General features: G+C 55.4%; 51 protein-coding genes, 2 tRNA genes and 2 other RNA genes (1 of these 55 cut by a window edge). 25 read left to right on the top strand and 30 right to left on the bottom strand.

The features are described 5' to 3' along the window. The 5 genes from RTM13_RS01370 to RTM13_RS01350 form a co-directional block, all read right to left on the bottom strand. Positions 1-823, bottom strand: the 5' portion of a protein-coding gene (locus tag RTM13_RS01370) for an ABC transporter ATP-binding protein (protein ID WP_312209495.1). It extends 191 nt beyond the left edge of the window; 823 of the gene's 1,014 nt are visible here — the first part of the coding sequence; its start codon is at positions 821-823; its stop codon lies off the left edge, out of view. A 12-nt stretch (positions 824-835) separates the two neighbouring features. Beyond that, the gene (oppC, locus tag RTM13_RS01365; protein WP_312209494.1) at positions 836-1,744 is read right to left on the bottom strand and encodes an oligopeptide ABC transporter permease OppC; all 909 of its coding nucleotides are present in this window, start codon (positions 1,742-1,744) and stop codon (positions 836-838) included. A 14-nt stretch (positions 1,745-1,758) separates the two neighbouring features. Continuing rightward, positions 1,759-2,679, bottom strand: coding sequence for an oligopeptide ABC transporter permease OppB (gene oppB / locus RTM13_RS01360; RefSeq protein WP_312209492.1), 921 nt, complete (start codon positions 2,677-2,679; stop codon positions 1,759-1,761). 135 nt (positions 2,680-2,814) lie between these two features. Beyond that, on the bottom strand, positions 2,815-4,449 hold the full coding sequence (gene oppA / locus RTM13_RS01355) for an oligopeptide ABC transporter substrate-binding protein OppA (RefSeq protein ID WP_312209490.1): 1,635 nt from the start codon (positions 4,447-4,449) through the stop codon (positions 2,815-2,817). 750 nt (positions 4,450-5,199) lie between these two features. Beyond that, positions 5,200-5,847: a YchE family NAAT transporter gene (locus RTM13_RS01350; protein WP_312209489.1), complete on the bottom strand. Its 648-nt coding sequence runs from the start codon at positions 5,845-5,847 to the stop codon at positions 5,200-5,202. Positions 5,848-6,334: 487 nt separating this feature from the next. Here RTM13_RS01350 and adhE point away from each other — a divergent pair, with 487 nt between their 5' ends. Next, complete coding sequence (adhE, locus tag RTM13_RS01345) at positions 6,335-9,016, top strand: bifunctional acetaldehyde-CoA/alcohol dehydrogenase (RefSeq protein ID WP_312209488.1); 2,682 nt, start codon at positions 6,335-6,337, stop codon at positions 9,014-9,016. Between the two features lie 87 nt (positions 9,017-9,103). Here the strand turns inward: adhE and tdk are convergent, their stop codons facing one another. Continuing rightward, on the bottom strand, positions 9,104-9,718 hold the full coding sequence (gene tdk, locus RTM13_RS01340; protein ID WP_312209486.1) for a thymidine kinase: 615 nt from the start codon (positions 9,716-9,718) through the stop codon (positions 9,104-9,106). A gap of 614 nt (positions 9,719-10,332) precedes the next feature. Between tdk and hns the strand changes: the two genes are divergently transcribed. Next, positions 10,333-10,746 (top strand): histone-like nucleoid-structuring protein H-NS, encoded by a 414-nt coding sequence (gene hns, locus RTM13_RS01335; RefSeq protein ID WP_103820001.1) that lies wholly within the window; start codon positions 10,333-10,335, stop codon positions 10,744-10,746. 171 nt (positions 10,747-10,917) lie between these two features. Here the strand turns inward: hns and galU are convergent, their stop codons facing one another. Then, positions 10,918-11,826, bottom strand: a complete 909-nt coding sequence (galU, locus tag RTM13_RS01330) for a UTP--glucose-1-phosphate uridylyltransferase GalU (protein WP_312209485.1) — start codon at positions 11,824-11,826, stop codon at positions 10,918-10,920. Between the two features lie 200 nt (positions 11,827-12,026). Then, a complete protein-coding gene (gene rssB / locus RTM13_RS01325) occupies positions 12,027-13,040 on the bottom strand; it encodes a two-component system response regulator RssB (RefSeq protein WP_312209484.1) in 1,014 nt (337 codons plus the stop codon). A 497-nt stretch (positions 13,041-13,537) separates the two neighbouring features. On the opposite strand from rssB, the gene RTM13_RS01320 reads away from it, so the two are divergent. The 6 genes from RTM13_RS01320 (at position 13,538) to RTM13_RS01295 (ending at position 15,590) form a co-directional block, all read left to right on the top strand. Beyond that, positions 13,538-13,996, top strand: a complete 459-nt coding sequence (locus RTM13_RS01320) for a YchJ family protein (RefSeq protein WP_312209482.1) — start codon at positions 13,538-13,540, stop codon at positions 13,994-13,996. Positions 13,997-14,041: 45 nt separating this feature from the next. Beyond that, positions 14,042-14,884: a formyltetrahydrofolate deformylase gene (gene purU, locus RTM13_RS01315; protein WP_312209480.1), complete on the top strand. Its 843-nt coding sequence runs from the start codon at positions 14,042-14,044 to the stop codon at positions 14,882-14,884. A 157-nt stretch (positions 14,885-15,041) separates the two neighbouring features. Next, positions 15,042-15,126 (top strand) — tRNA-Tyr (locus RTM13_RS01310). 44 nt (positions 15,127-15,170) lie between these two features. Beyond that, positions 15,171-15,303, top strand: a non-coding RNA gene (locus tag RTM13_RS01305) — RtT sRNA. Positions 15,304-15,328: 25 nt separating this feature from the next. Continuing rightward, positions 15,329-15,413 (top strand) — tRNA-Tyr (locus RTM13_RS01300). Positions 15,414-15,457: 44 nt separating this feature from the next. Further along, positions 15,458-15,590, top strand: a non-coding RNA gene (locus tag RTM13_RS01295) — RtT sRNA. Between the two features lie 113 nt (positions 15,591-15,703). On the opposite strand, the gene RTM13_RS01290 is transcribed toward RTM13_RS01295, so the two are convergent. Further along, a complete protein-coding gene (locus tag RTM13_RS01290; RefSeq protein ID WP_042396076.1) occupies positions 15,704-16,147 on the bottom strand; it encodes an Lrp/AsnC family transcriptional regulator in 444 nt (147 codons plus the stop codon). A 106-nt stretch (positions 16,148-16,253) separates the two neighbouring features. Between RTM13_RS01290 and RTM13_RS01285 the strand changes: the two genes are divergently transcribed. Then, positions 16,254-17,153: a DMT family transporter gene (locus RTM13_RS01285; RefSeq protein ID WP_312209477.1), complete on the top strand. Its 900-nt coding sequence runs from the start codon at positions 16,254-16,256 to the stop codon at positions 17,151-17,153. Here the strand turns inward: RTM13_RS01285 and narI are convergent. The 5 genes from narI to RTM13_RS01260 form a co-directional block, all read right to left on the bottom strand. Beyond that, positions 17,150-17,827 carry a respiratory nitrate reductase subunit gamma gene (narI, locus tag RTM13_RS01280; protein ID WP_312209475.1) on the bottom strand — a complete coding sequence of 226 codons (678 nt, stop codon included), beginning with the start codon at positions 17,825-17,827 and terminating at the stop codon, positions 17,150-17,152. The two genes, RTM13_RS01285 and narI, sit on opposite strands and share 4 nt — an antisense overlap. Next, positions 17,827-18,537, bottom strand: coding sequence for a nitrate reductase molybdenum cofactor assembly chaperone (narJ, locus tag RTM13_RS01275; protein WP_312209473.1), 711 nt, complete (start codon positions 18,535-18,537; stop codon positions 17,827-17,829). The genes narI and narJ overlap by 1 nt, the downstream gene beginning before the upstream one ends. Continuing rightward, the gene (gene narH / locus RTM13_RS01270) at positions 18,534-20,069 is read right to left on the bottom strand and encodes a nitrate reductase subunit beta (protein WP_312209471.1); all 1,536 of its coding nucleotides are present in this window, start codon (positions 20,067-20,069) and stop codon (positions 18,534-18,536) included. The genes narJ and narH overlap by 4 nt, the downstream gene beginning before the upstream one ends. Continuing rightward, positions 20,066-23,809, bottom strand: coding sequence for a nitrate reductase subunit alpha (locus RTM13_RS01265; RefSeq protein ID WP_312209469.1), 3,744 nt, complete (start codon positions 23,807-23,809; stop codon positions 20,066-20,068). Before RTM13_RS01265 ends, narH begins: the two co-directional genes overlap by 4 nt. 385 nt (positions 23,810-24,194) lie before the next feature. After that, complete coding sequence (locus RTM13_RS01260) at positions 24,195-25,589, bottom strand: NarK family nitrate/nitrite MFS transporter (RefSeq protein ID WP_312209467.1); 1,395 nt, start codon at positions 25,587-25,589, stop codon at positions 24,195-24,197. A 309-nt stretch (positions 25,590-25,898) separates the two neighbouring features. Between RTM13_RS01260 and narX the strand changes: the two genes are divergently transcribed. Both narX and narL read left to right on the top strand, forming a co-directional pair. Further along, on the top strand, positions 25,899-27,695 hold the full coding sequence (narX, locus tag RTM13_RS01255; protein WP_312209465.1) for a nitrate/nitrite two-component system sensor histidine kinase NarX: 1,797 nt from the start codon (positions 25,899-25,901) through the stop codon (positions 27,693-27,695). Continuing rightward, complete coding sequence (gene narL, locus RTM13_RS01250) at positions 27,688-28,338, top strand: two-component system response regulator NarL (RefSeq protein ID WP_312209463.1); 651 nt, start codon at positions 27,688-27,690, stop codon at positions 28,336-28,338. The genes narX and narL overlap by 8 nt, the downstream gene beginning before the upstream one ends. Here the strand turns inward: narL and RTM13_RS01245 are convergent, their stop codons facing one another. Beyond that, the gene (locus RTM13_RS01245; RefSeq protein ID WP_312209461.1) at positions 28,339-29,721 is read right to left on the bottom strand and encodes a YchO/YchP family invasin; all 1,383 of its coding nucleotides are present in this window, start codon (positions 29,719-29,721) and stop codon (positions 28,339-28,341) included. It lies immediately after the preceding gene. Between the two features lie 235 nt (positions 29,722-29,956). On the opposite strand from RTM13_RS01245, the gene RTM13_RS01240 reads away from it, so the two are divergent. The 4 genes from RTM13_RS01240 (at position 29,957) to RTM13_RS01225 (ending at position 33,194) form a co-directional block, all read left to right on the top strand. Next, the gene (locus RTM13_RS01240; protein WP_409456025.1) at positions 29,957-30,472 is read left to right on the top strand and encodes a YbhB/YbcL family Raf kinase inhibitor-like protein; all 516 of its coding nucleotides are present in this window, start codon (positions 29,957-29,959) and stop codon (positions 30,470-30,472) included. 19 nt (positions 30,473-30,491) lie between these two features. Further along, positions 30,492-30,845, top strand: coding sequence for a DsrE/DsrF/TusD sulfur relay family protein (locus RTM13_RS01235; RefSeq protein WP_312209457.1), 354 nt, complete (start codon positions 30,492-30,494; stop codon positions 30,843-30,845). Positions 30,846-30,951: 106 nt separating this feature from the next. Continuing rightward, a complete protein-coding gene (locus RTM13_RS01230) occupies positions 30,952-32,736 on the top strand; it encodes a methyl-accepting chemotaxis protein (protein ID WP_312209456.1) in 1,785 nt (594 codons plus the stop codon). 212 nt (positions 32,737-32,948) lie between these two features. Further along, complete coding sequence (locus tag RTM13_RS01225; protein WP_312210108.1) at positions 32,949-33,194, top strand: DUF1883 domain-containing protein; 246 nt, start codon at positions 32,949-32,951, stop codon at positions 33,192-33,194. Between the two features lie 7 nt (positions 33,195-33,201). Here the strand turns inward: RTM13_RS01225 and RTM13_RS01220 are convergent, their stop codons facing one another. Then, a complete protein-coding gene (locus tag RTM13_RS01220) occupies positions 33,202-33,897 on the bottom strand; it encodes a gamma-glutamylcyclotransferase (protein ID WP_312209455.1) in 696 nt (231 codons plus the stop codon). Positions 33,898-34,093: 196 nt separating this feature from the next. Next, a complete protein-coding gene (gene chaB / locus RTM13_RS01215) occupies positions 34,094-34,324 on the bottom strand; it encodes a putative cation transport regulator ChaB (protein WP_042396109.1) in 231 nt (76 codons plus the stop codon). A gap of 274 nt (positions 34,325-34,598) precedes the next feature. Between chaB and chaA the strand changes: the two genes are divergently transcribed. Further along, a complete protein-coding gene (gene chaA / locus RTM13_RS01210; protein WP_312209453.1) occupies positions 34,599-35,699 on the top strand; it encodes a sodium-potassium/proton antiporter ChaA in 1,101 nt (366 codons plus the stop codon). Between the two features lie 107 nt (positions 35,700-35,806). Here chaA and kdsA read toward each other — a convergent pair whose 3' ends face one another. The 5 genes from kdsA to hemA form a co-directional block, all read right to left on the bottom strand. Continuing rightward, positions 35,807-36,661, bottom strand: a complete 855-nt coding sequence (gene kdsA, locus RTM13_RS01205) for a 3-deoxy-8-phosphooctulonate synthase (protein ID WP_312209451.1) — start codon at positions 36,659-36,661, stop codon at positions 35,807-35,809. Positions 36,662-36,699: 38 nt separating this feature from the next. Then, positions 36,700-37,509 (bottom strand): invasion regulator SirB1, encoded by an 810-nt coding sequence (gene sirB1, locus RTM13_RS01200; protein WP_312209450.1) that lies wholly within the window; start codon positions 37,507-37,509, stop codon positions 36,700-36,702. Between the two features lie 65 nt (positions 37,510-37,574). Then, a complete protein-coding gene (gene prmC, locus RTM13_RS01195; protein WP_312209448.1) occupies positions 37,575-38,417 on the bottom strand; it encodes a peptide chain release factor N(5)-glutamine methyltransferase in 843 nt (280 codons plus the stop codon). Further along, on the bottom strand, positions 38,417-39,499 hold the full coding sequence (gene prfA / locus RTM13_RS01190) for a peptide chain release factor 1 (RefSeq protein WP_312209446.1): 1,083 nt from the start codon (positions 39,497-39,499) through the stop codon (positions 38,417-38,419). The genes prmC and prfA overlap by 1 nt, the downstream gene beginning before the upstream one ends. Positions 39,500-39,535: 36 nt before the next feature. Then, positions 39,536-40,792: a glutamyl-tRNA reductase gene (gene hemA, locus RTM13_RS01185; protein WP_312209445.1), complete on the bottom strand. Its 1,257-nt coding sequence runs from the start codon at positions 40,790-40,792 to the stop codon at positions 39,536-39,538. A gap of 201 nt (positions 40,793-40,993) precedes the next feature. Here hemA and lolB point away from each other — a divergent pair, with 201 nt between their 5' ends. From lolB to dauA, 4 genes are all read left to right on the top strand, one after another. Next, positions 40,994-41,617 carry a lipoprotein insertase outer membrane protein LolB gene (gene lolB, locus RTM13_RS01180; RefSeq protein WP_312209443.1) on the top strand — a complete coding sequence of 208 codons (624 nt, stop codon included), beginning with the start codon at positions 40,994-40,996 and terminating at the stop codon, positions 41,615-41,617. Next, a complete protein-coding gene (gene ispE / locus RTM13_RS01175) occupies positions 41,617-42,492 on the top strand; it encodes a 4-(cytidine 5'-diphospho)-2-C-methyl-D-erythritol kinase (RefSeq protein ID WP_312209441.1) in 876 nt (291 codons plus the stop codon). The genes lolB and ispE overlap by 1 nt, the downstream gene beginning before the upstream one ends. 125 nt (positions 42,493-42,617) lie before the next feature. After that, a complete protein-coding gene (gene prs, locus RTM13_RS01170) occupies positions 42,618-43,565 on the top strand; it encodes a ribose-phosphate diphosphokinase (protein WP_312209439.1) in 948 nt (315 codons plus the stop codon). 133 nt (positions 43,566-43,698) lie between these two features. Further along, a complete protein-coding gene (gene dauA / locus RTM13_RS01165; RefSeq protein WP_312210106.1) occupies positions 43,699-45,369 on the top strand; it encodes a C4-dicarboxylic acid transporter DauA in 1,671 nt (556 codons plus the stop codon). Between the two features lie 3 nt (positions 45,370-45,372). Here the strand turns inward: dauA and RTM13_RS01160 are convergent, their stop codons facing one another. Then, positions 45,373-46,413 (bottom strand): MerR family transcriptional regulator, encoded by a 1,041-nt coding sequence (locus RTM13_RS01160; protein WP_312209437.1) that lies wholly within the window; start codon positions 46,411-46,413, stop codon positions 45,373-45,375. Positions 46,414-46,580: 167 nt separating this feature from the next. Next, entirely contained in the window at positions 46,581-46,856 is a 276-nt protein-coding gene (gene ychH, locus RTM13_RS01155; protein ID WP_144814695.1) for a stress-induced protein YchH, read from the bottom strand. Positions 46,857-47,129: 273 nt separating this feature from the next. Here ychH and pth point away from each other — a divergent pair, with 273 nt between their 5' ends. Together pth and ychF are read left to right on the top strand one after the other, a co-directional pair. Beyond that, positions 47,130-47,714, top strand: coding sequence for an aminoacyl-tRNA hydrolase (gene pth, locus RTM13_RS01150; protein ID WP_312209436.1), 585 nt, complete (start codon positions 47,130-47,132; stop codon positions 47,712-47,714). Positions 47,715-47,840: 126 nt separating this feature from the next. Further along, complete coding sequence (gene ychF / locus RTM13_RS01145) at positions 47,841-48,935, top strand: redox-regulated ATPase YchF (protein ID WP_312209435.1); 1,095 nt, start codon at positions 47,841-47,843, stop codon at positions 48,933-48,935. A gap of 180 nt (positions 48,936-49,115) precedes the next feature. Here ychF and RTM13_RS01140 read toward each other — a convergent pair whose 3' ends face one another. Continuing rightward, on the bottom strand, positions 49,116-49,409 hold the full coding sequence (locus tag RTM13_RS01140; RefSeq protein ID WP_312209434.1) for a hypothetical protein: 294 nt from the start codon (positions 49,407-49,409) through the stop codon (positions 49,116-49,118). Positions 49,410-49,690: 281 nt separating this feature from the next. Between RTM13_RS01140 and RTM13_RS01135 the strand changes: the two genes are divergently transcribed. Then, a complete protein-coding gene (locus tag RTM13_RS01135; RefSeq protein WP_312209433.1) occupies positions 49,691-51,391 on the top strand; it encodes a hypothetical protein in 1,701 nt (566 codons plus the stop codon). Positions 51,392-51,666: 275 nt separating this feature from the next. On the opposite strand, the gene RTM13_RS01130 is transcribed toward RTM13_RS01135, so the two are convergent. Then, positions 51,667-52,776: a YbfB/YjiJ family MFS transporter gene (locus RTM13_RS01130; protein ID WP_312209432.1), complete on the bottom strand. Its 1,110-nt coding sequence runs from the start codon at positions 52,774-52,776 to the stop codon at positions 51,667-51,669. Positions 52,777-52,956: 180 nt separating this feature from the next. Between RTM13_RS01130 and RTM13_RS01125 the strand changes: the two genes are divergently transcribed. Next, positions 52,957-53,751: a helix-turn-helix transcriptional regulator gene (locus RTM13_RS01125; protein ID WP_312209431.1), complete on the top strand. Its 795-nt coding sequence runs from the start codon at positions 52,957-52,959 to the stop codon at positions 53,749-53,751. On the opposite strand, the gene RTM13_RS01120 is transcribed toward RTM13_RS01125, so the two are convergent. Further along, the gene (locus RTM13_RS01120; RefSeq protein ID WP_312209430.1) at positions 53,717-54,580 is read right to left on the bottom strand and encodes a DMT family transporter; all 864 of its coding nucleotides are present in this window, start codon (positions 54,578-54,580) and stop codon (positions 53,717-53,719) included. The genes RTM13_RS01125 and RTM13_RS01120 overlap by 35 nt on opposite strands. A gap of 349 nt (positions 54,581-54,929) precedes the next feature. On the opposite strand from RTM13_RS01120, the gene proP reads away from it, so the two are divergent. After that, on the top strand, positions 54,930-56,399 hold the full coding sequence (gene proP / locus RTM13_RS01115; protein WP_312209428.1) for a glycine betaine/L-proline transporter ProP: 1,470 nt from the start codon (positions 54,930-54,932) through the stop codon (positions 56,397-56,399). A gap of 54 nt (positions 56,400-56,453) precedes the next feature. Here the strand turns inward: proP and RTM13_RS01110 are convergent, their stop codons facing one another. From RTM13_RS01110 to RTM13_RS01100, 3 genes are all read right to left on the bottom strand, one after another. Next, positions 56,454-57,074: a hypothetical protein gene (locus tag RTM13_RS01110; RefSeq protein ID WP_312209427.1), complete on the bottom strand. Its 621-nt coding sequence runs from the start codon at positions 57,072-57,074 to the stop codon at positions 56,454-56,456. Positions 57,075-57,210: 136 nt separating this feature from the next. Continuing rightward, on the bottom strand, positions 57,211-57,459 hold the full coding sequence (locus tag RTM13_RS01105) for a hypothetical protein (RefSeq protein WP_312209426.1): 249 nt from the start codon (positions 57,457-57,459) through the stop codon (positions 57,211-57,213). Beyond that, positions 57,449-57,640 (bottom strand): hypothetical protein, encoded by a 192-nt coding sequence (locus tag RTM13_RS01100; protein WP_312209424.1) that lies wholly within the window; start codon positions 57,638-57,640, stop codon positions 57,449-57,451. Before RTM13_RS01100 ends, RTM13_RS01105 begins: the two co-directional genes overlap by 11 nt. Between the last annotated feature and the right edge of the window lie 31 nt (positions 57,641-57,671).

Here is a 57,671-nt window from a genome sequence, read left to right as displayed (position 1 = left end):
GGCGCGGTACGGCGTTCAGCAGGCCGATAGAGTACGGGTGCGCAGGCTGATAGAAGACGTTACGCGCGGCACCGTACTCCATGGTACGGCCGGCATACATCACCAGCACCTTATCGCAGATGCCCGCTACCACCCCGAGGTCGTGGGTGATCATAATGATGGCGGTATTAAACTCGCGCTTTAGCTCGTTGAGCAGGGTCATAATCTGCGCCTGCACGGTCACGTCCAGCGCCGTGGTCGGCTCATCGGCGATCAGCAGCTTAGGACGGCACAGCAGCGCCATGGCGATCATTACGCGCTGGCGCATCCCGCCGGAGAACTCGTGGGGATACATGCGCATGCGCTTACGCGCTTCCGGCATTTTTACCGCATCAAGCATTTTAACCGACTCTTCAAAGGCTTCGGCTTTACCCATGCCTTTGTGCAGCATCAGCACTTCCATCAGCTGCTCGCCGACGCGCATGTACGGGTTCAGCGAGGTCATCGGATCCTGGAATATCATCGAGATCTGTTCGGCACGCAGCCTGTTCAGCTCGCGCTCCGGCAGGTTGAGGATCTCTCTGCCGTTGAACTTTGCCGAGCCGCCGATAACGCCGTTGGCGGCCAGCAGGCCCATCAGCGCAAAGGCAGTTTGCGATTTACCAGAGCCGGATTCGCCAACGATCCCAAGGGTCTCCCCTGCGCTCAGGCTAAAGTTCAGGTCATTAACCGCCGTTACGTCTCCGTCCGGCGTTTTAAAGGTGACCCGCAGGTCGTTGACATCCAGCAGAACGTTAGATTGCTGCTGCGCCACCGTCGACGCTGAGGTTTCAATGATGCTCATTAACAGCACTCCTTAACGATCTTTCGGGTCGAGGGCATCACGCAGGCCATCGCCGATAAAGTTAAAACAGAACAGGGTAACCACTAAGAATACCGCCGGGAAGAGCAGCAGCCACGGCGATACTTCCATTGAGTTTGCGCCATCGCTGAGCAGCGCGCCCCAGCTGCTGAGCGGCTCCTGGGTACCGAGACCAAGGAAGCTCAGGAAGGATTCGAACAGGATCATGCTCGGTACCAGCAGCGAGGCATAGACCACCACGACGCCCAGCACGTTCGGTACGATGTGGCGCACCACAATGCTGGCCGTCGATACGCCACCAACCTGCGCCGCCTCAATAAACTCTTTGCGCTTCAGGCTCAGCGTCTGGCCGCGGACGATACGCGCCATGTCGAGCCAGGAGACCATGCCGATGGCGACAAAGATCAGCAGGATATTTTGACCGAAGAAGGTCACCAGCAGGATCACAAAGAACATGAACGGGAAGGAGTTGAGGATCTCCAGCAGACGCATCATCACCGAGTCGACTTTGCCGCCGAGATAGCCGGAGAGCGACCCGTAGAGCGTGCCGACAATAACCGCCACCAGCGCGGCGGCGATGCCTACCATCAGGGAGATGCGGCCGCCGATCGCGACGCGCACCAGCAGGTCGCGGCCCGAGGAGTCAGTGCCGAAGTAGTGGCCAGATTCCATATCCGGCGCGTTGGACATCATGCCCCAGTCGGTATCGAAATAGGTAAACTGCGACAGCAGCGGGGCAAAGGCGACGAACAGGGCGATCAGCACCAGCACCGCAAGGCTGGTTACCGCAGCGCGGTTATGCATAAAGCGACGGCGCGCGTCCTGCCACAGGCTACGCCCCTCGACTTCCAGTTTCTCACTGAAGTTTTCCAGCGCCTCGCTGTTTTTCTTGCTTAACATCATGGCGTACCCCAGCGTTAGTAACGGATTTTCGGATCGATAACGGCATAGAGCACGTCCACGATCGCGTTGAATAAAATAGTCAGCGTACCGACCAGAATGGTCAGGCTCAGCACCAGCGAGTAGTCGCGGTTCAGCGCGCCGTTAACAAACAGCTGGCCGATACCCGGCAGACCATAGATGGTTTCGATAACCATCGAGCCGGTGATGATGCCGACAAACGCGGGACCCATATAGGAGAGAACCGGCAGCAGCGCGGGCTTCAGGGCGTGGCGCATGATGATACGGCGCATGGGCAAACCTTTAGCGCGGGCGGTACGTATGAAGTTAGAGTGCAGCACTTCGATCATTGACCCACGGGTGATACGCGCAATGCTGGCGATGTAAGCGAGAGAGAGCGCCACCATCGGCAGGATCATATATTTCGGTGCCCCGCCGTTCCAGCCGCCGCCCGGCAGCCACTTCAGCGTGATGGCGAAAATAAGCACCAGCAGCGGGGCGACCACGAAGCTGGGAATAACTACCCCGGTCATCGCAAAGCCCATGACCGTATAGTCCCACTTGGTATTCTGGTTAAGCGCCGCAATAACGCCCGCCGCTACGCCCAGCACCACGGCGAGGAAGAAGGCGGCCGCGCCTAATTTTGCCGAGACCGGGAAGCTTGATGCCACCAGATCGTTGACTGAATAGTCTTTATATTTAAATGACGGCCCGAAGTCACCGTGCGCCAGCTGTTTCAGGTAGCTGAAATACTGGGTCATAATCGGATCGTTTAAGTGATATTTCGCTTCGATATTCGCCATGACTTCCGGCGGCAGCGCGCGCTCGCTGGTAAAAGGGCTACCCGGCGCAAGACGCATCATAAAGAAGGAGATCGTAATAAGAATCAGGAGCGTCGGAATTGCTTCCAGACAGCGACGTAAAATAAATTTCAACATTGCCCGTACCTTCTGGCCTGTGCCTTATACACATAGCGTAATAACGCCGGTGTATGCAGTGCGATAAAATAAGACACGATGGGGCAGTGCGACGCCGCGTCTTAGCACGGTTACGCCCTGCCCCACATATTGCCATTAATGTTTGATAACGTAGAGATCTTTACCGTAGACGTTATCCATTGGGTCTTTACCGGTATAGCCGCCAACCCATGGTTTCACCAGACGTGCGTTTACGTAGTAGTAAACCGGCACAATCGCCGAGTCTTTGCCCAGCTGCTGTTCAGCCTGATCGTACAGCTCGCTGCGTTTTGCATCGTCGCTGGCTTTCACGGCATCGGCCATGATGCGGTCAAACGCCTCGCTCTTGTAGTGCGCGGTGTTCATTGAGCTGCCGGAGAGCATGGTGTTCAGGAACGAGGTCGGCTCGTTATAGTCTGCACACCAGCCGGCGCGTGCCACGTCGAAGTTGCCCTGGTGACGGGTATCGAGGAAGGTTTTCCACTCCTGGTTCACCAGCTTGACGTTCACGCCGAGGTTTTTCTGCCAGATTGACGCGGCGGCAATCGCCAGCTTCTTGTGCAGATCGGAGGTGTTGTACAGCAGATTGAAGGTTAGCGGCTTGTCTTTGGTGTAGCCTGCTTCAGCCAGCAGTTTTTTCGCCTCTTCGTTGCGTTTTTCCTGCGTCCAGCCGAACCACTCCGGCTTGGTCAGCTTCGCACCGTCGGCGTACGGCGGGGTGTAGCCATAGGCTGGCAGATCGCCCTGCGCTTTTACTTTATTAGCGATGATATCGCGATCCAGGCCCAGCTTCAGTGCGGTACGGATGCGGGCATCGGTAAACGGTGCTTTCTGGTTATTAATTTCGTAGTAGTAGGTGCACAGATACGGGTCAACGTGCACCTCCTGCGGGATCTCTTTTTTCAGCTTCTGGAACAGCTCGATCGGCAGGTTGTTATAGGTCATGTCAATCTCGCCGCTGCGGTAGCGGTTAACGTCCGTCACTTCGGAGGAGATTGGCAGATAGGTAATTTGATCGAGAACGGTTTTACCGTTATCCCAATAGTTGGTGTTACGCACCATCACAATACGTTCGTTAACGACCCAATCCTGCAGTTTAAATGCGCCGTTGGTAACGATGTTCGCTGGCTGGGTCCACTTTTCGCCAAATTTTTCGATGGCGGTTTTATTTACCGGGGACATCGCCGGGTTAACCAGAAGCTTATAGAAGTAAGGAACCGGCTCGCTGAGGGTCACTTCCAGCGTGTGGTCATCAATCGCCTTAACGCCCAGCTCGCTTGGCTTCATTTTGCCGTCGATGATTGCATCAACGTTTACGATATGGCCGTACTGCGGATAGCTTGCGTATGGCGAGGCGGTATTCGGATCGACCAGGCGCTGCCAGCTATAGACGAAATCCTGAGCGGTCACAGGTTCGCCGTTGGACCATTTGGCATCTTTGCGCAGATGGAAAGTCCAGACTTTAAAATCTTTATTATCCCAGGATTCGGCAACGCCAGGAATGGGGTGGCCGTCGACCGGAGAGGTAATCAGCAGGCCTTCAAAGAGATCGCGGCTAACGTTGGCTTCTGGTACCCCTTCGATCTTATTCGGGTCGAGTGACTGCGGCTCGGCACCGTTATTTCGGATCAGGGTTTGCTTCTCTGCCAGTTGAACACCTGCGGGTACATCTGCTGCCATAGCAACGTTACCCGCGATTAGCGCAGTCAAAATCCCTGCCGCTACCAAGCTTTTTTTTGTGATGATGGACATTGTGTTGGTACTCCACTCATTATAATTACTGGCTTTTATGCCAGCCTGTTTCATTCCCCCTTAGGGGTTCCTGTACGGTGCAGGAGCTTTTGCATCCGCAAGGTTTTACTACTTGCTATCACCGACTTTTATTATTACTGGCTACTCATGGCGGCAGCCTGGCGTCGATTCTTTAACGCCTCCCCTGTTTGAGGCGTCTCTTAATATCCTGACAAGATCCATTTATGTAAATGATTCTCATCTGCATCTATTATCTCGCAAAGAGAGGGCCGGAAAGTATCAAATGCCTTTATTGACCGCCAACACAATTTGCAAATTTGTTAAGCATTTCTCTTTTATGCGATCCTGGAGAGGTTGTGCGCGAGGTGTAATGCGTGGAAAGGACAGGTTAATGCGATGATAATCAATAATATAGTGCATTTACCGTTCTTTCTCCCTTGTTTAAGCAAGGGCTGATTGTTTTTTACACAAAAACGTAACAAGCGCGCATTTTCTAGCACATTAATCTGCCGGGGTGATTAATTTACTAATATCATTTCAATAAACGGACAGCAAGCCCCAGAGTATCATGTGAGTAAAATAACAGGCAGAAAGGGGTAAATGTAAGCAAACATGTCAAAGGTGCAGATTCAACCCGCTGATTATTAACGCATTAATCAAACCAGCATAATTTATTATGACTGCGCCATTTTTCAACATTAGTTATATGTTTTACTAATAATGGTAAAAACAGCGCGGGTGAGAAAGGATTTAGCCCAGCAGTCCGGGGAAAATGGCTTTTATCCCGGTAACAATAAATTCTATGCCCAGCGCCATCAGCAGCAGACCCATGATACGGGTAATAACGTTGATACCTGTCTGTCCTAATAAACGAACCAGCCAGGGGGCAATGCGAAATAGTCCCCAGCAGCAGCATGCAAACAGGGCGATGGCGATTGAGAAGCAGAGCAGATGCGGCCAGCTGTGAAAACGGGTTCCCCAAACGATAGTAGAGCTAATGGCCCCCGGCCCCGCCATCAACGGCAGCGCGAGCGGAACCACGCCGATACTTTCGCGAATAGCCGTCTCTGACTTCTCCTGTTTGTTCTGCTTATCCTCCCCCAGCTTGCCGCTGATCATCGACATTGCAATAGTAACGACCAGGATACCCCCGGCAATGCGGAAGGAGTCAATTGAGATGCCAAACAGTTGCAGGATAGTGCTGCCCAGAAAGAGCGAGGTGAGCAGAATAATGGCTACCGAGACGCTGGCCGTCATGTTGGTTTTGTTTCTTGCCGCCGCCGTCTGATAGCCGGTCATACTGATAAATACAGGAATAATCCCGACCGGATTAACCAGGGCAAAAAGACCAATGAAAAACTTTAGGTAGGTCGGAAAATCAAACAACGTATGGATCACGGTAAGCTCCGCAGGGAATCAACGCCGAAGGCAAAATTACAACCCTAAAAAAACCATGCTAAATATACGTTTAATTTCAGCATACTTCACCAGAATTATTCTGAAAAACGTGACAAAGAGGGTATGTTATTTAATTGTAGAAAGTATGATAACTTATTTCTACTACCTGCCTGAAATTATTAACATTTGATGCAAGGCATCAAGAAGTGCCTGCTGAAAGGTGTCAGCTTGTACTATTCTTGATCTGGATCACGTAATCACTACTCAGAAGTGAGTAACCTTGTTTATGCCGCCAGGGACAAAAAAAGTATCAAACGGTATGATGCTGAGGCGAGGCTCTTTTAGTAAATCATGGGTGCAGGTTTCGTAGATAAGTACTTGTTTTTGAAACGGTAACGCAGGCTTCGATGGGTCTTACTATACTGTTCTATTGATCCATTGAGCAACTGATTTACTAAAAGAGTTTTAACATTATCAGGAGATCATTATGGCCGTTACTAATGTCGCTGAACTTAACGCACTCGTTGAACGCGTGAAAAAAGCCCAGCGTGAATATGCCAACTTTTCTCAAGAACAAGTTGATAAAATCTTCCGTGCCGCCGCTCTGGCTGCCGCTGATGCGCGAATTCCCCTCGCTAAGCTGGCCGTTGCAGAATCCGGTATGGGTATTGTGGAAGACAAGGTGATAAAAAACCACTTTGCTTCTGAATATATTTATAACGCGTACAAAGATGAGAAGACCTGCGGTGTCCTTTCTACCGATGACACTTTTGGCACCATCACTATCGCCGAACCTATCGGCATAATTTGCGGTATCGTTCCAACCACTAACCCAACCTCAACCGCAATCTTTAAATCACTCATTAGCCTTAAGACTCGCAACGCTATCATCTTCTCTCCACATCCGCGCGCTAAAGATGCTACCAATAAAGCAGCTGATATCGTTCTGCAGGCCGCTATCGCCGCGGGCGCACCAAAAGATCTGATTGGCTGGATTGACCAACCTTCCGTCGAGCTTTCCAACGCGCTGATGCACCATCCGGATATCAACCTGATCCTCGCGACCGGTGGTCCAGGCATGGTTAAAGCGGCTTACAGCTCAGGTAAACCGGCTATCGGCGTAGGCGCAGGTAACACCCCGGTTGTTATCGACGAAACTGCCGATATCAAACGTGCAGTAGCCTCCGTACTGATGTCTAAAACCTTCGATAACGGCGTCATCTGTGCTTCTGAACAGTCTGTTGTCGTCGTTGACTCCGTTTACGACAAAGTGCGTGAACGTTTTGCCAGCCACGGCGGCTACATGCTGCAAGGCCAGGAGCTGAAAGCCGTTCAGGACATCATCCTGAAAAATGGCGCGTTGAACGCAGCCATCGTAGGTCAGCCAGCGTATAAAATCGCTGAACTGGCAGGCTTCACCGTGCCAGCTACCACCAAGATCCTGATTGGTGAAGTCACCGACGTCGATGAGAGCGAGCCGTTCGCTCATGAAAAACTCTCCCCGACGCTGGCAATGTACCGTGCGAAAGATTTTGACGATGCCGTCGTTAAGGCTGAAAAACTGGTGGCAATGGGCGGGATCGGCCACACCTCCTGTCTCTACACCGACCAGGACAACCAGCCGGAGCGTGTAGCGCACTTCGGGCAGATGATGAAAACTGCACGTATCCTGATCAACACCCCTGCTTCTCAGGGGGGTATCGGTGACCTGTATAACTTTAAACTCGCCCCGTCTCTGACTCTGGGCTGTGGTTCATGGGGTGGTAACTCCATCTCTGAAAACGTGGGTCCGAAGCACCTGATCAACAAGAAAACCGTTGCTAAGCGAGCTGAAAACATGCTGTGGCATAAACTTCCGAAATCTATCTACTTCCGCCGTGGCTCCCTGCCAATCGCGCTGGATGAAGTGATTACTGATGGCCACAAACGTGCGCTGATCGTGACTGACCGCTTCCTGTTCAACAACGGCTACGCAGACCAGATCACCTCTGTGCTGAAAGCAGCTGGCGTAGAAGTGGACGTATTCTTTGAGGTTGAAGCTGACCCAACCCTCTCCGTTGTTCGTAAAGGCGCAGAGCTGGCGAACGCATTCAAGCCTGACGTGATCATCGCCCTCGGCGGCGGCTCCCCGATGGACGCAGCCAAAATCATGTGGGTAATGTACGAGCACCCGGAAACCCACTTCGAAGAGCTGGCGCTGCGCTTTATGGATATCCGTAAACGTATCTATAAGTTCCCGAAAATGGGTGTGAAAGCAAAAATGGTTGCGATCACCACTACCTCTGGTACGGGTTCTGAAGTCACGCCGTTTGCTGTAGTAACCGACGATGCTACTGGCCAGAAATACCCACTGGCAGACTATGCCCTGACGCCGGACATGGCCGTTGTTGATGCCAACCTGGTGATGGATATGCCGAAATCACTCTGTGCATTCGGTGGTCTGGATGCGGTCACTCACGCCCTGGAGGCCTATGTCTCAGTGCTGGCCTCTGAGTTCTCTGATGGTCAGGCCCTGCAGGCGCTGAAGCTGCTGAAAGAGAACCTGCCGGCGTCCTACCACGAAGGATCGAAAAACCCGGTTGCCCGTGAGCGCGTACACAGTGCTGCCACCGTCGCAGGTATCGCGTTTGCTAACGCCTTCCTGGGTGTTTGCCACTCTATGGCGCACAAACTTGGCTCGCAGTTCCACATTCCGCACGGCCTGGCCAACGCCCTGCTGATTGGCAACGTTATTCGTTATAATGCGAACGATAACCCAACCAAACAGACCGCTTTCAGCCAGTACGACCGTCCTCAGGCTCGCCGCCGCTACGCAGAGATTGCCGACCACCTGGGACTTAGCGCACCGGGCGATCGCACCGCTGCGAAGATTGAGAAGCTGCTGGCATGGCTGGACAGCCTGAAAGCCGAGCTGGGTATTCCGAAATCCATCCGTGAAGCAGGCGTGCAGGAAGCCGACTTCCTGGCGCACGTTGACAAACTGTCTGAAGACGCCTTCGATGACCAGTGCACCGGCGCTAACCCGCGCTACCCGCTGATCGCCGAGCTGAAACAGATCCTGCTGGATACCTACTATGGCCGTGAGTACAGAGAGGGTGAAGCTGCACCTGCGCAGGTTGAATCTGCTGTACCGGTTAAAGCCGATAAAAAAGCGAAGAAAACCGCTTAACGTTTCGTACTAACAAAAACCCGCCAACTGGCGGGTTTTTTTATGGCCTCAACGGCGCGCTGAGACGATTTAAGCCTTTAGCAGTACCTACCCACGGATACGGCGCTGGATCGCCGTCAGAGAGCCTTCTGCAAGCGCCTCTTTATAATGCTTGCGGCATACCGAGACATAGCGCTCATTGCCCCCAATAACCACCTGCTCTCCCTCATTATAGGGATGCCCATCCTGGTCGAGACGTAATACCATGCTGGCCTTACGGCCACAGAAACAGATGGTTTTTAACTCCACGAGTTTATCTGACCATGCCAGTAAATAGAGGCTCCCGGTAAAGAGCTCGCCGCGGAAATCCGTGCGTAACCCGTAACACAGGACCGGAATATCAAGCTTATCGACAATTTCAGAGAGGGCGTAGACCTGCTCGCGCGTTAAAAACTGGCTCTCATCCACCAGCACGCAGTGAACGGCTTCACGGGCATGCTCATCGCGAATGTCATCAAACAGCGAGGTTTGCTGATTGAATAATTTTGCCGGTGATGAGAGACCGATACGGGAGCTGACTTTTCCACTACCGAAACGGTTATCAATTTCAGCAGTGTAGACCAGCGAGCGCATCCCCCTTTCCTGGTAATTGTAGGAAGATTGTAAAAGCGCCGTCGATTTGCCGGCGTTCATTGCCGAGTAGTAGAAATAAAGCTGTGCCATCGGTCTAAAGACCCCAATCAAAATGTAATTTTTACCGTGCCGATTGTACCATATTTTGTCAGGCTAACATCTAAACGGCTCGCGGCCTGCCGGTTAATCCACATCCTGACGCCTGCCGGGATATTCACACTTTATAACATTTATGATTGCGGCAACCATTGCCGCAGGCAAAGAGCGTTCTTCATTTATCCCCATCCCCACCGTCAGCGCGGACTTTAGCACGGACTTTAGCACGGACTTTAGCGCGGAGCCTTTTAACTTAGTTTTCTAACTTAGGCTCCAGAAAATATTAGTAATTTAAGCTCAGCACGCTTATGTCAGACTAATAGGAAAGGTTGATATTTATCCACGTCCGCTATAGTAATACCAGGATTAATCGAAAAATGTTGAGTAGCATGCTTCTCTTTATCCAACCCCGAGCGGACTGGGGTTAATGCTTTGGATAAGCTTTGCAGGCGCGTTTCCTGAAGGAAAATTTAAGATAGCGGAATTAATAAAATGGGCAAATAACGGGTAATTTTGAATTCCTTACATTGTCGGGTATTGCACAACTCAAATTATCGCTCTATTATTAGCTCAACAAACCACCCCATTATAAGTTTGAGATTACTACAATGAGCGAAGCACTTAAAATTCTGAACAACATCCGTACTCTTCGTGCACAGGCAAGAGAATGCACTCTCGAAACGCTCGAAGAAATGCTGGAGAAATTAGAAGTTGTTGTTAACGAGCGTCGTGAAGAAGATAATGCTGCAGCTGCTGAAATTGAAGAGCGTACGCGTAAACTGCAACAATATCGCGAAATGCTGATTGCTGACGGTATTGACCCTAACGAACTGCTGAACAGCATGGCAGCCGCGAAAGTCGGTACGAAAGCCAAGCGTGCAGCACGTCCTGCTAAATATAGCTACGTTGACGAAAACGGCGAAACTAAAACCTGGACCGGCCAGGGCCGTACCCCAGCAGTAATTAAGAAAGCCATGGATGAGCAAGGCAAACAGCTGGAAGACTTCCTGATCAAGGAATAACGCTTCTTCTGATGCAAAAAAATCCCGCTCCGGCGGGATTTTTTATTTGTATTTACCCTACCCCGTCCTGGTTTATGTTTGCATTTAGAAACAACTGGTAATAAAAAAGCCGGAGATAACACGTACGTAGCGGTTATCTCCGGCCTGGTTCAGACAGCGGTGAGAAAAGCCTTACTTATTGAGGCCCATCTCATTTTCCAGCCAGCTTTTAAATTCTTCGCCCAGCGTATTGTGACGGATGCCATATTCGACAAATGCTTGCATATAGCCCAGCTTGTTGCCGCAGTCGTGGCTCTTGCCTTTCATATGGTACGCTTCAACGGTCTCTTTCTCGATCAGCATATCAATACCGTCGGTCAGCTGGATCTCATCACCCGCTCCCGGAGGGGTTTTCGCCAGCAGAGGCCAAATCTCAGCGCTCAGGACGTAACGGCCTACCACAGCAAGGTTAGAAGGTGCGACGTTCGCCTTAGGCTTCTCAACCACGCCAACCATAGGCACGCTTTCACCCGGCTTCAGCTCTGCGCCTTTGCAGTCTACAACGCCGTACGCGGTCACATCTTCAACAGGCTCAACCATAATCTGGCTGCAGCCGGTTTCATCGAAGCGTTTGATCATTTCCGCCAGGTTATCCTGGGAGAGATCGGATTCATATTCATCAAGAATAACGTCAGGCAGAATAACAGCCACGGGTTCGTCACCCACTACCGGATGTGCGCACAGTACCGCATGGCCTAAACCTTTAGCCAGACCCTGACGAACCTGCATAATAGTGACATGCGGAGGACAAATAGACTGTACTTCTTCCAGCAGCTGGCGCTTAACGCGTTTTTCCAGCATGGCTTCCAGCTCAAAACTGGTATCGAAGTGGTTCTCGATGGAGTTTTTAGATGAATGAGTAACTAAAACGATTTCCGTAATACCCGCCGCAATACATTCATTCACTACGTATTGAATTAAGGGCTTATCAACCAGCGGCAGCATCTCCTTAGGGATAGCTTTCGTGGCGGGCAGCATCCTGGTACCTAATCCTGCGACCGGGATAACTGCTTTTGTTACTTTTGAATTAACGGCAGCCATTTAAAATCTCCTGGACTGTTCATACTTAGAACACGTTCGTCAATGAATAGTGCATTGAGTATATCAGTATCAAACTGTGAGCCTGGTCTGAATCGAGCACCTTGACATGTAATTAAGACAATTACCTATAAGACTATCGCGATAGTAGCACCCGGCCCGTTTTTGCGGTAAAGCAAAAATGGGTAGCGCAGCGCGATCGCTCATTCCGCAGACAACATTAAGCGCAGCCGGCCACCCGTTCCCCAAACCTGGCACTGCCAGGCTTCACAACGCTGGCTTATTTGATTTAAGTAAGCATTACCCAACGTCCCTAACGGCACGCCGCTGCTAATCTGAACCTGTTGTGCATCAGTATTGAGCGTTGCGTTAAGCCCTGCGGAGACTAATATCAAATTTTTTTGTTCGCTGTGATAATAACCAACCAGCAGAGGGAACTGCCCGGGTAAATTTGCCTGGCGCAGTAATTGATTGACCTGTTTTAACAACGCCCCCAGTTCAGGTAAGCGCTGGCGCTGCTGAGAGAGCTGCTCCTGCAGCAGGCCATTGAAGAGTGCGCGTAATAATAGCGCGGCTAATACACCGTTATCCCCAGCGCGAGTCACATCCAGGCAATAAAATGCGAGATCGTGATCGGATAACGGTGCAATATCTAAAACCAGACCGGGCTGGTTGGCAGCAACAAGCTGGCGATAATTAACGCGGCACTGGGATATGACCTGTTGAACGGGAGGCTGTAACTCCTGTAGCAGCTTTGCTGCCGCGTGCGGATCGCTCACTAACGCATCCCAGTCCTGAAAGAGTCGCTCCTCTTCCTCTACCCGCGAATTAAACATATTTGGATAGAGGCAGGCCAGCACGGTCTCCCGCAGACGACTAAAATCTTTTACCGGTTTCAGTAAAACATCCTGCACGCCGAGACGAAGCGCCTTAGCAATGTCGGCCATGTTCTCCGTTGCGGAGATGACCAGGATTGGCGTTTGGTCGCCTTCGTTACGCAGGTGTTCAACCAGCTTGAGGCCGTTCATCCGCGGCATTGCGATATCACAGATCATCAGATCTGGTCTGACTCTGGCCATCATCTCCAGCGCTTCGACTCCATCACCCGCTAAGGTGGTGGATGCGCCAAGAGACAGCAGCCATGAGTCCAGCAGTGAGCGGAAAACGGGTTCGTCTTCAACGATTAACATATGTTTTCCGGCCAATGGCTGCGTCATGTTCTCTCCCCTGCCTTACGATAGTTCAATAGTGGCACGCTATTGCGACTACCGCCTGTCAGATTTTGCTTAAGAAAGCGAAAAACTACGTGCTCAAACATTTTATGTGCACCGAGTGGTTACAATTCGCCCAATAACATCCCTCGGCTTGCTCAAAAACAGCAATACGCGCTGCCGCACACGAGGCCGGCAAAAAGACAGGACAAATAGGTTCATCAAGATCCCAGGCCCGTCTTGCGCATTACGGCAGTGATACGCCATGCGTAAGTGCCTGAACCAGAAACGTCATGATGCTAATACATCACGGCGGCAAAAATGCATCTCTCAACGCTGTATGCCAATAATCTATGCCGAACGTACTAAATTTTTGACCATATGACCAGTCCTGAGGAATATCTCTTCTCCCAAACTCTCCTGGCATAGCGTCATGGGCATCGCTCAGTTAACATAGTGCGGTAAAGGCGCGTCTGCGCTCTCATTTATTCAGGATACCTATTTTGTCAAACCGTTGTCCCTGCGGTAGCGCACTGGAGTATAGCTTATGTTGCCAGCCTTATCTGTCTGGAAAACTGATTGTGTCCAATCCTGGGCAGCTAATGCGCTCGCGCTATACGGCTTTTGTAGAAAAGCGCGCAGACTACCTGATTCAGACCTGGCACCCCTCCTGTCAGGCTGGGACGTTCCGTCAGGAGATCGAGGCAGGTTTTGCCAATACTGAGTGGTTGGGCCTGACGATCTTTGAGCAGGCTGAGGGCAGTCACAGCAGCGAAGGGTTTGTCAGTTTTGTGGCCCGCTTTAATGAGAAAGGCAAAACGGGTGCTATTATCGAGCGCTCCAGGTTCTTAAAAGAAAATGGCCAGTGGTATTATATTGATGGCACCCGGCCCCAGTTTGGCCGTAACGATCCCTGCCCCTGCGGTTCGGGAAAAAAATTTAAAAAGTGTTGCGGGCAATAAGACCAGCGGCACCTCATAGCAAACACGTCAAGGATTTACCCGGCAATGCATTCACTACAACGAAAAGTTCTGCGTACCATCTGTCCCGACCAGAAAGGGCTTATCGCACGCATCACCAATATCTGTTACAAGCACGAACTTAACATTGTGCAGAACAATGAGTTTGTCGATCACCGTACCGGGCGCTTCTTTATGCGTACCGAGCTGGAGGGGATCTTTAACGATGCGACCCTACTGGCGGATCTCGACAGCGCCCTGCCTGAAGGTTCCGTGCGAGAGTTAACCCCTGCCGGACGTCGCCGCATCGTGATCCTGGTGACGAAAGAGGCTCACTGTCTGGGCGATCTGCTGATGAAGGCTAACTATGGCGGCCTTGACGTAGAGATTGCCGCCGTGATTGGTAACCATGAAACGCTGCGCACGCTGGTAGAGCGTTTTGATATTCCTTTCGAGCTGGTAAGCCATGAAGGGCTGACTCGAGAAGATCATGACGAGAGGATGGCTCAGGCGATTGAAGCCTATGAGCCGGACTATGTGGTACTGGCGAAATATATGCGCGTGCTGACGCCGACCTTTGTGGCCCGCTTCCCGAATAAGATCATTAATATTCACCACTCGTTCTTACCGGCGTTTATTGGTGCCCGCCCTTATCACCAGGCCTACGAGCGCGGCGTGAAGATCATTGGTGCGACCGCGCACTATGTGAATGATAATCTGGATGAGGGTCCGATTATTATGCAGGACGTTATTCACGTCGATCATACCTACACTGCTGAAGATATGATGCGTGCCGGACGTGACGTAGAGAAGAACGTGCTCAGCCGGGCGCTATATGAAGTTCTGGGCCAGCGGGTATTTGTCTACGGCAACCGAACAATTATTCTGTAAGCGACACATGAAATGAATTGTTTAGCATTAGCGCAGTGCGCGTAAAAAGCATGCAAACGATTCATTTTCATGAAAGGAATGCTTTACAGCGGCGCGTCATTTGATATGATGCGCCCCGCTTCCCAAGGGAAGCAGGCCAGTACCAGCATTACCCCGTGGTGGGGTTCCCGAGCGGCCAAAGGGAGCAGACTGTAAATCTGCCGTCATCGACTTCGAAGGTTCGAATCCTTCCCCCACCACCATTATTCACCACAGCAGTGTGGTAAACCTGATGAGTGAAGCTGACATATGCACTTATCGGGGAAGGGTAAGAACCTTCGACTAAGGTTCGACTCGAGCGAGAGCGAGAGAACGTTGCCTTCAGGCAACGGCCCGAAGGGTGAGGAGCGAAGCGACGAATAATCCTTCCCCCACCACCATCTCTACAAGCAAGATATCACCCCTGGTGGGGTTCCCGAGCGGCCAAAGGGAGCAGACTGTAAATCTGCCGTCACAGACTTCGAAGGTTCGAATCCTTCCCCCACCACCATCTCCTTATAAAGCACCCCATCTAAATCAAACCTCAAAGCCGCATGCCATTCCGTGCAGGGAAGGATGAGAAGCTTCGACTAAGGTTCGATTCGAGCGACAGCGAGAAAGCGTTGCCGTCAGGCAACGACCCGAAGGGCGAGGTGCGGAGCACCGAGTAATCGTTCCCCCACTCCGCGTCGATCTCCCCGGTGGCGCTGCGCTTACCGGGGCTACACTATCGTGGCACCCTGTCGATTCGAGGACGTAGGCCGGGTCAGGCGAAGCCGCCACCCGGCGTTGCCTCCAACATCATATCGGCGGCAGACGGCGCTTAACCGGCGAGCTTTTGACGATTGCGGTGTTGCTCTGGGCGTACTCCGCCAGGCCATCCAGCAGCTCATCCAACTGCTCTATTGAGCGCACAACCAGGCGCATCACGAAGCAATCCTCCCCGGTTACCTTGTCGCACTCAATACACTCCGGTATCGCCTGGATCATTTTATCGACCTTATGCAGCATGCCCGGCATGGGTCGAACCCGAACCAGCGCCTGTAGCGTATAGCCCAGCGCAGCAAGGTTAACGTGCGCGCCATATCCCTGAATAACCCCGCGCTCTTCAAGGCGCTTTACTCTTTCCGCCGTGCTGGGCGAGGTTAATCCGACTCTGGCGCTTAGCACCTTCAGCGACATGCGTGCATCTTCTGCCAGACAACCGACGATTTGGCGATCAATCTCATCGATAAGGTAATCCATAAACTTCACCTAATTTATAAAAGATAAATACGTCAATCACCTTATTAAGGTTATATCAAACCACGCTTAGTTTTCTAATAATAGAGTATCAAACGAGGAGGTAGATATGCGCGATATACAAAAAGGCGTCTGGCAGATGAGTCTGGCGATGCTAATTTCCGGCTCCATCGGTGCCTTTGTTTTACTCTCCGGCCTGCCAGTAACGGAAGTCGTTTTCTGGCGCTGTGCTATCGGCGCTATAGCGCTCTATCTCTTTATCCGCCTTAGCAAACAGCCTTTCAGCCGTTTAACGCGGGTAACCCTGACTCTTGCCATCCTCGGCGGCGTGGCGCTGGTCATTAACTGGCTGCTGCTGTTCGCCGCCTACGAGCGCGTCTCTATTGGACTGGCAACCGTGGTCTACAACACACAACCCTTTATGCTGGTGCTGATGGGCATGCTGTTTGGAGAGCGGGTCAGCCTGGTGAAATGGGGCTGGCTGATTCTCGCCTTTGTCGGCGTGGTAATCCTGCTCTCCAGCGAGCTAACGCAGGGCCATGCCGCCGGCTGGCTGATGGGGATCGCCCTGGCGCTGGGCGCAGCCTTCTTCTATGCCCTCACCGCGATGATCACGCGCAAGCTGCGCCCTATTCCACCGCAGCACATCGCCTTTATACAGGTGCTTACGGGCGTGGTAATGCTGCTGCCGCTGGCGCAGATGCCGGTTTTCTCCCGAGAGTTTCCCTGGGGGATCCTGTTGACCCTCGGCATCGTCCACACCGGCGTCATGTATCAGCTGCTCTATAGCGCGATTCAGAAACTGCCTACCCCGATTATTGGATCGCTGTCGTTTATTTATCCGGTGGTGGCGATTGTGGTGGATAACCTGGTCTTTGGACATACCCTCAGCGTCACCCAGCTGGCAGGCGGGGTGCTGATCCTTCTCGCGGCGGCGGGAAACAATCTTGGCTGGGGCGAAAAAAAACCTCGCCGCAGCGAGGTTGGAGTTAAACAGGAAGCCAATTAGCGACGGGCGCGTACAACCTGGTATTTGCGCGTCAGGTACTCTACCGGCGCGCTCCAGATATGCACCAGGCGCGAGAACGGGAAGAGCAGGAACAGCGTCATCCCCAGCACCAGATGCACACGGAAAATGAATGCTACCCCGTCAAGGTTCGACGATGCCCCGCCATGGAAGGTTACGATAGACTGCGCCCAACCCACCAGCTTCATCATTTCACTCCCGTCCATATGCTGGGCCGAGAACGGAATCGTCAGCAGGCCCAGCGTACACTGCACCATCAGCAGGGTCAGGATCAGGATATCTGCCGTCGTCGTGGTGGCACGCACGCGTGGGCTAAAGAGGCGGCGCTTAAGCAGCAGCAGGCCGCCTACCAGCGTCATGATGCCGAACACGCCCCCGGCAATCATCGCCAGCTTCTGTTTAACGTCAATCGGTAGAAAGGACTCATACATCCAGTGCGGAGTGAGCATCCCCACCAGGTGACCGGCAAAGATCCCGATAATCCCGATATGGAACAGGTTCGAGGCCATGTTCATTCCTTTGCGATCCAGCATCTGGCTGGAGCCTGCCCGCCAGGTGTACTGCCCGTAGTCATAGCGCAGCCAGCTGCCGACAAGAAACACCGTGCCTGCAATATAGGGATAGATGTCATAGAAGAACATATTAAGGAACTGCATTATTGCTGTCCTCCGGTTGTGATATTCAAATATTGCGGGGCCACCGCACCGGCGAAGCGGCGCTGATGAGAGGCGATCTCAGACTCACCGCAGCCCTGGTCGGCGAAGAATTTCACCTGCTCCTCCTCCCAGACGGCATCCAGCGCCTGGGGGGTATCGTCCCGGGCTTCACCGGCAATTTTCTCACCGACCTTCTCCCGGTCGACGTCGGTTTTGGCCAGCCGCAGCAGCAGCTCAAACAGGCTGGCATAGCGGCTTTCACGCTGTTGCAAACGGGCGTTGAGCAGGGCCAGAATCGGGGCGATATCCTCCAGTCCCGCCAGCGCGTCGCTTGCCGGGAGCTGCGCCAGATACTCCAGATAGAGTGGGAGATGATCCGGTAGCTCGCGGCGGTCGATAACCAGGCCCTGACGCTCGTACTGGGCCAGCAGATCCACCATCGCCTGGCCGCGATCGCGGGATTCGCCATGCACATGCTCAAACAGCAGCAGCGAGGTAGCGCGTCCACGATCGAACAGCTCGCTGTAGGCCGCCTGCGCATCCAGCAGATCCTGATTCATCAGGTCACGAATAAAAACGCTTAGCTGATGGGCATCCTTAAGCGACAGGTGCTCGGTCTCCGCCAGAGCATCGAACAGCTCCTGCTGATGCTGCCACAGGGCAGCATCCGGATACTCCAGCAGACGGGAAATCACGACGAGTTCAATCATGGGCGCGGCTCCGTTTTCTTCGTCACATCGACGGCATCAATACGGCGGCTGTTAAACAGGTTGAACTTGGTGTCGCTGCCGTGGCAGCCATCGCCGAAGCTAAAGCCGCAGCCGTTACGTTCCGGGAACGCATCCCGGGCCAGCTCGCGGTGGCTGGTCGGGATCACGAAGCGATCCTCGTAGTTGGCAATCGCCAGATAACGATACATCTCCTGCGCCTGGGCTTCGCTTAAGCCTACTTCTTCCAGGGCGCGAATATCGTTGACGTTATCCACGGTCTCGGCACGCTTGTAGTGACGCATCGCCAGCATGCGTTTTAGCGCCAGCAGCACCGGCTGGGTATCGCCTGCCGTCAGTAGGTTAGCGAGATACTGCACCGGAATGCGCAGGCTTTCGACGTCCGGCAGGATGCCGTTGCTGCCCAGCTCGCCCGCGTCGGCCGCCGACTGGATCGGTGACAGAGGCGGCACGTACCAGACCATCGGCAGGGTGCGATACTCCGGGTGCAGTGGCAGGGCCAGCTTCCAGTCCATCGCCAGTTTCCACACCGGCGACTTCTGCGCGGCGTCAATCACACTCTGCGGCACGCCATCCTTCAGCGCCTGCGCAATAACCGCCGGATCGTTCGGGTCGAGGAAGACGTCCAGCTGACGCTGGTAGAGATCTTTCTCGCTCTCTACTGCCGCCGCGTTTTCAATGGCGTCCGCGTCATAGAGCAGCACGCCCAGGTAACGGATGCGTCCTACACAGGTCTCGGAGCAGACGGTCGGCATCCCCGCCTCAATGCGTGGATAACAGAAGATGCACTTCTCGGACTTGCCGCTCTTCCAGTTGAAGTAGATCTTTTTGTAGGGGCAACCGGTAACACACATCCGCCAGCCGCGGCACTTGTCCTGATCGATCAGCACAATGCCATCCTCTTCACGCTTGTAGATCGCTCCGCTCGGGCAGGTGGCGACGCAGGCTGGGTTCAGGCAGTGCTCACACAGGCGTGGCAGGTACATCATGAAGGTGTTTTCAAACTGCCCGTACATCGCCTTCTGCATGTTCTCGAAGTTCCGATCCTGGCTGCGCTTCTCAAACTCGCCGCCGAGGATCTCCTCCCAGTTCGGACCGCTGACGATCTTATCCATCCGCTGACCGCTGATTTTTGACCGCGGACGGGCGATGGGCTGGTGTTTGCCCTCCGGCGCCGTGTGCAGATGCTGATAGTCGTAGTCGAACGGCTCATAGTAGTCATCGATCCCCGGCAGATGCGGGTTAGCGAAAATTTTACCCAGCAGCGTGGCGCGGTTACCCATGCGCGGCTGCAGCTTGCCGTTCACTTTGCGGATCCAGCCGCCCTTCCACTTCTCCTGGTTCTCCCAGTCATCCGGGAAACCCACGCCAGGCTTGCTCTCAACGTTGTTGAACCAGGCGTACTCCATCCCTTCCCGGCTGGTCCAGACGTTTTTACAGGTGACCGAGCAGGTATGACAGCCGATGCACTTATCAAGGTTCAGCACCATGCCTACCTGTGAACGAATTTTCATTTTGCGCTCTCCTGTACCTGGTCGTTGTTTTCGCCATCTAACCAGTTAATGTTCTTCATCTTACGGACCACCACGAACTCATCGCGGTTAGAGCCGACCGTGCCATAGTAGTTAAAGCCGTACGCCAGCTGGGCGTAGCCGCCGATCATATGGGTCGGTTTCGGGCTAATACGGGTCACCGAGTTGTGGATCCCGCCGCGCTGGCCGGTAATCTCCGAGCCGGGAATATTCACGATACGCTCCTGGGCGTGGTACATCATGGTCATCCCGGCGGGCACGCGCTGGCTCACTACCGCACGGGCGGTAAGCGCGCCGTTGCTGTTGAAGGCTTCGATCCAGTCGTTATCCTCAATGCCCAGCTCTTTGGCATCCACCTCGCTCATCCAGACGATCGGGCCGCCGCGTGACAGGGTCAGCATCAGCAGGTTGTCGCTGTAGGTAGAGTGGATCCCCCACTTCTGGTGCGGGGTGATGAAGTTCAGCGCCTTCTCCGGATTACCGTTGGACTTTTCGCCCATCACCGCTTTCACCGAACGGGTATCAATCGGCGGACGGTAAACCAGCAGGCTCTCGCCGAAGTCGCGCATCCACGGGTGATCCTGATAAAGCTGCTGGCGGCCGGAGAGCGTGCGCCATGGGATCAGCTCATGCACGTTGGTGTAACCTGCGTTGTAGGAGACATGCTCATCCTCAAGGCCAGACCAGGTCGGGCTGGAGATAATTTTGCGCGGCTGGGCCTGAATATCGCGGAAGCGGATCTTCTCCTCTTCTTTATTAGTTGCCAGATGGGTATGGTCGCGGCCGGTAAACTCGCTCAGCGCCGCCCAGGCCTTAACCGCCACGTGACCGTTGGTCTCTGGGGCGAGGGTCAGGATCATCTCCGCTGCATCGATGGCGCTGTTAAGCATCGGCTGGCCTTTCGCCGGGCCTTCTGCCTTGGTGTAGTTAAGCTTGCGCAGCAGATCCATTTCGCTTTCGGTGTTCCACGCGATGCCCTTGCCGCCGTTGCCCACCTTATCCAGCAGCGGACCGATGGAGGTAAAGCGCTCATAGGTCGCGGGGTAGTCGCGCTCCACCGGAATGATATGCGGCGCGGTTTTGCCGGGGATCAGGTCGCACTCGCCTTTCTTCCAGTCCTTAACATCCAGCGGCTGCGCCAGCTCGGCGGCGGAGTCGTGCTGGATAGGCAGGGTTACCACGTCAGTTTCGACGCCCAGGTGGCCCACGCACACTTCAGAGAACTTCTGGGCGATGCCTTTGTAGATCTCCCAGTCGCTTTTCGACTCCCAGGCCGGATCGACGGCGGCAGAGAGCGGATGAATAAACGGATGCATATCCGAGGTATTCATGTCGTCTTTCTCATACCAGGTTGCCGTCGGCAGCACGATATCGGAGTAGAGACAGGTGCTCGACAGGCGGAAGTCGAGGGTGACCACCAGATCCAGCTTGCCGTCGAGGCCATTATCATGCCACTCGACCTCTTCCGGCTTCACGCCGCCCTGCATGCCCAGATCCTTACCCTGAATGCCGTTCTCGGTACCCAGCAGGTACTTCAGCATGTACTCATGGCCTTTCCCGGAGGAGCCAAGCAGGTTAGAGCGCCAGATAAAGAGGTTACGCGGATGGTTTTTGCCGTTCTCCGGCTGCTCGGCCGCAAAGCGAATCGTCCCCTCTTTCAGCGCCTTGACGGTGTAATCCACCGCCGACATGCCCGCTTTTTCAGCTTCAGCGGCGATGCGCAGCGGGTTGGTGCCCAGCTGCGGTGCGGATGGCAGCCAGCCCATGCGCTCGGCGCGCACGTTAAAGTCGAGCAGATGGCCGCTGTAGCGGGACTTATCCGCCAGCGGAGAGAGCAGCTCCTGTGCGGTCAGGGTCTCATAACGCCACTGCCCGGAGTGGTTGTAGAAGAAGGAGGTACCGTTCATATGGCGAGGCGGACGCTGCCAGTCGAGGGCGAACGCCAGCGGCTGCCAGCCAGTCTGCGGACGCAGCTTCTCCTGGCCGACGTAGTGCGCCCAGCCGCCGCCGCTCTGGCCGACACAGCCGCAGAATACCAGCATATTGATCAGGCCACGGTAGTTCATGTCCATGTGGAACCAGTGATTCAGGCCTGCGCCGACGATGATCATCGAACGACCATGGGTTTTATCGGCGTTATCAGCAAACTCACGGGCGGTACGGATAATATGCGCCCGCGGCACGCCGGTTATTTTTTCCGCCCACGCCGGCGTATACGCTTTCACTTCGTCATAGCTGGCGGCGGCGTTGGCATCGCCCAGGCCACGGTCGAGACCGTAGTTGGCCATCGTCAGATCGTAGACGGTGGTGACCAGCGCGGTGCTGCCATCCGCCAGCTGCAGGCGTTTTACCGGCAGCTTGTGCAGGAGGATATTTTGCAGCTCAACGCGGTTGAAGTGCTCTGACCCTTCGTTGCCAAAGTAGGGGAAGCCCACCTCGGCGATATCATCGTGACCGCCCAGCAGGCTCAGGCGAAGCTCGGCGTCCGCCCCGCTGGTGCCGTCGCGCTGCTCAAGGTTCCACTTCCCTTTCTCGCCCCAGCGGAAACCGATGGAGCCGTTAGGTGCAATCAGCTCGCCGCTGTCATTGCAGGCCACGGTTTTCCACTCAGGGTTATTCTCCTGACCGAGGGCATCCACCAGGTCAGCGGCACGCAGCATCCGCCCTGCCGCATAGTAGCCGTCGCGCTCTTCGAGCATCACCAGCATCGGCATATCGGTATAGCGACGCACGTAGTCGGTAAAGTACTGGCTCGGCTTGTCGAGGTGGAACTCGCGCAGCATGACGTGGCCCATCGCCATCGCCATTGCGGCGTCGGTGCCTTGCTTCGGGGCCAGCCACAGGTCACACAGCTTGGCGATTTCGGCATAGTCCGGGGTAACGGCAACGGTTTTGGTGCCTTTGTAACGGACTTCGGTAAAGAAGTGGGCATCCGGGGTACGGGTCTGCGGAACGTTAGAGCCCCAGGCGATAATGTAGCTGGAGTTGTACCAGTCGGCGGATTCCGGCACGTCGGTCTGCTCACCCCAGGTTTGCGGGGAGGCTGGCGGCAGGTCGCAGTACCAGTCGTAGAAGCTCAGGCAGGTGCCGCCGATCAGCGACAGGTAGCGCGCGCCGGAGGCGTAGGAGACCATCGACATCGCCGGGATCGGCGAGAAGCCCGCCACGCGGTCTGGGCCGTAGGTTTTAACGGTATAGACGTTAGAGGCGGCGATCAGCTCGTTGACCTCCTGCCAGGAGGAGCGGACAAAGCCGCCGCGTCCGCGCGCCTGCTTGAAGCTTTTCGCTTTGTCGGCGTCTTCAATAATAGAAGCCCATGCGTCAACCGGATCGCTGTGCTGAGCTTTCGCTTCACGCCACATTTTCATCAGGCGTTTGCGCATCAGAGGGTATTTCAGGCGGTTAGCGCTGTAGAGATACCAGGAGTAGCTGGCCCCACGCGGACAGCCGCGCGGCTCATGATTAGGCATATCAGGACGGGTACGCGGGTAGTCGGTCTGCTGGGTTTCCCAGGTGACCAGACCGTTTTTGACGTAGATCTTCCAGCTGCAGGAGCCGGTGCAGTTTACGCCGTGCGTGGAGCGCACAATTTTGTCGTGCGACCAGCGGCTGCGGTATCCATCCTCCCAGTCCCGGTTTGTTTCATGGATCTGGCCATGCCCATCGGCAAAGGTTTCGCCCTTCTGTTTGAAGTAGCGAAACCGGTCCAGGAATTTACTCATCGGGTTTCTCCTGTGTGGAGCCTGCTGGCTCTCTGAAAAAGCGACATTGCTGCGAATGAGGCGACGTTAACGCGCTGAAAGGACGTGAGAATTGATGGCGATCAAGGCAGGCAGGCATAGCAAAAGCGGTGTATTTTTCATCTACCTCCAAAGTGGCAGAGAGGATGATTTTTTATCTTGCTGATTTATTAGGTTTTTATCATTTAACCCGCTTTTTTTACAATGGTATTTCAGCGTCAGGGGTATTAAGGGGTAGATCCTCTGACGAGCCGCCACCGGTTTCATAGTAACGGGAGCGGGTAACGCTCTCTATAAAGTATGTTGTAACTACAAAAGAGGTAAAAAAAGCGCGGCATTGCACCGCGCAAGGATAATCAACAGTGCTTTATTTTGTTTTAGCTTTACGTCCGTAAACCACCCAGGTGATAAACACGCAGGCGATGTAGAACACGAGGAAGACTTTCATTGCTCCGGCCGGGGAGCCGGTCAGCGCCAGCGAGGTGCCGAAAGCCTTGGGGATAAAGAAGCCGCCAATCGCGCCGATGGCCGAAATGAACCCGAGCGCCGCGGCCGTATCGGTCGCCGCCTCTCGCAGCGCCTGCTCCTCGCTGCCGCCCTGCGCTTTCACCCGCTCCATGGTCATCTTGCGGAAGATCACTGAGATCATCTGGAAGCTGGAGCCGCTTCCCAGCCCGGCGGTAAGAAACAGCATCAGGAAGACAGCGAAGAAGGCGCTAAAGTTACCCTCGCTTCCGGCCGATGGCAGGGTCAGGAACAGCAGCGCGCTAAAGATCGCCATCGCCACAAAGTTCAACAGCGTTACGCGAACGCCACCCAGCCGGTCAGAGAGCGCCCCACCCGCCGAACGAGCCAGCGCGCCCACCAGCGGGCCGAAGAAGGCAAAGTGCAGCACGTTGACCTCAGGAAACTGGGTTTTGGACAGCATTGCAAAGCCTGCCGAAAAACCAATAAACGAGCCAAAGGTGGCCAGGTAGAGGAAGCCCAGGATCCACAGATGCACGCGCTTAAGCACCGGCAGCTGCGAGCGCAGCGAGGCCTTAGAGGTCGCCAGCTCGTTCATGCCAAACCAGGCCGCGAGGGTAAAGACAATCAGGAATGGCACCCAGATCCAGGCGGCGTTCTCCAGGTAGAGCATGGAGCCATCTTCCTGCTGAACGCCGGTCGCGCCAAAAAAGGCAAACAGCGAGAAGGTGATCGCCAGCGGGGCCAGCAGCTGCATCACGCTCACCCCGAGGTTACCCAACCCGCCGTTGATCCCCAGGGCACTACCCTGCTTCTGCTTGGGAAAGAAGAAGCTGATGTTAGCCATGCTGGAGGCAAAGTTGGCACCGGCAAAGCCACAGAGCAGGGAGATGATGATAAAGGTGCTAAATGGCGTGCTGGTATCCTGGACGGCAATGCCCAGCCAGACGCAGGGAACGATCATGATCCCGGTACTGAACGCGGTCCAGCGGCGGCCGCCAAAGATAGGCACCATAAACGAGTACGGCACCCGCAGCAGCGCTCCGGAGACGGAGGGTAGCGCGGTCAACATAAAGAGCTGATCGGTCGTAAAATTAAAACCAACTTTATTAAGATTAACCGCCACGGCGCTGAACAGCATCCAGACGCAAAACGCCAGCAGCAAACAGGGCACGGAGATCCACAGATTGCGGCTCGCCACGGACTGGCCACGCTGCTGCCAGAAAGCAGGATCCTCCGGTCGCCAGTCGGTAATGACGGCTCCGGTGGTCCTTTCAGGTATGGAAGAGTGACTCATAGACACCTCTGATAAGGGATTTAACCCCTGCCACCATAGGGTTTACGCCAGCGCTTAAGTTGATATAAATCAAAGGAAAAGTTGCCATTTCAGCGACGCTAAAACCGCCCTACCCCTAAATGGGCAGCTGAAACTGACAGAAAAGCTGTGGTTTTTCACGCCGGTGACGCGTTTGCGCGTTGTCACTCTCCAGCCCGCGTCTGGCTCGACAATAAAGGAGTAACTCTTTTGGGGTATGGGTATACTCCAGGGTATAGCCGAAAATAGCCCCACTCCCGGTGAGTTGCCGGGTCAGGAGTCTTGCCGTTTATGCTAAAACGCCTCTTTTCACCGCTAACGCTGGTTAACCAACTGTTGCTGATCGTTCTGCTCTCTACCGCCATTGGCGTAACCGGGATGGCTATCTCTGGCTGGCTAGTGCAGGGAGTACAGGGCAGCGCCCACGCCATTAACAAGGCGGGATCGCTGCGAATGCAGAGCTATCGCCTGCTGGCCGCCATGCCGCTTACGGAAGCCGACCAGCCGCTAATCGATGAGATGACCCGCACGGCATTTAGCCCGGAGCTGACCCAGGCTGCGTTGCGTGATGGCCAGCTGCCTCAGCTGCAGGCGCTCCAGCGCTACTGGCAGCGCAATCTTATTCCGGCCCTGGTGCAGGCTCAGGACGCAGCAGCGGTATCAGGCGAGATTGCCACCTTTGTGAACCGCATCGACCAGTTGGTGAGCAGCTTCGATCGCCGCACCGAGCAGCGGATCGATCGCGTTCTGCTGCTTCAGCGCGGCATGGCAGTGTTTATGGCCCTGCTGCTGGTCTTTACCGTGATCTGGCTGCGTGCGCGTCTGCTGCAGCCCTGGCGGCAGCTGCTCAGCATGGCCCATGCCGTGAGCCATCGCGATTTCACCCAGCGAGCGCATATCAGCGGGCGTAACGAGATGGCCAAGCTCGGCACGGCGCTCAACAACATGTCCAGCGAGCTGGCCCAGAGCTATGCGGTGCTGGAGCAGCGGGTAAAAGAGAAGACCGCCGGGCTGGAGCAAAAGAACGAGATCCTCTCTTTCCTCTGGCAAGCCAACCGTCGTCTGCACATGCAGGTTCCGCTGTGCGAGCGCCTCTCGCCGGTGCTTAACGGCCTGCAAAATCTCACCCTGCTGCACGATATCGAGCTGCGCGTCTACGATCTGGAAGATGAGGATAACCGCCAGGAGTTTACCTGCCAGCCGGACATGACCTGCGATGACATCGGCTGCCACCTCTGCCCGCGCGGGATCCTGCCCACGGGCAACGGCGGCACAACCCTGAAGTGGCGGCTGGCGGATAACCATATGCAGTACGGTCTGCTGCTGGCAACCCTGCCGGCGGGACGGCACCTGAGCCACGATCAGCAGCAGCTGGTGGATACCCTGGTGGAGCAGCTTACCGCCACCCTGGCGCTGGATCGTCACCAGGAGCGCCAGCAGCAGCTGATGGTGATGGAGGAGCGCGCCACCATCGCCCGGGAGCTGCATGACTCTATCGCCCAGTCCCTCTCCTGTATGAAGATGCAGGTCAGCTGTCTACAGATGCAGGGTGAGAGCCTGCCCGACTCCAGCCAGCAGCTTCTGGGGCAGATCCGCAACGAGCTTAATACCTCCTGGGCGCAGCTGCGCGAGCTGCTAACCACGTTCCGTTTGCAGCTCAACGAGCCGGGCCTGCGTCCGGCGCTGGAGGCGAGCTGCCAGGAGTATAGCGCCCACTTCGGCTTCCCGGTCAGGCTGGACTACCAGCTGCCGCCGCGCATTGTGCCCTCCCATCAGGCCATCCACCTGTTGCAGATTGCCCGCGAGGCGCTGAGCAACGCCCTGAAACACTCCGGTGCAAGTGAAGTCACCGTCACGGCGGTTCAACTGGGACGGCAGGTGAAGGTTAGCATTAGCGACAACGGCTGCGGTGTGCCGGACAACGCCGAACGCACCAACCACTACGGATTAATTATCATGCGCGATCGCGCCCAGAGCCTGCGCGGAGATTGTCAGGTTCGGCGGCGGGAGTCCGGCGGCACCGAGGTGGTGGTGAATTTTATACCCGAAAAGCTTCTCTCATCCGTACAAGGAGATAAACATGAATAATCAGGACCCCGCGACCATTTTGCTGATTGACGATCATCCGATGCTGCGCACCGGCGTCAGGCAGCTTATCAGCATGGCCAGCGATATCCGCGTGATCGGCGAAGCCAGCAACGGGGAACAGGGTATTGAGCTGGCGGAGACGCTGGATCCCGATCTGATCCTGCTCGATTTGAATATGCCCGGCATGAACGGCCTCGAGACGCTGGACAAGCTGCGGGAGAAGGCGCTCTCCGGACGGGTGGTGGTCTTCAGCGTCTCCAATCATGAAGAGGATGTGGTCACCGCTCTCAAGCGCGGCGCGGATGGTTACCTGCTGAAGGATATGGAGCCAGAGGATCTGCTGAAGGCGTTACAGCAGGCGGCAGCGGGTGAGATGGTGCTGAGCGAAGCGCTGACGCCGGTGCTGGCCGCCAGCCTGCGCGCCAACCGCGCCACCTCCGACCGGGACGTGACCCAGCTGACGCCGCGCGAGCGCGATATCCTGAAGCTGATTGCCCAGGGCCTGCCCAACAAGATGATTGCCCGCCGTCTGGATATTACCGAGAGCACGGTAAAGGTGCACGTTAAGCATATGCTGAAGAAGATGAAGCTCAAATCTCGCGTGGAAGCGGCGGTCTGGGTGCATCAGGAGCGTATTTTCTGATCACCCCTCCGGCAGCTGCGGCCAGCGCGGAGCGGTGTTCTGTGCACTTACCAGCGGCTCGGCCAGCGTAAGCGCGATCTCATTGGAGGAGACGCGCTGCCCCTGCTCATCCTCCACCGTAACCGACAGACGCCACGTATTGTTGGCCCCCTCCCGGCTATCCCAGGCGGGCATGATAATGCTCCAGCCTTCGCTGCTATTGGCATTAACCGGCGGAGTCAGGCTCAGCGCCTGAGTATCCCCCTGCCAGGCGATAGAGCGGACACCGTAGCGGCTGCGCACCTGCACCACCATCTGTACCGTTTCACCCGGCTTGAGATCCCACGGCGGCGTAGCGAGAAAGACCGACAGGGTCTTTCGCTGGCGATACTCCATCACCGGCAGGTTATTGCGTGCCGGGCTGTCATAGCGGCTGCCGCGCAGGGATCGGCTCTCCGCCACCTCGCTGGCGGTAAGCTGTTTTTTAAGCGGCACGCCGAAGCGATAGTTCAGATTGAGGCCAAGGTTGTTCTGACTCTCTCCGCTCTCACCCTGCTTATGCTGAGCAGTTACCGTCACCAGCGGCACCGGGGTATAGTTGACGCCAACGTTGACCGCTACAGGGTTGTGGTAGCCCGAGCCGGAGTCGAAAAGATCGACATTGTCGCCAAAGTACTGCTCCAGGCTCAGGCTGGTATTGATATGTTCATAAAACGGCAGCCGCGCCTGAGCAGTGACGTCATAGCCGCGCGCCAGCCGCTGTTGAACTGCCGTACCGGAGTAGTCCCAGCCAGAGAGCGGCTGGTAGTAGTTGGCGGAGAGGCGCAGGTACTCGCCCCAGGCCTCAGCGCCCAGCCCGGCGCGCTGCAGATTCTCATCCAGCAGGTTATCGTAGAAGGTGTTGTAGCCGAGCAGCCAGTGCCCGGCGACCCAGCGCTGGCCGATACCGGCATTGCTTACCAGGCCTTCATCCTGCTGGGTTAATCCCAGCTGGCTCCAGCTTAGATAGCGGTTGTTATCCTGCCAGGGGATAAACCAGCTCCCCTGGCTACCGGTAAAACGTCCGTCATCGTTTACCAGCACGTTAACGCTGGCGTTTCCCCAAGGGGAGAGCCACGACTCCAGCTGCTCATTCACATCCTCGCTAACGGCATCGCGGATCTGACCAAAGGCGAACTGGCGCGCCTGCTGACCGGCGGTGAGGCCATTATCGGTCTGGCTGGCTTCGCCAAAGGCTTTCGCCATTTCGGCCACGCTTTTAACACGGGTGTCACCGGTGGAGGTCAGCCCAAGATCCGGCAGGCTGTCGTTGTCAAAGGGGTTATGCGGCTGCTGCTGTGCGATGGCGCAGGCATCATTTATGCCTCCTGCCAGCAGCAAGAGTAGAAGAAGCGGGGTTTTCAACAGAGCGTTAGAGCGAAAATTCAGCGGTAGCCCCTCCGGTCTGACCAGCGATTAAAGCCTTATTTTATCGATTTTTACGACTCTTTTCAGCCTTACGCAAATTTTCAGGAAAAACCTTAACTGTTACCGTCTCGTCAGGTCTACAGTTAATTTATCTCTTAATGCATCTATTTATTGCAAGGTATGACGAGTGGTAACTATGAGCAAAAGGTTGCGATGGATCCTGTTGAGTTCAATGATGTTTTATGGTGCAGCTTCGCAGGCTAGCGAACTGTTTATGTTGCAATCCCCGGCGTTTGCCGACAACGGCCTGCTGGATAAAAAATTCGCTGGCAACGCTAAGGATAACCCTAACTGCACCGGTGAAAACCAGTCACCAGCGCTCATCTGGAGTAACCCTCCGGAAGAGACTAAAAGCTTTGCCCTGATTGTTCACGATCCTGAGGGGGCAAAAGGCCTCGGCGTGACGCATCTGGTGGCGTACAATATTGCCCCGTCCGCCACCGGTTTTCCGGCCAACGCCCTGCGCGATGGCAAAATGTTTACCGGCGGCAAAAATAGCCCCGGCTCCGATCGCTGGCATGGCCCCTGCCCGCCGCCCGGCAGCGGCGCGCACCACTATACCTTTACGCTTATCGCCACCAGCCAGGCACCGGATCTTCCCGCTGGCCTGACCCGCGAAGCGCTGTTAGAGAAGCTAAAAGGTAAAGCGCTGGCCGCCACCGGCCTGATTGGCCGCTTCGGGCAGTAGCGTTAATAAGGAAGAGATAATGCAAAAGATCGTGATTGTCGCCAACGGTGCGGCCTACGGCAGCGAGTCCCTGTTTAACAGCCTGCGCCTGGCGATTGCCCTGCGTGAGCAGGCGGAGGAGCTGGATTTGCGCCTGTTCCTGATGTCGGATGCGGTTACCGCCGGGCTGCGTGGGCAGAAGCCTGCCGAGGGCTACAACATTCAGCAGATGCTGGAGATCCTGACCGCGCAAAACGTGGCGGTGAAGCTGTGTAAAACCTGTACTGACGGACGCGGCATCACCGCCCTGCCGCTTATCGACGGCGTTGAGATTGGCACCCTCGTCGAGCTGGCTAAGTGGACGCTGGCGGCCGATAAGGTATTAACTTTCTAATAATTCCCTAACTTAAATATATTTTTCTTATACTTTCTCGCCGAGCATCAAGTTCGCCTGCTGTGTTGCCGATAGGCTTTTACACAACACAGCAGGTATAACAATTATGTTCAGATCCATTCGCGCACGCATTACCGCAGCTACCGCCGGCTGTCTGGCTATCGCCTTACTGATCAACACCGTGATCAACTACCAGGTAACACGCCAGGATAACCAGCAGGCCCAACGGGATATTCTCTCCAGCACCAGCACCAGCCACAGCGGCGCGATTGCCGACTGGGTTAACAGCAAAATGACCATGATCGCCTCGCTGCAAAGCGCCGCGCTGACGGCGGATCCGGTCCCTGCTTTCGCCCAGATCGCTCAGGCAGGCGGCTTTATTAACGTCTATGTCGGTTATGCCAGCAAAACGGCGAAGTTCTCGGATTCTAACGGCATTCCCGCCGACTACGATCCGACCATTCGTCCCTGGTATCAGCAGGCAGCTAAAGCCGACGCGCCGATCGTCACCGCCCCCTATGTCGATGCCGCTTCTGGCAAGCTGGTAGTAACTTTTGCCGTGCCGGTGAAGGAGAACGGCACGCTAAGCGCGGTGGTGGCTGGCGACGTGGCGATGGACAGCGTGGTGGCTAACGTGCGCACTATTCAGCCGACGCCGCAGAGCAGCGGTCTGTTGATCAGCAGCGACGGAGCGGTGATTGCCGCCAGCAATGCCGATCTGACCCTGAAGCCGTTCGGCGAGGCGATCTCCGGCGCGGATTTCAGTGCACTTCAAGCAGGCAGCCCGGTAGACGGCGAATTTGACGGGGCGCAGAAGGCGCTGATGGCGAAGCCTGTTAAAGGCACCAGCTGGCTGCTGGTAGTCGCGCTGGATACCCACGATGCCACCAGCGGCATGCGCGCCCTGCTGAAGGCCTCGGCCCTGTCGCTGATCGTACTGGTGCTGATTGGCGTAGCGGTGATGCTGCTGCTGGTCACAACGATGCTGAAGCGTCTGGTGGCGATCCGTGATGCGATGCTGGCCATCGGCGACGGCACGGACGATCTCTCCCAGCGCCTGCCGGAGAGCGGTAATGATGAGGTAGCGCAGATCGCCCACGCCTTTAACATCTTCAGCGATAAGCTGGCGGTGGTGATGGTGAAACTGCGGGACTCCAGCACCTCGGTACAGCATGCGGCGCAGGAGATCGCTGCCGGTAACCAGGATCTCTCCGGTCGTACCGAGCAGGCGGCCTCCAGCCTGCGGGAAACCGCCAGCGCCGTAGAGCAGATCACCGCCTCGGTGGCCCAGTCCACCGACTCCGCAGCCCAGGCAAACAGCCAGGCGCATACCGCCTCTGAAGCGGCTTCGCGCGGCGGCAGCGTCGTATCGCAGGCGATCTCGACCATGCACGCCATTGAAGAGGCGTCGGCCAAAATCGGCGATATTACCAGCGTCATTGACGGGATTGCTTTCCAGACCAACATCCTGGCGCTGAACGCCGCCGTAGAGGCCGCCCGTGCTGGTGAGCAGGGACGCGGCTTTGCGGTGGTCGCCGGGGAGGTCCGCACCCTTGCCAGCCGCAGCGCCCAGGCGGCGAAGGAGATCAAAACCCTGATCGAGTCGACCACTGAGAGCGTAGCCACCGGGTCGCGCTACGTACGCTTAGCGGGCGAAAGTATGACCGATATCGTCTCCAGCATCGACAGCGTCTCGGTCATCATGCGCGAGATCACCGTCGCCACCAGCGAGCAGATGAAAGGCATCCAGGAGATCAACCATGCGGTAATCGACCTTGATCGGATGGTGCAGCAGAACGCCGAGCTGGTAGTGCAGTCTGCCGCCGCTGCCGGCGCGCTCCAGTCGCAGGCGGGAGAGCTGGCTGAAACCGCAGGACATTTCCGCATTTAATCCCCTCCCGGCGCGCTTTTGAAACGATTTAGCGCGCCGGGATAGGGCTTTGACGCACAATGTCACTTTTGTTTAATCGTTACGCCATTTTTTGATCAAAATCAGCATCGCGACTTCGTCCGTTTGGTGTGATGCAGGGAGCAAGTGTGAACAAAATCACACGAGGATTGTCCGGCAGGGAGCGCTTTATAGTCATTAACGGGGTAAATAAAATGGCGCTGGTGAAAGCAAGTTTGACATTGTTTGGTGGAGATACGGTGGTGGTACGCTGTTCGGAGAGCTGCCATATTCATTTGATGAGTGCGAAGAGCCACACGGCGAACGCCCAGACCGATATTCTGAGCGTACAGGATCGTAATAGTGCGTATCTAACCGTGCCCTACAGCGGTACCTGGAACGTGTTGATCGACAGCCACAGCCAGTCGCTGGAGCACTCCATCAGCTACGTGGCTGCCTAATCACTTCTCAGGCGAAACCGGGCTGCATCGACTGGCCCGGTTCTTCGCCGCTTATCAGTCCCCGCACCTTCCCGACCAGGTCGTTCAGACAGTCGTCATGCATACCAAGCTTAATCAGCTCCTGCTCCAGCGAGAAGAGATATTGCGCGTTGGTGCCCAGCGGACCGCTGGCCGCCGCGATCAATGGCGCGATGACCTGAGCACGGGTATCGGACTCATAGAGCGCATGACGGGGATCCATAATAAATACCAGGGCGTTTACCGTCCGGCCATCGTCCAGGGCGAGCCTGCACCAGGTGGGCAGATAGCAGCCGGTGATCATCTCTCGCTTCCACAGCAGGGTCAGCTCCTGCTCCAGCGTCTCATCAGGCAGACGGTAGGCGACGCCGGTGGTGCGTCCGCCCTCTTTCAGGGCAAGCATTCGTCCCGGCTGGCAGGCTGTGCCGCGACCAGCGGTGAGACGCAGGCAGAAGGCGCGATGCCAGCCCACCAGCGTGCCGGTGCAGGATTCGTTAAACTCCAGCGCCGGGTTCCACATCAGCGATCCGTAGCCAAAGATCCAGACCGGCCCCCCGTCGGGCCGGCAGGCCAGGGTTGCCGCCAGCGACGCCGCGCGCTGTTCTGCCGACCAGAGCAGCGCCGCTTCAATGTCGCCAAAGGCGGTTTTGCAGTCCGCCTGTATTAAAAAGTCGCGTGTTAACACCTTCTACCTCCACCACTGCGTGCTTCCATGCGACCGTTATATTGCATTCCGTGTATTTCGCTGCTGAATAAAAGCGCAGCCTGTGCAGACGATATGCAATTCGCGGGCCGCTTGCAAGCCTACGGCACGCCATGCCGCACGAATGCGGCAGCGTAAAAAAGAGGTAGCTGGCGTTTACGATAGTTATTTCAGCGGCTTATTTCTTTTTATGCCATTTATCATCATCGCCCTTCTCGTACTCATGCTTCACTGCCGCCCAGGCGACTTTGTGGGCGGTCTCTTCCCGGCTGTCGTCTCCGCGCCGGTCGTCTTTATCTTTGTACTGGTCCCAGGCGCTATTGAACGCCTCTTTGTAGATATCCTGAGCGTGGGCAGGAAGTACGTTTTTGACGTTGTCAGGCAGATCGCCTTTTGCTTTATAGGGCATGGGATATCTCCTTTTGGTTAACAAACCTTAAGTGTGGATGACAATGCCGCGCCTCGCCACAATATGTATAAATCTCTATGTCTCTAAGTGCAATAAACTGTTTATTAAACCAATTTTCAACAAAGCATCATAATCTGGACGTCATGAACAAAAAAATGGTCAATGCCGTAAAAAAAGGTAAACATTAGCTTAAAGTTGCCACCATTCTGCTATTTTAATCCCCTTAAAAATCTTAACTATACTCATCAGCAACCGCATAATATGGAGATCCACGATGACAGCGACGCACGAGGCGGTTAAAACCCGCCATAAGGAGACCACGCTCATTTTCCCGGTACTGGCGCTGGCAGTGCTTTTCTTCTGGGGTTCCACCCAGTCGCTGCCAGCCATCATTGGGATTAACCTGCTGGCGCTAGTGGGGATCCTGAGCAGCGCCTTTAGCGTTGTCCGCCATGCGGACGTGCTGGCGCACCGACTGGGCGAACCCTTCGGCTCGTTGATTTTAAGCCTCTCGGTGGTTATCCTCGAAGTTAGCCTTATCTCGGCCCTGATGGCCACCGGCGACGCCGCCCCGACGCTGATGCGCGACACCCTCTACTCCATTATCATGATCGTTACCGGCGGTCTGGTAGGCTTCTCGCTGCTGCTGGGCGGGCAAAAGTTTGCTACCCAGTACATGAACCTGTTCGGTATCAAACAGTATCTGATAGCCCTCTTCCCGCTGGCGGTGATTGTGCTGGTCTTCCCGATGGCGCTGCCGGGGGCCAACTTCTCCACCGGCCAGGCGCTGCTGGTTGCCCTGATCTCAGCGGCAATGTACGGCGTCTTCCTGCTGATCCAGACCAAAACCCACCAGAGCCTGTTTGTTTATGAGCATGAAGATGAGGGAGACGACAGCGATCCGCATCACGGCAAGCCGTCGGCGCATAGCAGCCTCTGGCACGCGGTGTGGCTGATCGTCCATCTGGTGGCAGTAATTGCAGTGACGAAGATGAACGCCAATCCGCTGGAGGCGCTGCTGACGGAGATGAACGCGCCGGTGGCCTTTACCGGCTTCCTGGTAGCGCTGCTGATCCTCTCTCCTGAGGGACTGGGTGCGCTAAAAGCGGTGCTGAATAACCAGGTTCAGCGCGCAATGAACCTCTTCTTTGGCTCGGTGCTGGCGACGATCTCCCTGACGGTGCCGGTGGTAACGCTGATTGCCTGGGCGACCGGCAACGACCTGGTATTTGCTCTCGGCGGACCGGAGATGATTGTGATGCTGGCCTCGCTGCTGCTGTGCCAGATTTCGTTCTCTACCGGGCGCACTAACGTGTTAAACGGCGCGGCACACCTGGCGCTGTTTGCCGCCTACCTGATGACGATATTTGCCTAGATAGTTTTAGGTCGGGTCATTGACCCTGCCAACAGATCAACGCCCGGCGGCGCAGGCTTGCCGGGCCTACACAGCTATAAAAAAACCCGCCGAGGCGGGTTTTTTTATTAGTTCTCGGTGTCCAGCTCGTCGAAGCTCTTGACCAGATCGTCAATGGCTTTAATCTGCTTCAGGAACGGCTCCAGCTTGTCCAGCGGCAGCGCGGACGGGCCGTCGCACTTAGCGTGGGCCGGATCCGGGTGCGCCTCGATAAACAGGCCTGCCAGCCCGGTCGCCATACCGGCACGCGCCAGCTCGGTCACCTGACCACGACGGCCGCTTGAGGCTGAGCCAAACGGGTCACGGCACTGTAGGGCGTGGGTCACGTCGAAGATCACCGGCGAGTTGCCGGAAACCTTCTTCATCACGCTGAAGCCCAGCATATCGACAACCAGGTTGTCGTAACCAAAGTTGGCACCACGGTCGCAGAGGATCACCTTCTCGTTGCCGCCTTCGCGGAACTTGTCGACGATGTTGCCCATCTGCCCTGGGCTAACAAACTGCGGCTTCTTCACGTTGATCACCGCGCCGGTTTTCGCCATCGCTTCCACCAGATCGGTCTGGCGAGCAAGGAACGCCGGAAGCTGAATCACATCCACGACCTCAGAAACCGGCTGCGCCTGGTGAGCCTCGTGTACGTCGGTGATCACTTTTACGCCGAAGGTCTGCTTCAGCTCCTGGAAAATTTTCATCCCCTCTTCCAGGCCTGGGCCACGGTAGGAGTGAATAGAGGAGCGGTTGGCTTTATCAAAAGAGGCCTTGAACACGTACGGAATGCCCAGCTTCTGGGTCACGGTAACGTAGTGCTCGCAAATGCGCATCGCGAGGTCGCGTGACTCCAGCACGTTCATGCCGCCAAACAGCACGAACGGCAGATCGTTTGCCACGTTAATATCGCCAATGCTAACCACTTTTTGTTTCATATAATCGCCTTATCAGGTTTGAATCGGAACTCATCGGATTAATGCAGCGTTATCTGCCGATGCGAAATCGTGTTGATCTGCGCGCGGATCATTTCGCTAATCGGATCTTCCGGACACTGCTCCACAAAATAGCTTAAATCATGCAGCGCGACGTGATCGCAATCGAGCTGGGCGTAAATCAGCCCGCGATCGCGGATCTCATAGGGATCTTCCGGGTTAAACTGTAACAGCGCTTCGCTGGTCCGCAACGCCAGCTCCATCTGCTGCTCTTCCATCAGCGCCGATTTGAGCGTATCGAGCAGCTTGCGGATCACCTCGGCGTTGTCCGCCTCGTCGAGATCCTCGTTAAACAGCTCCGCCGTCGGGCTGATATTGCCCTTCAGCCACACTTCAAGGGTGTGCTCATCCAGCGTGTCGCCGTTAAAGGGATTAATCAGCCACATCTCGCCGTCCAGCCACTCGGCGCGCAGAATCAGCTGCGTCGGGAAGATCACCGGGCTTAACGGGATATCCAGCTGTTCGGCCACCCAGAGCAGGATCGCCCCAAGGGAGACGGCGCTGCCCTGGCGGTTTTTCAGCACGCTATCAAGCCACAGCGCATCCGACAGGCGATAGACTCCCTGCGAATCCTGGAAACCCCAGTCGTCATAAAAGAGTGCGATCAGCTTCTCCAGCTGCACTTCCTGCGATTGCGCCAGGCTTATCTCTTCACGCGCCAGCGCAACCAGCTTATCCAGTTCATCACAGACATACTGCGACGGAAAGTCGTCGCGGATAAGTTGTGAAACGAGGATCATCCCGTCGCATAACGGTGCTTTATTAAATTCGAAATCGGCTAACGACCTCATTACTTACCCCAGTCACGGTATTCGACGTTGATGATAACGCCAAACGGCGCTTCAGTCAGCCTTGCTTATGGATGCGATGGGCATAACCTGCCTGCAGTCAGCCGCTCATTGCCGCCGTAATCCCGCGTGGTTTCAACATCCTGGTAGCCATTTTTAGCAAAAAGTGCCCGCACCTGCTCGCCCTGCTGCCAGCCATGCTCCAGCAGCAGCCAGCCGTCGGGCAGCAGGAACGCGCGCGCCTGGTCGATAATCCACGCCAGATCCGCCAGCCCGTGCTCCGCTGCCACCAGCGCACTGCGCGGCTCAAAGCGCACATCGCCCTCGGCAAGGTGCGGATCCTGTTCGTCGATATAGGGTGGGTTGCTGACGATAGTGGCGAAGCGCTGTCCGGCCAGCGCGCTGAACCAGTGGCTCTGTAGCAGCGTGACGTTAGCGATGCCTAAGTGCTCGGCGTTACGCCGGGCAAGCGCTACGGCGTCGGGCATCAGATCCACAGCGGTGATATGACAGTCGGGACGCTCGCTGGCCAGTGCCAGCGCAATCGCGCCGGTGCCGGTGCCTAAATCGAGGATAGCGCAGGGGGATTCTGGCAGGCGGGTCAATGCCTGCTCGACCAGACACTCGGTATCCGGACGGGGAATCAGCGTCGCCGGAGAGACAAACAGCGGCAGCGACCAGAATTCGCGAATACCCACCAGGTGAGCCACCGGCTCGCCGCGCTGGCGACGGGCCAGTAGCGCCTCAAGCTGCGCCTGCTCGGCAGGCAGCAGCTCGGTCTCACCGAAGGCCAGAATAAAGGTACGCGCCCTGCCGGTAACGAAACCCAGCAGGATCTCCGCATCGCGGCGGGGGCTTTCGCTTGCCGCAAGCTGGCTTACCGCCTGGCGCAGCCAGTGCTGATAATCCATTAGTCCTGCTCGGCCAGCGCCGCCAGCTGATCGGCCTGGTACTCCTGCACGATAGGCTCAATCAGCATATCGAGCTTGCCCTCCATCACCTCGTCCAGACGGTAGAGCGTCAGGTTGATACGGTGATCGGTGACGCGCCCCTGCGGGAAGTTATAGGTCCGGTTGCGATCGCTGCGATCGCCGCTGCCCAGCAGATTACGACGGGTAGAGGCTTCCGCCTGCTGACGCTTATCGATCTCTGCCGCGCGGATACGTGAGCCGAGCACCGCCAGCGCCTTGGCTTTGTTTTTGTGCTGGGAGCGCTCGTCCTGGCACTCCACCACGATGCCGGTAGGCAGGTGAGTAATACGGATCGCCGAGTCGGTGGTGTTAACGTGCTGGCCGCCCGCACCGGAGGAGCGGAAGGTGTCGATACGCAGGTCCGCCGGGTTGATATCCGGCAGCTCGGCTTCCGGCAGCTCCGGCATCAGCGCCACGGTACAGGCGGAGGTGTGAATACGCCCCTGCGACTCGGTGGCCGGAACGCGCTGTACGCGATGGCCGCCGGATTCAAACTTCAGGCGTCCGTATACACCCTCGCCGCTCACCTTGGCGATGACCTCTTTAAAGCCGCCATGCTCGCCTTCGTTGGCGCTCATGATCTCCACGCGCCAGCGGCGGGATTCAGCGTAGCGGGTGTACATACGGAACAGATCGCCGGCAAAGAGCGCGGCTTCGTCACCGCCGGTTCCGGCGCGGACCTCAAGGAAGGCGTTGCGTTCGTCATCAGGATCTTTCGGCAGCAGCAGAACCTGCAGGTGCGCCTCAAGCTCCTCACCCTTCTCTTTCAGCTCGCGCAGCTCTTCCTGCGCCATCTCGCGCATCTCGGGATCGTCGAGCATCAGCTGCGCGGTTTCGATATCTTCCTGAATCTGTCGCCAGTCAGTAAAGCAGCGTGAAACATCGCTTAATTGCGCATATTCACGCGACAGCGCGCGAAAGCGATCCTGGTCTGCAATGGTTCCCGCGTCGCCGAGCAGCGCCTGAACTTCTTCATGGCGTTCGTGCAGGGCTTCCAGTTTGGCAACAATAGAAGGCTTCATAGGCGTAAATGCACCCTGTAATAAGAGGTTGTTGTGCTACTCCAGCCCGAGGCTGTTGCGCAGAATATGCAGGCGTTCGTCGTCCCCGTCACGGGCGGCCTGCTGAAGTGATTTGGTTGGAGTGTGGATCAGGCGGTTGGTCAGCTTGCGGGCCAGATCCTGCATAATGGCCTGGGCGTCGCCGCCCTGCTCAAGCGCGGCAAGGGCCTTCGCGGTGAGTTCATCGCGCACCTGCTCTGCCTGGCCGCGAAATTCACGAATCGTTTCGCTGGCGCTCTGGGCGCGCAGCCAGGCCATAAACTCGCTGCTCTCCTGAGCAACGATGGTCTCCGCCTCCACGGCGGCGGCTTTCCGCTGCGCCAGGTTGTGCGAAATAATGCTTTGCAAGTCATCAACGCTGTAGAGATAGGCGTTCGCCAGCTTGCCGACCTCTGGCTCGACGTCGCGAGGCACGGCGATATCCACCAGCAGCATCGGCTGGTTACGGCGAGATTTCAGCGCGCGCTCAACCATCCCTTTACCGATGATCGGCAGCGGGCTGGCGGTAGAGCTGATGATGATATCGGCGTCCTGCAGACGCGCATCGATGTCGCTCAGGGAGATCACCTCGGCACCCACCTCATCGGCCAGCAGCTCGGCGCGCTCGCGGGTACGGTTGGCGATGATCATCTTCTGCACCTTGTGCTCGCGCAGATGACGGGCGACCAGTTCAATGGTCTCGCCTGCCCCTACCAGCAGCACCGTAACGCTTGAGAGCGACTCGAAGATTTGACGTGCCAGCGTACAGGCGGCAAAGGCCACCGACACGGCGCTGGCCCCGATATCCGTTTCGGTACGGACTCGTTTAGCCACCGAGAAGGACTTCTGGAACATACGCTCCAGCGCGCTGGCGTTGATATGACCGCGGCTGGAGTCAGCGAAGGCTTTTTTCACCTGGCCTAAGATCTGTGGCTCGCCCAACACCAGCGAATCGAGGCCGCTGGCAACACGCATCAGATGGCTGACGGCGTCGTTGTCCTGGTGCCAGTAGAGGCTGTTGCGCAGCTCGTCTTCGTTCAGATGGTGGTAGTCACAGAGCCAGCGAATAAGCGCTTCCTGCAGATTATCCTGCTCTTCGACGCTCAGATAGAGCTCTGTGCGGTTACAGGTCGACAGTACCACCCCACCCTGCACCATGGGCTGCGCCAGCAGACTCTCCAGAGCCTGGTCGAGCGTGTCCGGCGTGAACGTAACGCGTTCCCGCAGCGAGACAGGTGCTGTTTTATGGTTGATGCCGAGCGCTAAAAGAGTCATGTCAGCGGGAGTAGTACCAGCGTTGATAAGGTTAGTCTGAGCGCATCATACAGGATGAGCCGGGTCAATAAAAGAGACAGCCCCCTTTTGGAGTAATTGGTAATTTCATGATTTAAGACAACTTGAACGTAGACGGTATTCCTGCTCAGCGCTAGCATTAAAGATTATAACCGTAACGCACCACAAGGATTTGTCATCATTATGACTTTACCGGACCGTCGCCTGATTCGCCTGTTACCTCTTGCAAGCCTGGTACTTACCGCCTGTTCTATCCATGCACCGAAAGGCCCGGGCAAAAGTCCGGACTCACCGCAGTGGCGTCAGCATCAGCAGGAGGTGCGTAACCTGAGCCAGTACCAGACGCGCGGGGCCTTTGCTTACCTCTCCGACAGCCAGAAAGTGTATGCCCGCTTCTTCTGGCAGCAGACCGGCCAGGATAACTACCGTCTGCTGCTGACCAACCCCCTCGGCAGCACCGAGCTGGAGCTAAACGCCAAACCGGGCAGCGTAGAGCTGGTTGATAACAAGGGCCAGCACTATACCGCGACCGACGCCGAAGAGATGATTGGTAAGTTGACCGGGATGCCAATCCCACTAAACAGTCTGCGCCAGTGGATCCTTGGCCTGCCCGGCGAGGCCACCGACTATAAGCTTGACAGCCAGTATCGCCTGAGCGAGCTTAACTACACCCAGAACGGGAAGACCTGGAAGGTGACCTACGGCGGCTATGATGCAAAATCAACCCCGGCGATGCCGTCCAACATGGAGTTAAACCAGGACGGCCAGCGGATCAAACTGAAGATGGATAACTGGATTGTAAAATAATGATGACCCAGTGGCCTTCGCCAGCAAAACTTAATCTTTTTTTATATATCACCGGCCAGCGTAGCGATGGTTATCATGACCTGCAGACGCTGTTTCAGTTTCTCGACTACGGCGACACCCTCAGCATTGAACCGCGCAGCGACGGCAAGATCCGTCTGCTGACGCCGGTAGAGGGCGTGGCGGAGAGCGATAACCTGATCGTCCGCGCCGCACGGCTGCTTCAGCAGGCGGCGACCGAGCGCGACTCCCTGCCGGCGGGCAGCGGCGCAGATATTCGCATCGAGAAACGCCTACCGATGGGCGGTGGGCTGGGCGGAGGCTCCTCTAACGCAGCGACGGTGTTGGTAGCCCTTAACCATCTCTGGGGCTGCGGGCTGTCGGTGGATGCGCTGGCGGCGCTGGGGTTGACGCTTGGCGCGGACGTGCCGGTGTTTGTGCACGGTCACGCGGCCTTTGCCGAGGGCGTTGGCGAGGAGCTGACGCCTGTCGATCCGCCGGAAAAGTGGTATCTGGTGGCGCACCCTGGCGTACATATTTCAACCCCGGCCATCTTTAACGATCCTGATTTGCCTCGCAATACGCCAAAACGGCCGATTAATACGTTACTGAACTGTGAATTCGGCAATGATTGCGAGGTTATCGCAAGAAAACGTTTTCGCGAGGTTGATGCCGCGCTTTCCTGGCTGTTAGAATACGCGCCGTCGCGCCTGACTGGCACAGGAGCCTGCGTCTTTGCTGAATTTGACTCAGAGTCCTCCGCTCGTCAGGTGCTAGAGCAAGCCCCGGAATGGCTGCAGGGTTTTGTCGCGCGAGGCGTAAACGTTTCACCGCTGCATAAAAAACTGGTCAATCTGGAGCAAATTGAGACTCGGTGACAACGTCACCTCTGTTCCAGACGTTGCATCGCGCTCTTTAAATACATCGCCTGGATAGCGTAGCCTGGCCCGCACAGTTTACGGCGCCGCTATCCACCACTGGACGCATGCCTGAGGTTCTTCTCGTGCCTGATATGAAGCTTTTTGCTGGTAACGCCACCCCGGAACTAGCACAACGTATTGCCAACCGCCTGTACACTTCTCTCGGCGACGCCGCCGTAGGTCGCTTTAGCGACGGCGAAGTCAGCGTACAAATCAACGAAAATGTACGCGGTGGTGATATTTTCATCATCCAGTCCACTTGTGCTCCAACGAACGACAACCTGATGGAGTTAATTGTCATGGTTGATGCGCTGCGTCGTGCTTCCGCAGGCCGTATCACCGCCGTGATCCCCTACTTCGGCTATGCCCGTCAGGACCGCCGCGTGCGCTCCGCACGTGTGCCCATCACTGCAAAAGTGGTTGCCGACTTCCTCTCCAGCGTTGGCGTTGACCGTGTCCTGACCGTTGACCTGCACGCAGAACAGATCCAGGGCTTCTTCGACGTCCCAGTCGATAACGTATTCGGCAGCCCAATCCTGCTGGAAGATATGCTGCAGCTGAACCTTGATAACCCGATCGTTGTCTCTCCGGACATCGGCGGCGTGGTTCGCGCTCGTGCTATCGCTAAGCTGCTGAACGATACCGATATGGCCATCATTGACAAGCGCCGCCCGCGTGCCAACGTCTCTCAGGTTATGCACATCATCGGCGACGTTGCCGGCCGCGACTGCGTGCTGGTTGACGACATGATTGATACCGGCGGTACGCTGTGCAAAGCGGCAGAGGCGCTGAAAGAGCGCGGCGCGAAGCGTGTCTTCGCCTACGCCACCCACCCGATCTTCTCCGGCAACGCGGTGAACAACCTGCGCCACTCCGTGATCGACGAAGTGGTCGTCTGCGACACTATTCCGCTCTCTCCTGAGATCAAGGCGCTGCCAAACGTGCGTACTCTGACGCTCTCCGGCATGCTGGCCGAAGCGATTCGTCGTATCAGCAACGAAGAATCCATCTCTGCGATGTTTGAGCATTAATCGCAACGTATGACAAAAACCCGCTTCGGCGGGTTTTTTTGTGCCTGAAAAACATTTGTATGATGTATTCACGCATTATCTAATATTCACATGAAGGATAATGCGTGCATGGATGACTACCCTTGTGAAGATCATGAACCTTGCAGAGATTTTACCCTTTCGCGCGCTGGTTGAAGCGTGCTGGAAAGAGAGATACACCCTTCCGCGTTTCACCCGTGACCTGGTGGCGGGCGTTACCGTCGGTATTATTGCCATTCCACTGGCGATGGCGCTGGCTATCGGCAGCGGCGTAGCACCCCAGTACGGCCTCTATACCTCGGCAGTGGCCGGGATTGTCATTGCCCTCTGCGGCGGCTCGCGCTTTAGCGTCTCCGGCCCGACGGCAGCATTTGTGGTGATCCTCTATCCGGTCTCCCAGCAGTTTGGTCTGGCGGGCCTGCTAGTGGCGACGCTGATCTCCGGGCTCTTTTTGATTCTGTTCGGCCTCGCCCGCTTTGGCCGCCTGATCGAATACATTCCGCTTCCCGTCACGCTGGGTTTTACCGCCGGGATTGGCATCACCATCGGCACCATGCAGATCAAAGACTTTCTTGGTCTGGAGATAGCCCAGGTGCCGGAGCACTACTTACAGAAAGTTGGCGCGCTGGTGATGGCGCTGCCTTCCCTTAATCTGGGCGATGCCGCCATCGGCGTGGTGACGCTCGGGGTGCTGATACTCTGGCCGCGCCTCGGGATCCGGCTGCCGGGTCATCTTCCCGCCCTGCTGGCAGGTTGTGGGGTGATGGCGCTGGTTAAGCTGGCCGGTTTTGATGTGGCAACCATCGGCTCGCGCTTTCACTATCTGCTGGCTGACGGGACCCAGGGCAACGGCATTCCACAGCTTCTGCCCCAGCTGGTGCTGCCCTGGCAGATGCCCGGCTCCTCTTTTACCCTGAGCTGGGCCTCCATCCAGGCGCTGCTGCCCGCCGCTTTTTCAATGGCGATGCTCGGGGCGATTGAATCTCTGCTCTGCGCGGTGGTGCTCGACGGCATGACCGGCACCCGGCACAAGGCCAATAACGAGCTGATCGGTCAGGGGCTGGGCAACCTGATTGCCCCCTTCTTCGGCGGCATTACGGCTACCGCAGCGATTGCCCGCTCGGCGGCCAACGTACGTGCAGGAGCAACCTCGCCCGTGGCGGCTATTATCCACGCTCTGCTGGTGATCCTCGCCCTGCTGGCGCTGGCTCCTCTGCTCTCGTGGCTACCGCTGTCGGCGATGGCCGCCCTGCTGCTGATGGTGGCCTGGAACATGAGCGAGGCGCACAAGGTCATTAACCTGCTGCGACGCGCCCCCCAGGACGACATTATGGTAATGCTGATCTGTATGTCGCTGACGGTGCTGTTTGATATGGTTATCGCCATCAGCGTCGGCATCGTACTGGCATCGCTGCTGTTTATGCGCCGCATCGCCCGTATGACGCGCCTCGCTCCGGTTAACGCCGAGGTGCCCGATGACGTCACCGTGCTGCGGGTCATCGGGCCGCTCTTCTTTGCCGCTGCCGAAGGGCTGTTTAACGATCTGGAGACGCGCATCACCGGCAAACGTATTGTCGTGCTGAAGTGCGACGCGGTTCCGGTGCTGGATGCCGGGGGGCTGGATGCCTTCCAGCGCTTTGTAAACCGCCTGCCGGAAGGCTGTGAGCTGCGGGTCAGTAACCTTGAGTTTCAACCCCTGCGCACGATGGCGCGCGCAGGCATTAAGCCGATTGCCGGGCGGCTGGCGTTCTACCCCAACCGTGACGCGGCGTTGGCGGATCTGTAATGATTAGGGTGCAGCGTACCGGCGCTGCATCATTACCCCGATCGCCTGCTGTAGCCAGGCCAGCACCTCCGGGGTCATCCAGGTTCCCTTCATTAACAGCGGCTCCTGCTGCATAGCAACGCGGAACTTCTGCTGGGTAGTTGGATCCTCTCCCGCGTAGGACTGGAAAAGTTCGAGCCAGTTATGCGCCAGCTGCTGGCCATGTTCAGAGGCAGGATCGCACTCCTCCCGCGTGGCCTGGTGCAGCTTTGCCACCAGCAGAGGCCACTCCATCAGTCGATCAAAGTAGTGCGCCCGGGTAAAAGCCATCTCCTGCGGAGTAAGATAACGCTGCCAGATAGCCAGCTTGCTCTCAGCGAAGGCGCGGGTGATGTAGTCGATAATCTGCGGCGTAATCCCTGTCCGCTCGCGCATCTGCGGCTCCACGCTGTGCATCTCATTAAGACGGGTCAGAAACTCCGGTTTGCCCGCCGTATCCTGCTCCAGGCGATCCATCCAGCAGATCGCCAGATCCATCGCTTTGCTATCGCTCTCAGCAACGCTTTGCGCTATCAGCGTCTGCGCTTCCGCGACCAGCGCCGCCCAGACAGAAGCCAGCCGTTCGCCTTCGGCGGCAAACGGCAGCTGCTGTAGCTCTTCTTTAGTAAACCAGCGATCGTACATATTCATTAACTCCAGAGTCTGTAGCCAGGACTCCAGATCCGGCTCACTCTCCTCTTCCAGTCCCGTTCGTAGCGCGCAAAGCTGGTCGCGCAGGGTATGAACAGTGCGCAACTGCCTGTCCAGCAGTGCGATCTGCGCATCGAGCAGATCGGGAAGCGAGAGCGTATCCTGCTCCAGAAAGTCCTTGATTTCGGCAAGCTCCAGCCCCGCTTTTGCCAGCGTCTGGATCATATGCAGGCGCTGTACATCGGCAAGATTATAGAGCCGGTAGCCTGCCTCGCTTCTGGCGGAGGGCAGCAGCAGTCCGGTTTGCTCGTAGTGGTGTAGCGTACGAACGGTAATGCCAGCGCGTTTCGCCAGCTCGCCTACCTGAATTAACATTGCTGCTCCTTGTCCTGACCAGTAGCGCCACTCTGGGGCCTTACGTTACGTGAGGGTCAAGGGACTAGCAAAAAAAACCGTAAAAAAAACGACTCTCATGAGTCGTTTTATGAAGATGCGTGTAGGCCCGTGCAAGCGTAGCGCCGCCGGGCGTATCCAATTAACCATCAGCTATGCTTATGCTGATCCCGGCGGCAGCGTTTGTCGTAGTGGCGTACCCACCAGTATTTATCACACACCTGTTCGTGGCCACCGATGCGTGCGCCAGCCAGCCAGAGGATCGCGCCAAGGAAGATGCTCAGTATGGCCCCGTGAGCGAAGTACTGCGGCAGGTTAAGCTGCGGGAGCTGATTCAAGATAGAGTAACCGACGCCAACCACCATCACCACTAACCCTAAACCCATAAGCGCATTCCCGAGTCTCGATGCGTTTTTGCGTTTCATATGTCACCTCCGGCGTTGTGGGCTGAACGGGAAATATCCCCAATCCTTATGAGTAAAGTATAGGCAGGGCTTATTTTGTAGGGTGCGGGCGGGATCACATTTATAAATATCTTCCTCACAGAACTTTACATATAAGCCCCTGAAATCAATCATTTTCTAATAGTTATTAAGGGCAATTATTTCTAATTTTATCTTTTGGCCGCAGAATTTTGTCAACGCCCGCGCTACCACGTAAACTACGCGCCAAAGAGTGAACTTTTCAGGAAAAGAGACGTGACGATTAAACTGATTGTCGGCCTTGCCAACCCGGGCGCGGAGTATGCCGCCACCCGCCATAATGCCGGCGCCTGGTATGTCGACCTACTGGCCGACCGCTACCGCGCTCCGCTTCGGGAAGAGCCTAAATTCTTTGGCTTTACCTCACGCATTAACCTTGCCGGAGCAGACGTACGCTTGCTGGTGCCGACAACCTTTATGAACCTCAGCGGTAAAGCCGTGGCGGCGATGGCAACCTTCTATCGCATTAACCCCGATGAGGTGCTGGTGGCGCACGATGAGTTGGATCTGCCCCCAGGCGTGGCAAAATTCAAGCTGGGTGGCGGTCACGGCGGCCATAATGGCCTGAAAGATATCATCAGCAAGTTTGGTAATAACCCCAACTTTCACCGCTTACGGGTGGGAATTGGCCATCCAGGGGATAAAAACAAGGTTGTTGGCTTTGTGCTGGGTAAACCACCCGCCTCTGAACAGAAGCTAATTGATGATGCCGTTGACGAAGCGGTGCGCTGCACCGAGCTGTGGCTGAAAGAGGATCTGGTGAAAGCCACCAATCGCCTGCACGCTTTTAAGGCCCAGTAGCCCTCAGCGATGCCATTTTTGCCGCGCAGCGCGTCTGTAACGTGTATAATAGGCAAAGCTATTAACTTTTCTGCAATCTGTTTTGTCTAACAGGTTGATTATCAAGATATTAAGGTGATGTAAACCATGGGATTCAAATGCGGTATCGTCGGCTTGCCGAACGTCGGTAAATCTACCCTATTCAACGCGCTGACCAAGGCGGGCATCGAAGCTGCCAACTTCCCGTTCTGTACTATTGAACCAAACACCGGCGTGGTGCCGATGCCGGATCCGCGCCTCGACCAGCTGGCGGAGATCGTTAAGCCACAGCGCATTCTGCCGACCACGATGGAGTTCGTTGACATCGCGGGCCTCGTAAAAGGCGCATCCAAAGGTGAAGGCCTGGGTAACCAGTTCCTGACCAATATCCGTGAAACCGAAGCGATCGGTCACGTGGTGCGCTGCTTTGAGAACGACAACATCATCCACGTTAACAACAAAGTGGATCCGGCTGATGATATCGACGTTATCAATACCGAGCTGGCACTTTCCGACCTGGACACCTGCGAGCGCGCCCTGCAGCGCGTGCAGAAGAAAGCCAAAGGCGGCGATAAAGACGCGAAAGCGGAACAGGCCGCGCTGGAAAAATGTCTGCCGCAGCTGGAAAACGCGGGCATGCTGCGTGCGCTGAAAAACCTGACGGACGAAGATAAGGCTGCCATCAAGTACCTGAGCTTCCTGACCCTGAAGCCGACCATGTACATCGCGAACGTCAACGAAGACGGTTTCGAGAATAATCCTTACCTGGACAAAGTGCGTGAAATCGCGGCTGCGGAAGGTTCGGTAGTGGTTGCTGTCTGCGCCGCCGTTGAGTCCGACATTGCCGAGCTGGACGATGCCGACCGTGACGAGTTTATGGCCGAGCTGGGTCTGGAAGAGCCGGGGCTGAACCGCGTTATTCGCGCCGGTTACGAGCTGCTGAATCTGCAAACCTACTTCACCGCCGGTGTGAAAGAGGTTCGCGCCTGGACTATCCCGGTGGGCGCTACCGCCCCGCAGGCCGCGGGTAAGATCCACACCGATTTCGAGAAGGGCTTCATCCGCGCCCAGACCATCGCCTTTGAGGACTTTATTACCTATAAAGGCGAACAGGGTGCGAAAGAGGCCGGTAAGATGCGTGCCGAAGGGAAAGACTACATCGTTAAAGATGGCGATGTGATGAACTTCCTGTTTAACGTGTAAATAAAATCAGTCGTTTTATGAGGTTTCATTGAGTCTCATTAAAACCACAATAAATTATAAAATCCACGCAATTGCGTGGATTTTTCATTGTATGAACGTAGCCGGATGCTCTGAGACAAGCCGGGTAAAATGCTGTTGCGTGCGTCAGTCACCTTGGCCATGCCTCCCAGCGTTGGCAGGCTATCCCGCCAGGCTATCACGCGCGCGTTTACCGTAACCATTGCCGGCAGAGGCGTGCAATACACCCTGAATGTAATAAGCGGCCTTTGAACTCGCCTCAATGAAGCTGATTCCCTCTTCATCCGCGATAATGCGCGCCAGAGCGATGACGACCTCCTGCTCGCCATAATCTTGAATAGCGCACAGAAGGTGATAGCCGTCGTTGCCAACCCGTAAGCTGTCACGGCCGATTCTCATCGTGCTGTAGATGCCCGCCAGCAGGTTTTGCAGATAGGTGTTCGTTGTCGTAGACATAAATCCTCCGGTTAATTTTCAAAACAACCTTACTCAAAACCAAAATAGGCATCAAGAAAAATTATTCAATAAAATCAAAGTGATAAAATCATTTTTGACTATATAAAAAAATAAAAAATAGTTAAAATAGACGTTCATTGTCTATATGAATATTAAATCAATGAGATTAATATTCATATAACCATATAATAGAAATTAAAAATATGAACAAAGTTTTAATTAACGCGTTAATGTCGTAAGCGGCATTGACTACATGTCAGACCCGGCCCGAGGATACGTTTTTGACTAATAAAGAATATTCGTTGATCGCTGAAAAATTGGCCAGCGATACGCGATTGCCGACCATAAATGGCTTCACTGACTGTGCTCAGGCGTGCTTATCGGAGTGGCTGCAGTTGCTGATGGTCATTGAGCGCATTAAGGCGAGCAAAAATGACGCAGTGACCAGCCTTAATGCGCTGGTTGAGCTTGCTGAAGTGGTTTTTCATGATCCGCTGGTCATTGATTATGTACAGCAGGACACCATGCTATATGCCCTGCGAGTTGACAGCCACTGGAATCCTCAGCCTTCCGCCGAGACACGTCGCCTGAATGTTCTCAGAACTCTCTTTGCAGCAATGGATGCAGGGCAATCGCAGAGCATGTATCTGACCCAAATAGGTAAAAGTTTAGGTGAAAGCTCGCGTGATCCCACTGGGTCACTAAAGCGCTATGAAAAAATCGTATGTGAGCTCATCCCGGGGATCATGGACAGCATGCATTTTACTTGGAAAAATCTCAATATCTGGCGCTTGCACTATCCGCATGAAGTCATTATTCGTACTATGGTCTTTCATCATGCAATGATGGATACGCTGTTTAATCTGCGGGAATGGATTGAAACACCGTTTCAGGAGCTGAAAAAGCAAGCGCTGCTAACGCTACTGCAGCGACGCGAAATAAATCTGCCACCTAGAAATAAGACCCCCAGTGCAGCTCAGATTAGTATCATCCGCGAGAAAATGAATGAGCTGATTGCCATTGATCTGGTTAACAAAATGAACTCAGTACCTGCCGCGATTGGCTTTAGCATCAACCATCCGTTACATAACTCTGACTTTCCACTCGCCGCATCGACAGGCCGAGAAGTCATCACTTTTGCCAAATACCTCAAGCCCACGCGCGAGCAAGAGGTCATTACGATGAAATTCAGCGCCGAAGCTTTGCAGGATTGCGTTGAGTGCGGTGAAATGGCGGGATTTTACCTATCACTTGAGAGGGAGCTTAACCGTGTCATGTACGGCACCAACGCCAGCAATTTCAGTTCAGCTATGCGTCTGCCTTCCCCTGTCTGGGATGCATTGCACAGCACATTGCGCTGGGCCCGGGATGATTTTTTTATGCTGCCTTTACCTTCCAGCGCGCGCGTTAACGTAACAGTCATGCTGGTGGGGGTAGAATTCAGCCACTGGCTGTGGCAAGAACGCCGCCGGGGTAAGCTCACGACATCCTTGGCAGCAGAAAAATATTCCGCCCACCGCGCCGACATAACGGCAACGAACTCGACTATAAAACAGTACTATGAACGTATGCGTTTATGGTGTAAGACCGAATTAACGTCAACAGTTAAACACCAGCTTTGCAGCCGGGCAGAAAACTTCACACAAATTAGACGCAATCTTCTGTGGCCGATCAATATAGATTTAATCAGACGTTATAACGACTTTGTTGCCCTTTTAAGCAGCTTCACAGATTGCAACATCGCTGATACCTTAGATACTGATGAAATACTTCTTATTGCCGCTTCGCTGAGAACGTTTCTGTTGACTACTCCTGAGGAGAGTCGCCCGAGCCTGAAAACATTTCTCGGCGAACGGCTTAATCTGGAGCTTTCAGAGAGCAGTTCATCTTTATGGATGGATCGCACTCATGAACTCAGCACGCTGCAAAAGCTAGTTGAACTGAATATCGACACTGGCTGGGGAGAGCCAGAGAAAACGTAAAGCCCAGAGGCGCGGACCTCTCGCAACCTGACTGTCCAAGTTAGCGTTCCCCTTAATATATCAAAATTTATGACTATTAAGAGAAAAGTGATGTATCCACAGCGGACAGAGACCGCTTTAATAATTGATACAGAAAGTTGCTACCGGACATATTAAGAGCGAGGCTGCAAAAGATGGCGATGTGATGAACTTCCTGTTTAACGTGTAACTCATTTTTTGCGGCACATTAAAATCCACGCCCCGGCGTGGATTTCTTTATGGCCTGGTGGTAGCCCTCATTTCTGTATCATAAACAGCACTACCCCGCCCCCGGCGATCAGGCAGCCTGCTGCCAGCAGCAGCGCGGGCTCCAGCGAGGAGAAGAGCGCGACGCAGGCAGAGGATACCAATGGCCCCGTCAGCTGACCCGTAGCATAGCCAGCCGTCAGCATTCCCACCGTTTTCGCCATCTCACCGTTTGACACTTCCCGCGCAAGGCGCATCGACAGCTGCATAATGGACAAGAAGCACAGCCCAGTCAGCACGGTCGACATCAGCAGTCCGGCCGCGTTATTGGCCACGACTGACGCAGCAACCCCAACGCCCTGCACGATCATGGCTAACGCCAGGCTGATACGCGTATTCACGACGGCGGCGAACATAATCACCAACAATACTCCCGCTATCGCAGAGAGCCCGAACAGCGGCCAGAAAAAGGCAGCCTCGTTACCGCTGCTAAAGACGGCATGCGCCATTTGCGACAGGAAGGTCGCAGGCAGAATGTAACCAAAACCCGCAAGCGTATATACGCCGAGCAGCACCTTAAGGTTTTGCCCTATGGGTACCGCCTCCCTTTTTTTCTGCATTGCAGGTAACTCATTCGGCAGGCGGCGAAAGATCAGCAGGATCGCGACGAGGGCAACGACGCCATAGACATACCATGCCTGAGAGGAGTTGACGTGTTGCGCTGACATAATCCATGCCAGAACGCCGGTCAGCGTAATGCCAATGCCCGGACCGCTGAATACCGCAGCGGAGAGACGTGGCGCATTTTTCGCTGCCAGCTCCAGCTGCGTCCAGGAGGTGACGATAATCAGCGCCCACGCGCCGCCCACGCCTGCAACAAAGCGGAAAAGGCATTGCAGGACAAACGAAGAGGTTACCCCTGAGAGGAGCGTGACCAGCATAGCGGCAAGCAGCCCCGTTTTCAGGTAAGCAGTGTGATTGCGCTGCATGCGGCTGACATGAATCGCGCCCAGCAGGTAGCCGATATAGTTCATGGCAGCAAGGATGCCTGCGCTGGACAGATTGAGAAATCCATCGTTAATCATTACCGGGATCTGCGGCGTAAGTGAAAAACGGCCGATCCCCATCACCACCACCAGCGTGATTATTCCGGTGAGCATAGTGCTGATGCTCCCGGCGGCTAAACGCCCAGCGCGTAGGGTTTCTGGTATCTGTTGCGATGACATATTTCAATTTTTCCCATAACTACTCTATTCTGTGCGGCAATCGTAAGTGCTAACGCCTCCAGCAAAAATGGGGGGGATTATCCTATGACTATGAGTCATAGCCAGGAGAGGCTGATGTCCCGCAATGAGGACGTGAAACATTTTCTCACCCGCCGCCGTGCGGCCGTCGATCCCGCTGAGTATGGCTTTGTCACAACTGGACGGCGGGTAAAAGGTCTGCGGCGTGAGGAGGTTGCGCAGCTGGCCGCCGTGAGCGTCAGCTGGTATACGTGGCTGGAACAAGGCAGAAGCATCAGTATCTCCCATGGCGCCCTGCAACGTATCGCCCGGGTACTAAAACTCACCCCGGTGGAGCAGGATTACCTGGAAGATATCGTTTTCGGCCACCGGGCTGTGCCGCAAAGCGCCAGCAGGCAGTTGCCTAAAGAAGTGACGGCAATGGTTGAGGCGCTGAACCCACATCCGGCGTTTATTCGCAGCGCCAACATGGACATCCTTTACTGGAACGAGGCGGCCAGAAATGAAATTTTTGACTGGTCGACCGTCGCTAAAGAGAACAGAAACTCCCTGAAGTTGATGTTTTTAAATGAAGAGTACAGGAAAATTATCCATGACTGGGATAGCGCTGCGCGCCATACTATTTCCGCCTTCCGCTCAAATTACGCCGCAGCTAAACAGGCGGAGGAGTTTGAAGCCGTTATATCCGTGCTGAATCTGCAAAGCGCGGATTTCCGAAGGATGTGGAATTACCACGACGTGAGTAAAATCGGCGCTGGGAATAAGGCCATTATTGATAAGAATGGCCATATCAACCGATTCACCTATACCTCACTGGAAATAGAGAACCTGCCCGGCGTATTTGTCCTGTTCTACCTTAAGAGTGTGGTCGAACCACCATCCGCCATCTGAACCACAGCTGGGCGACTAAAATTAATATCCCCCCGGTGATCTTCTGCATCGGCAGCTTCTCTCCATACCAGATTGCCGCCGCAATCACAGTCAGCAGCGGCTCCAGCACCATGATAATCGCCGCATTAGCAACGGCGGCATGCTTCTGCCCCTGTAGCTGGAGGCCAAAGCGCAGGCTGGTAGCGATCAGGATACTGGCAAGTAGCCACATCGCGGTGGTGGCGGTAAACGGCTGGGTCCACGTCTCCGTCACGCCGGATAGCACTAGCCCTACAACCCCGGTCATGCCCAGCTGCACCGCCGTTAGTGGCAGTAGCGGCACCTCCCTGGCGCAGCGGCTGGTGTAGCAGAAGGAGATAGATTGCACTACGGCGGTCAACAGAAACCACCCCTGGCTGGCATGAAACGAGATTGGAAACTGTAAACTCAGCAGCCCTAGTCCGACAAAGGCCAGCGGCAGACACTCCCAGTAGGCACGGGCGGGCCGGACCTTCATCATCCCCCAGGCCACCAGCGGCACGAACAGCATCGACAGGCTCATGATAAATGCGCCCTCGCCCAGCGAGGGGGTGGTAGAAACGGAATAGATCCACAGGCACATGGTTAGCGCCATCCAGCCACCGCTGATAAGCACCCTTATTATCTGCTCTCGCGGGATGCGCTGTCCCCGGCAGAACGGTAGCAAAACCAGCGCGGCACAACCAAAGCGTAGCCCCAGAAAGGCAAAAACCGGCATCCCGGAGATACCCTCCCGGGAAAAGATCCAGCCGCAGGCGGCGATAAGGGTGACCATAACAAGAAGTACATCAGCCTGCCGCTGCGGGTTCATTGAAATATTCATCACTACAAACAAATAGAAAAAACGGTTGTGTCATCATAGTGCTAACGACATCAATTAAATAGATCGTTAGCAGGCGAAATATTAAACCATGTACTTTAGAGGGTTTATTTATCGCTTTAACCCTGCTCAGATCAAGCTGATATCGCCACTATTTCCGGAAAAAGCAGCAAATACCGCCAAAAAGTTGCACCCTGCGCCTATTTTATTTATGGTGTACCCCCGCCGCTAAACGTGGCGAATAATCACTATCTGCATCTTATAGCTTTCTTTTCCTCTGACATGAGTATTAAGGCTGCGAAAGCTATAAGGTTGCGCCATCCACACTCATGGGGAGTTTATGAGCAACGGAACGACGTTAAACCAGCACCAGAATAACGCTTCAACAAGTAATGAATTAACCGTAGACGACATCACCGTTATCGATAGCGGCCTGCTTAAAAAGGCCGTCGGCGCAGCTGCGCTCGGTAACACTATGGAGTGGTTCGACTTCGGGGTTTACAGCTACCTGGCGGTGATCATCGGCCAGGTCTTCTTCCCTGGTGCCAGCAGCACCGCGCAGTTGATCGCCTCCTTTGGCACCTTTGCCGCCGCCTTCCTCGTGCGTCCTATCGGCGGGATGGTATTCGGCCCGCTGGGGGATCGCTTCGGTCGCCAGAAGATCCTCGCCCTGACAATGATCATGATGTCGGTAGGCACCTTCTGTATCGGCCTGATCCCCGACTATGACAGCATTGGTATCGCCGCGCCGATCTTGCTGCTGGTGGCGCGTCTGGTGCAGGGCTTCTCCACCGGGGGCGAATATGGCGGAGCCGCGACCTTTATCGCGGAGTACTCCACCGACAAACGCCGCGGGTTTATGGGCAGCTTCCTGGAGTTCGGTACCCTCGGCGGCTATCTGCTGGGTGCCAGCCTGGTGACGATCATGATTGCGGTTCTGCCTACCGAGGCGATGCACGCTTGGGGCTGGCGTATCCCGTTCTTCCTGGCGGCACCGCTGGGGCTGTTTGGCCTCTACATTCGGCTGAAGCTGGAAGAGACCCCGGCGTTTAAAGACCACATGGATAAGCAGGAGGCGCTGGAGCACAGCAAACCACAACTTAGCCTGTTACAGATGCTGAACAAACATCGCAAGCAGATCCTGAAGTGCATCGGCCTGGTGCTGGTGTTCAACGTCTCGAACTACATGCTGACCTCCTACATGCCAAGCTACCTGACCAGCGTGCTGGGCATGAGCGAGCTGACCGGCCTGCTGCTGGTAATGGTGATCATGTTTGTGATGATGCCGCTGACTCTCGCCTGGGGCTACTGGACCGACCGCATCGGTCGCCGCCCGGTCATCGGCCTCGGCGCTGCGGGGCTGATCCTGCTGGCGATCCCGAGCTTTATGCTGATCGGCTCCGGCAATATGCTGGCGGTCTTTGGCGGGCTGGTTATTCTTGGCGTGCTGCACACCTGCTTTAGCGGCACCATGCCCGCTACGCTTCCGGCCCTGTTCGTGACCGACATCCGCTACAGCGCCCTGGCAATTGGCTTTAACCTGTCGGTCTCGCTGTTCGGCGGTACCACGCCGCTGGTGACCGCCTGGCTGGTGGATACCACGCACAACGTGATGATGCCGGCCTACTATATGATGGGAGCGGGGATTATCGGTCTGATTACGGTTCTGACCCTGCGCGAGACGGCCCAGAAGCCGCTAAGCGGCTCCTCCCCGGCGGTAGCTACCCGCGCCGAGGCGCACCGTCTGATTGATAAGCTGCGCAAGCAGAAGCGCGCTAAGCACCTGCAAACGCAGATGGCGAGCAAATAAGGCAGTGTAAAGGCTGCAACAAACAATGTTGCAGCCTATTTATGTTTTGACTTTTCACATTGTAATAGTTCTTCTGGCGTCACTTTTTCTCATAGAAAATTCGCCACCACCACTTACAGGCAGAGAAACCGCATAATGTGGCTTTCCATCATCAGAATGACTATTAATGTCCACTTTTTTAACAAGATCTATTATACCTACATATCCAGATATCGTTCTACTGAACTCAGGAATTTCCTCTTTCATATCTTCTGCAAACTGATCAAGAAAAGCAGTATCCTCTCCAGCAACTAAATCGAATATCTTCCCTTTTGCAAACGCTTGCTGATACTCTTCAATTGTAACACCCTCAGGTTCTGAGGATGCACCACCCCAGCAAAAATCTATTTTGATATTAAAATCATTAGATAAACCTTTTATCTTCAACCGTTCCACAATTTCATCACTGGGCTTCTCTTTTATAGACCCTTTAGTTGAATTTGAAAAGACAAAATCACTTCCCGCTGCACCATGTCCTGAGATATAAAGAGTTCCCCCGCTACTTTCAGTTGGAAATTTAAATAACCCCTCTTGAGAATAAGCTTCTTTAAACTTATTAAAAATATCTGTTGCCTGAGCATGTTTAAGATTGGGATCGTCTCCGGGTAAAATCCTTTCAAGCATTGAGATTAACAAACCCTCATCCTTCTCTATTTGCGCATGAAAAGATCTTTGTTGATCTTTATTAACAAAAATCGGTTTAATTATCTCTATTTCTTTTTTCTCGATATGAGAATAGTAAAACTTATAAAAAAGATCATACAGTAATGAATCAATGTGAGCCGATGCTGTCGTCTATGCTCCAGCGCACCTGGTTGTTATTAATACTGTCCGTTTTACCCGCTTCCCAGTGCAGCACCCGGATACCCGCTCGACCTGCCTGGCTGGTAATGACATGCAGCTCCTCTGACAGAGAAGATGAAGCGCTGCTGCCCGCCGTCTCCTGCCAGCTTTTGCGCAGCTCCAGCCCCGGCAGATAGCGCACCTCATCCACGCTCCACAGTTGCGTTTCACCGTTCACCAGGGTCCGGGTCTCGGTGCGACATGACCCGGCTGGCGTCATTCGTCTGCGAATGAGTAATCAGCAGGCGCAGCGGATCAGAGGTCTGCTCCCGGTTCCAGTTGAGGTCGCGCACGCCCAGCCCCCGGTTATCATGTACGCTGAAGACCGGTGTTCCGGTGGCGGCAGTTGGATCGCTCATTGTAAAACTCTCCGTTTCATTAAAAATATTT

The organism is Pseudescherichia sp., assembly GCF_031979925.1.
In the GTDB taxonomy this organism is placed as follows: domain Bacteria; phylum Pseudomonadota; class Gammaproteobacteria; order Enterobacterales; family Enterobacteriaceae; genus Pseudescherichia.
The sequence above is the reverse complement of the archived record's forward strand: the minus strand, read 5'-3'. Positions and strand labels throughout refer to the sequence as shown.

What these genes read in the sequence shown, in the direction of transcription:
- RTM13_RS01235 (WP_312209457.1), top strand. Translation starts at nt 30,492, where the DNA reads ATGCAAAAGATCGTGATTGTCGCCAACGGTGCGGCCTACGGCAGCGAG.
- tdk (WP_312209486.1), bottom strand. Translation starts at nt 9,718, where the DNA reads ATGGCACAGCTTTATTTCTACTACTCGGCAATGAACGCCGGCAAATCG.
- RTM13_RS01290 (WP_042396076.1), bottom strand. Translation starts at nt 16,147, where the DNA reads ATGGATTACCTTATCGATGAGATTGATCGCCAAATCGTCGGTTGTCTG.
- hemA (WP_312209445.1), bottom strand. Translation starts at nt 40,792, where the DNA reads ATGACTCTTTTAGCGCTCGGCATCAACCATAAAACAGCACCTGTCTCG.
- oppB (WP_312209492.1), bottom strand. Translation starts at nt 2,679, where the DNA reads ATGTTGAAATTTATTTTACGTCGCTGTCTGGAAGCAATTCCGACGCTC.
- oppC (WP_312209494.1), bottom strand. Translation starts at nt 1,744, where the DNA reads ATGATGTTAAGCAAGAAAAACAGCGAGGCGCTGGAAAACTTCAGTGAG.
- adhE (WP_312209488.1), top strand. Translation starts at nt 6,335, where the DNA reads ATGGCCGTTACTAATGTCGCTGAACTTAACGCACTCGTTGAACGCGTG.
- prmC (WP_312209448.1), bottom strand. Translation starts at nt 38,417, where the DNA reads ATGGATTATCAGCACTGGCTGCGCCAGGCGGTAAGCCAGCTTGCGGCA.
- RTM13_RS01100 (WP_312209424.1), bottom strand. Translation starts at nt 57,640, where the DNA reads ATGAGCGATCCAACTGCCGCCACCGGAACACCGGTCTTCAGCGTACAT.
- narL (WP_312209463.1), top strand. Translation starts at nt 27,688, where the DNA reads ATGAATAATCAGGACCCCGCGACCATTTTGCTGATTGACGATCATCCG.
- prfA (WP_312209446.1), bottom strand. Translation starts at nt 39,499, where the DNA reads ATGAAGCCTTCTATTGTTGCCAAACTGGAAGCCCTGCACGAACGCCAT.
- RTM13_RS01225 (WP_312210108.1), top strand. Translation starts at nt 32,949, where the DNA reads ATGGCGCTGGTGAAAGCAAGTTTGACATTGTTTGGTGGAGATACGGTG.
- dauA (WP_312210106.1), top strand. Translation starts at nt 43,699, where the DNA reads ATGAACCTTGCAGAGATTTTACCCTTTCGCGCGCTGGTTGAAGCGTGC.
- rssB (WP_312209484.1), bottom strand. Translation starts at nt 13,040, where the DNA reads ATGACGCAGCCATTGGCCGGAAAACATATGTTAATCGTTGAAGACGAA.
- RTM13_RS01160 (WP_312209437.1), bottom strand. Translation starts at nt 46,413, where the DNA reads ATGTTAATTCAGGTAGGCGAGCTGGCGAAACGCGCTGGCATTACCGTT.
- RTM13_RS01125 (WP_312209431.1), top strand. Translation starts at nt 52,957, where the DNA reads ATGTCCCGCAATGAGGACGTGAAACATTTTCTCACCCGCCGCCGTGCG.
- ychF (WP_312209435.1), top strand. Translation starts at nt 47,841, where the DNA reads ATGGGATTCAAATGCGGTATCGTCGGCTTGCCGAACGTCGGTAAATCT.
- RTM13_RS01140 (WP_312209434.1), bottom strand. Translation starts at nt 49,409, where the DNA reads ATGTCTACGACAACGAACACCTATCTGCAAAACCTGCTGGCGGGCATC.
- proP (WP_312209428.1), top strand. Translation starts at nt 54,930, where the DNA reads ATGAGCAACGGAACGACGTTAAACCAGCACCAGAATAACGCTTCAACA.
- RTM13_RS01285 (WP_312209477.1), top strand. Translation starts at nt 16,254, where the DNA reads ATGCGCGATATACAAAAAGGCGTCTGGCAGATGAGTCTGGCGATGCTA.
- RTM13_RS01265 (WP_312209469.1), bottom strand. Translation starts at nt 23,809, where the DNA reads ATGAGTAAATTCCTGGACCGGTTTCGCTACTTCAAACAGAAGGGCGAA.
- lolB (WP_312209443.1), top strand. Translation starts at nt 40,994, where the DNA reads ATGACTTTACCGGACCGTCGCCTGATTCGCCTGTTACCTCTTGCAAGC.
- ychH (WP_144814695.1), bottom strand. Translation starts at nt 46,856, where the DNA reads ATGAAACGCAAAAACGCATCGAGACTCGGGAATGCGCTTATGGGTTTA.
- RTM13_RS01130 (WP_312209432.1), bottom strand. Translation starts at nt 52,776, where the DNA reads ATGCTCACCGGAATAATCACGCTGGTGGTGGTGATGGGGATCGGCCGT.
- narH (WP_312209471.1), bottom strand. Translation starts at nt 20,069, where the DNA reads ATGAAAATTCGTTCACAGGTAGGCATGGTGCTGAACCTTGATAAGTGC.
- sirB1 (WP_312209450.1), bottom strand. Translation starts at nt 37,509, where the DNA reads ATGAGGTCGTTAGCCGATTTCGAATTTAATAAAGCACCGTTATGCGAC.
- kdsA (WP_312209451.1), bottom strand. Translation starts at nt 36,661, where the DNA reads ATGAAACAAAAAGTGGTTAGCATTGGCGATATTAACGTGGCAAACGAT.
- oppA (WP_312209490.1), bottom strand. Translation starts at nt 4,449, where the DNA reads ATGTCCATCATCACAAAAAAAAGCTTGGTAGCGGCAGGGATTTTGACT.
- RTM13_RS01240 (WP_409456025.1), top strand. Translation starts at nt 29,957, where the DNA reads ATGATGTTTTATGGTGCAGCTTCGCAGGCTAGCGAACTGTTTATGTTG.
- narX (WP_312209465.1), top strand. Translation starts at nt 25,899, where the DNA reads ATGCTAAAACGCCTCTTTTCACCGCTAACGCTGGTTAACCAACTGTTG.
- narI (WP_312209475.1), bottom strand. Translation starts at nt 17,827, where the DNA reads ATGCAGTTCCTTAATATGTTCTTCTATGACATCTATCCCTATATTGCA.
- chaA (WP_312209453.1), top strand. Translation starts at nt 34,599, where the DNA reads ATGACAGCGACGCACGAGGCGGTTAAAACCCGCCATAAGGAGACCACG.
- galU (WP_312209485.1), bottom strand. Translation starts at nt 11,826, where the DNA reads ATGGCTGCCGTTAATTCAAAAGTAACAAAAGCAGTTATCCCGGTCGCA.
- RTM13_RS01120 (WP_312209430.1), bottom strand. Translation starts at nt 54,580, where the DNA reads ATGAACCCGCAGCGGCAGGCTGATGTACTTCTTGTTATGGTCACCCTT.
- purU (WP_312209480.1), top strand. Translation starts at nt 14,042, where the DNA reads ATGCATTCACTACAACGAAAAGTTCTGCGTACCATCTGTCCCGACCAG.
- narJ (WP_312209473.1), bottom strand. Translation starts at nt 18,537, where the DNA reads ATGATTGAACTCGTCGTGATTTCCCGTCTGCTGGAGTATCCGGATGCT.
- RTM13_RS01260 (WP_312209467.1), bottom strand. Translation starts at nt 25,589, where the DNA reads ATGAGTCACTCTTCCATACCTGAAAGGACCACCGGAGCCGTCATTACC.
- RTM13_RS01230 (WP_312209456.1), top strand. Translation starts at nt 30,952, where the DNA reads ATGTTCAGATCCATTCGCGCACGCATTACCGCAGCTACCGCCGGCTGT.
- hns (WP_103820001.1), top strand. Translation starts at nt 10,333, where the DNA reads ATGAGCGAAGCACTTAAAATTCTGAACAACATCCGTACTCTTCGTGCA.
- ispE (WP_312209441.1), top strand. Translation starts at nt 41,617, where the DNA reads ATGATGACCCAGTGGCCTTCGCCAGCAAAACTTAATCTTTTTTTATAT.
- chaB (WP_042396109.1), bottom strand. Translation starts at nt 34,324, where the DNA reads ATGCCCTATAAAGCAAAAGGCGATCTGCCTGACAACGTCAAAAACGTA.